This window comes from Acinetobacter sp. NIPH 298 (assembly GCF_000369505.1).
GTDB lineage: Bacteria > Pseudomonadota > Gammaproteobacteria > Pseudomonadales > Moraxellaceae > Acinetobacter.
The window spans coordinates 1,852,078-1,909,748 of the sequence record NZ_KB850055.1 but is presented as its reverse complement, the minus strand read 5'-3'; the positions used below and the strand labels follow the sequence as shown (position 1 = coordinate 1,909,748).

Genomic DNA, 57,671 nt, shown 5'->3' with positions numbered 1-57,671 from the left:
TTTAGTAAATAACTCAGTGTGGCTTTCAAGCTCTTTGATCCATTGATCTTTATCTTGAGCAGTAACGGTATTGAATTGTTCTTTAGAGAAATCAATACCTTCCCAGTTCAATTGCTCATAAGTTGGAACTAGACCGATTGGTGTTTGAGTCGCTTCAGCACGACCTTCACAACGATCAATGATCCACTCAAGAACACGCATGTTTTGACCAAAACCAGGCCAAACGAAGTTGCCTTCAGCATCACGACGGAACCAGTTTACATTGAAGATTTTTGGTAATTTGTTACCAGCAGCTTCTGCTTTAGCACCAACTTCTTGACCAAGTTGTAACCAGTGACCGAAGTAATCAGCCATGTTATAACCAGCAAAAGGAAGCATCGCAAATGGATCACGACGAACGATACCTTGTTGACCAACAGCCGCAGCAGTCGTTTCAGAACCCATCGTTGCAGCTTTATACACGCCATCAACCCAGTCAAAAGCTTCAGAAACTAAAGGTACTGTGTCCGCACGGCGACCACCGAAGATGAATGCTGAGATTGGAACACCTGCTGGATTTTCCCAGTCAGCGTCAATAGAAGGGCATTGACCAGCAGAAACAGTGAAGCGTGCATTTGGATGAGCAGCTTTTTCACCTTCAGTATGCGGTTGACCTTTCCAGTTGGTCAGGTTCGCTGGAACTTCTTTAGAAAGACCTTCCCACCATACTTCACCATTATCTGTAACAGCAACGTTGGTGTAGATGACATCTTTGTGCATAGTTGCCATGCAGTTCGGGTTGGTTTTGGTATTTGTACCCGGTGCAACACCGAAGAAACCAGCTTCTGGGTTGATTGCATATAAGCGACCATCTTCACCTGGTTTGATCCAAGCAATATCATCACCTACAGTTTCAATCTTCCAACCTTCATAGCCTGCTGGTGGAATCAACATTGCAAAGTTGGTTTTACCACATGCAGAAGGGAATGCCGCTGCGATGTAATGTTTTTCACCTTGTGGATTGGTCACACCTAAAATCAGCATGTGTTCGGCTAACCAACCTTGTTCACGACCCATTGCAGAAGCAATACGTAATGCTAAGCATTTTTTACCCAGTAACGCGTTACCACCGTAACCAGAACCGTAAGACCAGATTTCACGAGTTTCTGGATAATGCACGATATATTTTTCATTGTTGCATGGCCATGCAACATCTTTTGCACCAGCGGCAAGAGGAGCTGCAACAGTGTGTACGCAAGGTACATATTCACCGTCTATACCAAGTACATCATAAACCGCTTTGCCCATACGTGCCATTTTCTTCATCGAAACAGCAACGTAAGGTGAATCTGTAAGTTCGATACCAATGTGTGCAATGTGGCTACCTAACGGACCCATTGAGAAAGGAACCACATACATGGTACGGCCTTCCATTGCACCATCAAACAATCCATTTAATTTTGTGCGCATTTCCGCAGGTGCAACCCAGTTATTCGTCGCGCCAGCATCTTCTTGGTTTGCAGAGCAAATATAAGTGCGGTCTTCAACACGAGCAACATCAGAAGGATCAGAATTTGCAAGATATGAACCAGGATGTTTTTCTTGGTTAAGTTTTTGCATGGTGCCGTTAGCGATCATCAAGTCGATCAGACGTTGATATTCTTCTTCGCTTCCGTCACACCATTCAATTTTTGCTGGTTTGGTTAATTTTGCAATCTCTTCCACCCATGCAATAAGCTTAGGGTGACGAACGAATTCTGGTGCGTTCACTTGGGTCATGGTGATGCCTTTTTAAAGTGTGTACGACGTACAGTTCTATTCATTGGGATACAATGAAAATAGATGAAGTAAAAAAAGTGGCTGTATTAAAGCATAAAATCGAAAAAAAAATAAGAGCCAAGAATGTTATCTACTGTTAATGAAATGCTGTTTATATCTACCTAAGTGGTTGTTTTTGATCGTTTGAATGTTTTTTTAACACAGTATACGATATATTTATAGGTGTTATTTTTATTAAAAATATCAATAAATAACAGTATTTTACTGTTTATGCATTTTTTGAGAATTATTATTGATAAAATGAATTATGCTCATTCAAAATTTACATAAACAAGCTTTCATTTGTTGCTTTTGTACACAAAAATACAGCTATTAACAGCCTTAAGTTTGATCTTTATGCATCCAAATTTACGTCCACTCTCTATTATATATAATCAAAAATCTGGATTTCATGCCGCACAACAAGATGAGGAATATGAGCGGCTCATGACATTTTGGACTCAATATGGTTTTGAAATTCAGGTCTTTGAGTTAAATCAAACAGTTGATTTTGATGAAATGATGTCAGCTATTTTAGTGAGACATCAACAGGCTGATGATTGCGGAGTGGTGATTGCCGCAGGCGGAGACGGGACTTTAAACGCGGTTGCAAAGCGATTGATGCATACCGATATCCCAATGGGAATCATACCGCTAGGTACGTTTAACTACGTTGCTCGAGCGTTAAATATTCCGATTGATGTTCAACAAGCAGCGGAAGTGATTGCGACAGGAAAGGTACATGATGTGCATGTTGCGACTATAAATGATCAGATTTACTTGAATAATGCCAGTCTAGGTTTATATCCGTTATTTATTAAGAAACGTGAGTTGTACAACAAACGATTTGGGCGATTTCCTTTGCATGCCTATACATCGGGGTTGGATGTGCTGCTCAGAGAGCATAAATCTTTAAAATTGGCTGTGACCGTCGATGGACAAAAACATCCAGTGAGTACGCCGCTAATTTTCTTTGGAAATAATCAGCTACAACTCAGTGATTTGAAACTTAGAATTGCGGAATGTGCAGCCAATGGCAAACTTGCTGGGGTCGTGGTGGCGAAAAGTGATCGATTTAGTTTGTTAAAAATGTTGTTGAAGTTAATTCAAGGAAAAATTGATCAAGCCTCTGATGTATATACCTTTTGCGCTGAGCAGATACAGGTGGGTTGTAAAAAGACCACAATAACGGTAGCAATAGATGGAGAGTTAATGGAAATGCAAACACCATTAAACTTCGCTGTTAAAAAATCGGCTTTAAAAGTGATGGTTCCAAATGTTGTTACATCTGTCTGATCTGCATTTTGGTACTGAGCGCGAAGCGTGTATGAGCGCGATTAAACTGTTTTGTCAGCAACATCACCCTGAAGCAATTGTGGTGAGTGGTGATTTGACTCAACGTGCTCGCCTTAAACAGTTTTATGCGTGTCGTCAGTTTCTAGACGGTCTATCGATTCCTTATTTGGTGGTGCCGGGCAATCATGATATTCCGCTGTATCATGTTTGGAATCGCTTCTTTTCGCCTTTTCTACGCTATCAAATGTTTTTTGGTGATCTGGAAACGACATTAGAAACGGAGCATTTCTATATTGTTGGAATAAATAGCATTCGCAGGCGCTATCATACGCGCGGTCATATTTCATTTGATCAGATCAATGAGACCTATGAAAAATTAAAAAATGCTGCATCAAATAAAATCAAGCTAGGTGTTTTTCATCAACCTTTTTATACATTTCCAGATGATCATGGTGGCAAAGATTGTCCTGTGCTTGGAAAAGTAGCACTACAAAAGTGGGGCGAAACGGGATTGTTTGGTTTATTGCATGGACATTTACATAAGGTCGCAGTGCATGATTTAAATCAAATCTTCCATTTGGGGTTTGATCATCCTATTTTGGATATTCATGCAGGAACAGCGATATCGAATCGGGTACGTTTTGGTTTGCCGAATAGTTTTAATGTGATTTTAGCGGATGGTGTGATTGAACATTATTGGTTTGATGAACAAAAAAAGCAGTTCGAAAAGCATGAAAAAGCGACGATTTTAAACAGCAATGATGATGATGTCTGAAAAAGCATCAAAAAGTAGAATATTTTTTGTTTTTCCCCTTGAAGCCTTTTTTTTTAACCCCACAAAAGTGGCATATCAAAATTTTGTTTATTGCTACTGGAGTAGCAGTACAAATTAATCAAAAAGACTAAGTCTGATGGAGTTAATTATGAGCAACATTCGTCCATTACATGATCGCGTTGTGATTCGTCGCGTAGAAGAAGAAACCAAAACTGCTGGTGGTATTTTACTGCCAGGTTCTGCTGCTGAAAAACCATTACAAGGTGAAGTAATTGCAGTTGGTAACGGTCAAATCACAGATAGCGGTGTACGTGCTTTGGATGTCAAAGTTGGTGACAAAGTATTGTTTGGTGCATATGCAGGTACAACCGTTAAAGTGAGTGGTGAAGAACTCTTGATTATGAAAGAGTCAGATATCTTAGCTGTGCTAGAAGGCTAATCGACACATAACTCATTTTATTATCAGATTAAGTATTTAAAAAGATTCGGAGTTTAATATGTCAGCTAAAGACGTAAAATTTGGTGATTCAGCTCGCTCAAAAATGATCGCAGGCGTAAATATCCTTGCAGATGCAGTAAAAGTAACTTTAGGTCCTAAAGGCCGTAACGTTGTGATTGACCGTTCTTTCGGTGCGCCACACATCACTAAAGATGGTGTGACTGTTGCGAAAGAAATCTCACTTAAAGACAAGTTTGAAAACATGGGTGCTCAACTTGTTCGTGAAGTTTCAAGCAAAACAAACGACATCGCTGGTGACGGTACAACAACTGCAACTGTACTTGCTCAAGCAATCTTAAATGAAGGGATCAAATCTGTAACTGCAGGTATGAACCCAATGGATTTGAAACGTGGTATCGACATCGCAGTGAAAACTGTAGTTGAAAATATCCGTGCCAATGCAAAACCTGCTGATGATTTTAAAGCGATTGAACAAGTGGGTTCAATCTCTGCAAACTCTGACACAACTGTTGGTAAGTTGATTGCGCAAGCAATGGAAAAAGTAGGTAAAGAAGGTGTTATCACTGTAGAAGAAGGTTCTGGCTTCGAAGACTCTTTAGACGTTGTAGAGGGTATGCAGTTTGATCGCGGTTATATCTCTCCATATTTCGCGAACAAACAAGAAACGTTAACGGCTGAACTTGAAAATCCGTTCATTCTTCTAGTTGATAAAAAAATCAGCAATATCCGTGAATTGATCACTGTATTAGAAGCGGTTGCTAAAACAGGTAAGCCACTTTTAATTATCGCTGAAGATGTTGAAGGCGAAGCGCTTGCTACACTTGTTGTAAACAACATGCGCGGTATCATTAAAGTATGTGCGGTTAAAGCACCTGGTTTTGGTGATCGTCGTAAAGCAATGCTTCAAGACATCGCGATCTTAACAGGCGCGACAGTGATTTCTGAAGAAGTGGGTATGTCTTTAGAACAAGCTTCTCTTCAAGACTTAGGTACTGCGCATAAAATCACTGTATCTAAAGAAAACACTGTGATCGTTGATGGTGCTGGTAATGCAGCTCAAATCTCTGAACGTGTGCAACAAATCCGTGGTCAAATCGAAGAATCTAGTTCTGAATATGACAAAGAAAAACTTCAAGAACGCGTTGCTAAATTAGCAGGCGGTGTTGCCGTAATTAAAATCGGTGCTGCGACTGAAGTTGCAATGAAAGAGAAAAAAGACCGCGTAGATGACGCACTTCATGCAACACGTGCTGCTGTTGAAGAGGGTGTTGTTGCGGGTGGTGGTGTTGCGCTAGTACGTGCTGTCAATGCGCTTGAAAATCTGAAAGGTGCAAATGACGATCAAACAGCGGGGATCAATATCTTACGTCGTGCGATTGAAGCGCCACTTCGTCAAATCGTTGCCAACTCAGGTGATGAGCCATCGGTTGTCATCAATGCAGTAAAAGCAGGTGAAGGTAACTTTGGTTATAATGCTGCAACTGGCGAATATGGCGACATGTTAGAAATGGGTATTCTTGACCCTGCTAAAGTAACGCGTTCTGCTCTTGAGCACGCAGCTTCTGTTGCTGGTTTGATGTTAACAACAGAATGTATGATTACTGATCTTCCTGAAGATAAACAAGCTGCTCCAGATATGGGCGGTATGGGTGGTATGGGCGGCATGATGTAATTACATCTTCGTCTAGATCCAAAAATCCCTGCATATGCAGGGATTTTTTATGCCTGAAATTTATGATTTTGTATTTCAATCAAATCAATATCCGCATCTTCAAAACTGTAATCATGGTCAGCATTGTCATTAGAAAATCGAGATTTGATTTGTCAATTTCCTCGATGCTAAGGATAATAAGCGCAGACTCATTGATGGAAAGCGCTGCATGAAAATTATCGCAGATGAAAATTTGGCATTTACCGATTATTTCTTTGCGGAATTTGCAGAAATACAGCATAGAGCAGGGCGTACATTGACGCATCAGGATGTACAAGATGCAGATGCACTATTGGTACGCTCAGTGACTAAAGTCGATCAGGCTTTGATCGATCAAACTAAAATTCAATTTGTTGGTAGTGCAACCATTGGAACAGATCATCTCGATATCCACGCTTTAGAACATCACAATATTGCTTGGAGTAATGCCGCAGGCTGTAATGCCCAAGCAGTTGCTGAATATGTGATTACTGCTTTATTACATTTAAACATCGAATTATTAGAAAAAGACCATCAATTTACTTTAGCGATTGTGGGCTTAGGTAATGTTGGGAAACGATTGGCAACAATGGCACAATTATTGGGTTGGCAAGTGATCGGCTATGATCCGTATGTACAACTTGATGGCATTGAAAATGTCTCTTTCAATGAGCTTTTGAAACGTGCAGATGCGATTTCAATTCATGTACCTTTAACGTTGTCAGGCGATTATCCAACACAGCATTTATTTGATGATGCTGCCTTTTCTGCAATGAAAGCTACAGCTATTTTAATTAATAGTGCGCGTGGGGCAGTCGTAAAACAATCGGCATTGATGGCGGATATTAAAAAAACCAAACGCCAAGTGGTACTGGATGTATTTGAGTTTGAACCAGAAATTTCAGAACAATTATTGGATCTGCTGGCATTAGCGACCCCGCATATTGCAGGCTATAGTTTGGAAGGTAAGGCCAGAGGCACGCAGATGATCTATGAGGCTTTTTGCAATCGGTTCGGCTATAACGCATCGAAGCAATTTGAAAGCCAGTTACCGAGCGTTGAACAATACTTTGATCAGCAGGATTTAAAAGCGGTACTCAAACAGCATCTCACACAAATTTATAATATTGCTGAAGATGATCAGCAACTTCGCGCCTGTGTTCAAGATGCAAAGGTACAGCAGTCAGCATTTGATTTACTCCGTAAAAACTATCCATTGCGCCGCGAGTGGGCCGCACACGGAGGTCCAAAAGCATGAGTCAAAATATGAAAACTTATCAACCGACCTGTTCCATTGAAGCACTAAAAGCGCGTGCCGCAATGTATCAGAAGATTCGCCAGTTCTTTGCTGAGCGTGATGTCATGGAAGTAGAAACACCAATTTTATCTCAGGCAGGTGTAACCGATGTACATTTGGCATCGGTTCAGGTGCAGCGTCATATTCATGGAAAATTAAGCACCCAATACTTACAAACTTCTCCTGAATTTCCTATGAAACGTTTGTTGGCGAGTGGTAGTGGTCCGATCTATCAAATCTGTAAAGTTTTCCGTGATGATGAACATGGACGTAAGCACAATAGCGAATTTACCATGTTGGAATGGTATCGTCCTGCATTGGATTTAAAAGGTTTAATGCATGAAACAGCCGACCTATTAGAAAGCTGTTTGGCACATCGTTTTGGGGAAATACGTCCTATTATTCTCAGCTATAAACATGCATTTCAGGATCGTTTAGACATTAATCCATTACAAGCCACGTTAAAGCAGTTGAAAGATACCGCCAACAGAGTCGGACTGAATCTTGATTTGGGCGATGATCGTCTTGGCTACATGGATTTATTATTTTCTCATTTTGTTGAACCAAGTTTGGGCTTCGATGCGCCTGTATTTTTGACTGATTTTCCACCTGAAATGGCATCGTTAGCAAAAGTCAAAACAGATCAAGATGGTGAACTGGTTGCTGCACGCTTTGAGGTTTATATCGAAGGATTAGAATTAGCAAATGCCTATGATGAACTTTTGGATGCAGATATTTTAGCTGCTCGTTTTGAGGCAGATAATATGGAACGTAGCAAGCAAAGTTTGCCTATCATTCCAACCGATCAGTATTTATTGGCAGCACTACCTAATATGCCTGAATGCTCAGGTATTGCGTTGGGAATAGACCGCTTACTGATGGTGGCGATGAATCAGGTTAAAATTGATCAAGTCATCGCCTTTCCAGCACAAATTGCTTGAACTTAAAGGCGTCCAGATGTACATCATTTAGACGCTTTTAAATGATTAGCAACGTCCTTGTTTTGCCAGTCCTGGTGGGCAGAAATCTCCCTTACCGCCTTGACGATGGTATCTGTGGTCATAGCCATCTGGGTCAATCACCACGCTGCCACGTGGGGTATGTACCGCACATGCAGATAGGCTCAGACAGAATAAAATACTTAAGCTCAATAAAATTATTTTCATATTGATACATCCTGTGTATTTGATCTGATTAAATTTTAAGCCTATCTCATCTTTTTTACGAGTTGCTTTTTTATACAGTTCTATGATTTGGTTAAATTTGGCTGATGCTGATACGAGTGAAATCGATCAAAGTAATGATAATAAGAAGGTCAAATCAAATTTGATGTGTATATTTGAAAAACAAGCCTCAGTTGGAGGCTTGTTTTTTTATTATTTAAAATGGCAATTTGGTCAGTTGATTGAGGAAATGCGGAACCACTCTAGGCTCTAAGATGATCGTCACGACAATACCGTAAGCAGCTCCCCATAAGTGGGCGCTATGGTTGATATTACTGTTACCACGTTTGCCTGACCAGACGCTATAAGCCACATATAAAATGGCAAAGATAATGGCTGGAACAGGAATAAAGAACACAAAAATCAGGTTCCACGGCTGGAATAAAATATAGGCAAATAAAACTGCAGAAACAGCGCCAGATGCGCCTAGACTTGCCCAATGCGTATCATTTCGATGCTTTAAGTAGCTCGGTAAAATCGCAAAAATTAATCCACCCAAATAAAACAGTACAAAGCCCATGTCATAGAAAAATTGACGGTAAAAACTTTCAATGATATTGCCGAAGAAAAACAGCGTGATCATATTGAAAAGTAAATGTGTGCCATCTGCATGAATGAAGCCATGGGAGATAAAACGATCATATTGCCCACGCTGCATCGCAGGCGGCCAAAAGATCAGACGGTTCATCACGCGAGAATTAGAGAAGGCCAGTAAAGAAATTGCTACTGTGATAATAATCAGCGTCACAGTATGGTTAAAAGGTAGATGTAACATAAACGTTTCGAATTTGATCAGTGTCTAGGCAATAATGCCATTAAAAAGCGAATTAACAATGATCTTGCATAGAATTCCTACAAAAATGGTTGATTTTTTTTAATTACCCTCCATCTTCGGTTAATATAACGACATCAGCTTGAGGATTAATGTTATGTCGACTGAGAACACCAACACTGCCGCGGCAGAACAAATTCCAAACCTTTTAATTACTCCCTCTGCACAAGAGTATTTGAGCGATTTATTAGAAAAGCAAAATACTCCAGGAATTGGCGTTCGTGTTTTTGTAGAGCATCCGGGTACGCCACGTGCTGAGTGCTGTATGGCTTACAGTGCGCCTGATGAGGTTGCACCAACCGATTACAAACAGGATTATCCAGATTTTCCTGCTTATGTAGATGCGCCATCAATTCCGTATTTAGTCGATGCGGTGATTGATTACAACAAAGATCGTTTTGGTGGTCAATTGACTTTCCGTGCACCGAACTCAAAAGTTCCTCGTGTGGGACCTGATGCATCTATTGAAGAACGTATTACCTATATCTTGCAATCTGAGATTAACCCAGGATTGGAAGGGCATGGCGGTAATTGTAGTTTGGTTGAAGTCAAAGATGACCCAGAATACGGCCTTACTGCGGTATTGAAATTTGGTGGTGGTTGTCAAGGTTGTTCAGCGATTGACGTGACCTTGAAACAGGGCGTTGAAACGACTTTACAACAACATATCCCTGAATTAAAACGTGTGGTTGACCAGACCGATCATACGCAAGCAGAAGGTGCTTATTTTAAGTAATAAAACTGGAAAATTACCGTATTGTTAAAAGCCCTTTAGAGGGCTTTTTTTATTTTTTTGATAAAATAATTGTATTTTCTCTCTTCTACAAACTGTTTTAGTCACTAAATATAGATTTTATAAATAATAATAATTATCATTTGTATTGAATTTTACTGTTTTTTTGTTAGAATTGTCACGAATTTTTGAAATTATTAAGATTTATTAATCTAGGTGCGAATATGTCCAATATAATAGCTCGTCAATCACTACTCGCGATCTCTGTTCTCAGTAGTATGATGGCGTTTGCACATGCTTCAGATATGACAAATAATGATAGTAAATTACTTGATAAATCAGATGATACTGTCAGATTAGAAACAATCGTTGTTACTGCGAGTGGGTCTGGTGTCGATGTTAAAGATGCCCCAGCATCGATTAGTTTAATTACGTCAGAAGAAATTGCGAAGCGACCTGTTTCTAGTATTGCTCAGTTACTTGGTGAATTACCAGGAGCAGTTGGTGGCTATTCTAATGTTGGTCCTGGTTCTAAGATTGCATTTCGTGGCGCACCTGACAAATATACTTTAATTCTAGTAGATGGTAAGCGAGTCGGTAATTCATCACTGTTAGGTCATCGTCCTGATACAATTTCTCAAGATATCGATTGGATTTCTCCAGAAATGATTGAGCGCATAGAGGTTGTACGAGGCTCCATGTCAACACTCTACGGTTCTGAAGCTGCTGGTGGCGTGATTAATATTATTACCAAAAAAATTCCGAATAAGATTACAGGCTCATTAAGAACTGATTACAGCCAACCTGATGGTCGTTCCCGAGGTGATACAGTTAATGTTGCTGCAAACATTGCAGGACCAATTACTGATAATTTAGGTTTTAGACTCGGCGGAAACATCAAGAAAAGAAATGCAGATGAGGGCATTAAGAATGGTACTGGCGAGAATCAAGAGCAAAATATCTCCAGCCGTTTAAACTGGAAAATTTCTGATAACCAAGATTTTAACTTTGATCTAGGTTATGGCATTGAGAAGAATCCACAGTTGAGTGAGGCTGAGCAAGCTGAATTAGGTACAGAACATTTTGGTGCTGACAAAATGGAGCACTACAATGTTGGTATAGGTCATGAAGGGCGTTTTGCTGATGGTTTAGTCACAAATGCAGACCTTTACTATAATCAATATGAAAATAAGACACCTGATTTTGCTGTAGACGGTGGTTCTAAAAGTAGTGAAACAGTTTTGGATCTAAAAGCCAATAAACCTTTAGCGCTTTGGGGGCGTAAACATGATCTGACCCTTGGTGCACAAGGAAAATATGAACAAGTTTCTAATGCTTCAAATATTGGTAATCAATTGGTTCCTGATGCAAATGGTAATATCCAAGCACCTGATAAGAATCCAGATGATTATTCTTGGTCTTTGTTTACCGAAGACCAAATTTATCTACAGGATAATTTTATTTTAACACTTGGTGGCCGTGTTGATGGAAGCAATGATTATGATCCTAACTTTAGTCCACGTATTTATGGGGTATATCATCCGACTGATGCTTGGACCGTTAAAGGTGGAGTTTCACGTAGTTTCAGAGCGCCAAATTTAAAAGAACGCTCAGGTTCATCTGGTACAAGTTCAATGGGAATGGGTTGTACAAGTTTAGCGCCTTATGGTTGGCAATCTGGTGAATCATGCTACATGTTAGGTAATCCAGATCTTGATCCAGAAACCAGTACGAATTATGAAATTGGTTTTGGCTACGAAGAGGATGGTTATGGTGTTGATTTCACCTACTTCCTCAGTGATTACAAAGATATGATTGTAAATAACTACTATGGGCGAATTAACGGTATTTGGTATACCCGTCAATCTAATGTTGAAAAAGCACGCACAAGCGGTTTAGAACTCACTTATAAATTCCCAGTGAATGATTTTCTGCGAGTGACAGGTAATGCCACTTATATGATAGAGTCAGAAAACAAAGCAACAGGTCAATCACTAGCTCAAGTTCCTGAATTTACGACAAACTTAGCAGTTTATTGGGATATTACTGATCGTCTGAATACCTTTGCCCGTGTACAATATCTAGGTAAGCAAGCATTTACAGATGCAGATATTGTTGCAGGGACAGGTCCAGCAGGTAAAGAATTATACTTTTCAAACGCAACTACGACAGGCGCAGTTGGTGTGAATTTTGATTACAATAATTCACTTAGTTTGAGAGCTGGTGTTGAAAATATTGGTGGTGATAAAGTTAATAGAGGTAGTGTTGATTATGGTGATGCGCCGCCAGCTACATATTATGTAGGCTTCACCACTCGATTCTAGATCGATATTTGATTAATGAAACAGATCAGCTTATTTAAGTAATGGGCTGATCTATTATTGGATTATTCTTCTTAGGTAAATTGAATGAGTTCTTCGCAAGACGGTTATATTGTAGATGTACCATATCCAACATTTGTACATAGACAAACGATGCCGCTGTGGCTGAATATGATTGTTCAAACAAAAGGTTTCTGTGCGCCTGAACTTGTAAAACCTTATCGATATTTGGAACTTGGTTGTGCGATGGGAATTCATTTACACCTCACAGCTGCTGCAAATCCTCTGGGTCATTTTGTTGGCGTCGATTTTAATCAACAGCATTTGATAGTTGCACAAGAAGGTCTAGAGACGACTAATATTGATAATATCGAATTTATTCATGCGAATTTTGAAAGCTTTTTAAATTATGACATAGAACCATTTGATTTTATTGTAACGCATGGGGTTTGGTCTTGGATCTCATCTGAAAACCAAAATATTGTTGCGCAAATTGTTGATAAATTTTTAAAAAAAAATGGTGTTTTATACTGTAGTTATATGAGCCATCCTGGCGCCACATCTTTGATATCAGTCCAAAAGTTAATGCTGGAAACGTCTAAGAATTTGCAAGGGGACTCGGGCACGAAAGCTGTACAAAGTTTAAATTTGGTCAGAAAAATTGGTGCGACGAAGAGTGGATTATTTGAAAAAATTCCAAGTCTGAATCAAGAGTTATTTGAGCTTGCCAAAGATAAGCCAAATTACATCGCACATGACTTTTTGTCAGAACATTGGCAGCCTCAGCATTCTGCCGATATGATCCAACGTTTTGGTAAGTTAGGGCTTTCTTATGTCGGTGGGGCTGGTATTATTGAAAACTTAGATAAACTAAGTCTGCCACCAGAAGCCCAGAAGATTATAAAAACTTTACCCTTAATTACTTTGCAAGAAACGGTCAAAGATATTGCCCGCTATACGCTACAGAGACAAGATATATATGTAAAGGGTAGAGTTCAACTCAATAAACAACAGTTTGAAAACTATTATACGACAGTGAAATATGGAATATTACCCGCTGCACCAGTTGGTGAAGATTTAAGCCTTGACCCCAAGGTTGGCAGGATAAAGGATGCGATAAATTTGTTTGAGCAGATACTTGTGCTCTTAGATAAGCAAATGCTTTCAACGCTCGAATTATCGAATATACTTAAACATAATTTATCCTTAAAACAACTCACTGAAATTTTGTTAGTATTGGTTTGGGCTGGTTATATTCATCCTTGTCAACATAGCCCAACAAAGCTCAAGTTCGAGAAAGCGATGAATCAATGGATGTTAGATCAACAGCTGGGTTGGTCATGCCTAACGAAATATGGTACAGCGATTCAAATATAAAATAAAACTGATAGAGAATTATTATTGAATCACTCAAGAGCCAAAATCTGTTGAATTTTATCTGAATAATAAAATTTTTCTAAATAAGCACGAGCACGTTGTCTTAGATAACCCGTTTGAATAACTTGTCCTAAGATAGGCACTAATAAGTTGCTTAATTCATTTTCAATTAAATTTTCGTCAATATTTAGATCACGTAATAATAGATCAAAAGTCCGTTCTTGGTTTCGGGCATACCATGCATAAACACCATCATGGACTTGTTGTTTTAAATAATCTGTTTGACGAATATGCTCCCAAATATCATGTCCCATGCCGACCGTTTTAGGTAAATCCTGTACTTCGACATAGTTCCGCAATACCGATAAAGGCATGACTTTAATTTTATGCCAAAGATTGGCTTGGAAGTGATAGAGCTTGTCATCATTAAAATGTTGATTTAAAACCTTCTCACTCATTTGGCTAATTTTTAAAATATTCTTCTGCAAATAGTGGCCAATGGTTTCATTGAGATTAGAGTCAGTCACCGTTTCCAAAACCGACTTGCCCATTTTCATAAAATGTCCAACACCAGGAACACGTTTAGACATCACTGAATTATCTAAATAGTCTTGAATCGAATGTTGGATCAGTTGCGTAATCAGCGCAGAAAAAGCAGGGTTGTTGACTATGGTTCTAATCAGACGTTGGCGATGACCACTTTTACTGGCAACGTATTGTGCAATCGAATCGATGGTTAAAACGGGGATGACATCTTCAATTGTGGTTTGCTCATTCAGCGGATGAATCAAAGCGAAACGGATGTGCTCAGCAATTTGCTCAACTAAAAATGAACTTGCGGGTGTTGCTAAAATTTGTTTTTCAAGCAGTTCAAAAATCTGCGGAAAGGACCAAATATGCTGGAGTTGTTGTAAACGTAACCAATGATAGAACTGTTTAAACTCATGTTGAATGGTTTCTGTTTGTGCAAATTCCTGATCGATGAAATCAAGTTGTGCATCGATGAGTTGTTCTATCATTGGATGTTTAGACATAAAATTTCAAATCACTTGTTTAAACTTATGGCGACGGGGCAGTTGCAGGTTTTGCTGCCTGAATCTTGCTCAAGAATGGCAAATATTGTTGAACCACCAATTGATCTGCTTCTAAGATTGGCATGTGACCAACTTTATCCAGAATCACAGGTGTTTGAGCATTTTTCAACAGGGATTTGAGTTCAGAAGCAACCTCTACATTGATGATTTTATCCTGTTTTCCCCACAAAATTAGGGTAGGTGCGTCAATCGCTCTAGTTAACAAAGCAAATGAATCAGGCGTGTACAATTTATTTAGGGCGATTACCTGTTCCATCATTTTCTTGGTTTGCTCGACTTGTCCAATCATCATCCGCTCTTGGGCTTGTGCAATTTCTTTTGGAATAAAAGGCGGAGCATACATGGCTTGTTGCATGAGGAAGTTAAAATCACCTTTTTTGCTCACCACCATATTTCTAATTTGATTTGGATCTTTTAAATATGGTGTTGTTGCCGTGCGATACACACCCGCGGCATTGATTAAGAACAGGCTCTTGGTCTCAAACGAATATTGACCTGCATAGAGCATGGCAACGGAGCCGCCGAGTGAGTGACCTGCGATATGTGCTGGACCTGTGAGGTTCGCTGCTTCGATAAAGCGGCGTAATTTTTCGGTGACATTCGGAACTGAATAATCAAATTCTTTTGGAACTTGGGTTTCCCCACTGGCAGGTAGATCTGGAATAATGACGTGATAATTTGCGGTTAACGCTTGTGCGACTCGATTCCAATTGTCTCGACTGCCGGCTAAACCATGAATTAAAACGATGATTGGTTTCCCTGCTTGACCGCCTTCGCTATAAGACCATGTGATATCGCCTACTTTTAATGTTTTGCTTTGTAGGCCAGCCCATGCTCGTTCTTGTTGTAATAAATTTTGAAAACTCATCTCAATTTCAGCAGCTTGTGTTGTGCTTATTGCAACTGCTGATAGGCTGCAAGCCAGTAATGCGGCAGTGAATGTCTTACGCAATGGCACCGAAAATAGGGTATTCATCTTTACTCAGTCCTTGATCTATTCTTAAATCAATTGATTATTGAGGATGTTACTCGGGGAGTCATTTGCATAATCTACAGATGTATGGAAATTCTTGCCAATGAAATCATCATTTATGCGTCATTTTTATGATCAAAGGCGTGTCCTTTGTTCGATGAGTTTCTATTTTGGTCAGTGACTTTCAAACTTGAGCAGATTAAACTAAGGGGCTGTTGATATTTCAGCCATGCATTGCGTTACTGGCTAAAACCATACAAACGAGGCATGAGGCGTAGGCAATGGCGATTCCCTTGTCAAGTTTCATAACGAAGTTTGGAGCAGTTTTAGCCGTAACCCTGTGGGACAGGTACATTTTGTGCCGCAACTGCGTTATGCCTTACTTATTTAGAAGAACTAAATTGCGTAAGTCATGCCTTGTATCGTCAAAAAATGTCCACTGTCGCAAGCATCTGTGAAATGTCATCAGCCCCTATTTCTCATGTTAATCATAGATGGATTGTACACATGCTCACTGCCAAAGAAACTCTAGAACGTTTAAAAGCTGGTAATGCTCGTTTTGTGAAAGGGGAAGCAACCCAACAGAAATTTCTCACTCACCAAGAGCGCGCCGAAATGGCAAGTGAACAAAATCCCTTTGCAATCATTCTAGGTTGTTCAGATTCGCGTGTGCCTGCTGAAATGGTGTTTGACCAGGGCTTAGGTGATTTATTCGTGATACGTGTAGCAGGCAATATCGTTGCACCGTCACAAGTCGGCAGTGTTGAGTTTGCTGCTGAACGATATGATTGTGCAGTGGTTGTTGTTTTAGGGCATAGTCATTGTGGTGCGATCCAAGCAACAATTGATACTTTAAAAAATCCAGATCAACCTCCATCATCAAATTTGATGTCAATCGTCAATCGAGTGCGTCCTTCGGTAGAAATTTTGATGCAAACTGAATTAAAAGATGATTTGAAAAAATTATCTGCTCATGCTGTTCGTTCAAATGTTTTCGCATCAGTGAATCAGTTACGTCATGGTTCAAGTGTGTTGGAAAGCTTAATTGAGAAAGGCAAGATGATCGTTGTTGGCGCTGAGTATTCGCTTGAAACGGGTGAAGTGACGTTCTTTGATTTTTAGAATAATATAAATGGCTAACTTTCAAGTTAGCCATTTTTCTATTTAGGTTATTTTTTCACGCTGTTCATCAAAGCAGTGGTGGTTATGTTATGAATATTAAACCAGCATCAGAAGCTTCATTTAAAGATTGGTTAAAACTAAGAATAAAGCTTTGGAATGATCTTGAAGAATCACATTTGCAAGAGATGCATCAGTTATTGGCTGAAAAGCATGCATTACAATTATTAGCCTATTCGGATGATCACGCGGTTGCGATGCTAGAAGCATCTATTCGCTATGAATATGTAAACGGGACAGAGACTTCTCCCGTGGCATTTCTAGAAGGCATTTATGTACTTCCAGAATATCGTCGCTTAGGTGTAGCAACTTTACTTGTTCGTCAGGTTGAGGCGTGGGCAAAACAATTTTCTTGTACTGAGTTTGCATCTGATGCGGCATTGGACAATGTCATTAGTCATGCAATGCATCGTGCATTGGGTTTTCAAGAAACGGAAAGCGTTGTTTATTTTAGTAAAAAAATAGATTAATCAAACTTAGCACAACGCTTTATAGCGCCCCTCGAATATACGGATAAGCCAAGTTAAGCATAATCGATTGTGCTTTGGCGTTTGGGTGAACCTGATCATTTTGCATTAAACTTTTATTACCTGCGACACCTTCCAAAAAGAAAGGCAGTAACTTAATGCGATATTGCTGGCTTACAACTTTATAATTATTTTCAAAAGCGGTGCTATATGCCGTTCCATAATTTGGTGGTATTTTCATACCAAACAGTAAAACAGTGGCTTTTTGTTTCTGACTGAGTTGTACCAATTGAGCTAAATTCTTTTGAATCATTTGTGGTGGTTGCCCACGTAATCCATCATTTCCACCTAGCTCAATGACTACAACTTCAGGTTTATAGGTCTGTAGTAGTTTCGGTAATCTTGCGAGCGCACCACTGGTGGTTTCTCCACTGACACTTGCATTGACCACCTTGTGCTGTTTCGGATACTGTTGGTCTAAACGTTGTTGTAATAAGTGAACCCAACCTTGTTTGGCATCAATACCATAACCTGCACTCAGGCTATCACCCAATATCAAAATCGTCTTTGCCGAAACCAGTGTTGGTACTAAACATATCAGTAGTGTGGCAAGCAGTTTAGACATAGATAAGATCACTTTAGGTGTTTGCATAACCGTTAAAAATTTGTTCTACAGGATACCTAACATCATGCCACAACCGATTATTTCTGCCCGAAAAGTTACACAAAATATTCAAATTAATCAGCAAACTCTAACCATTTTAAAAGAGATTGATTTAGATATTTATCAGGGAGAGCAAATTGCGATTACAGGTCGGTCAGGTTCAGGAAAATCAACGCTTTTGGGGATTTTAGCCACTTTGGATCGACCAAGTTTGGGAGAGTTGTGGGTCTGTGAACAAGCGGTACATGCTTTAACTGAAGAGCAACGTGCGCAGGTTCGATTAGAAAATATTGGTTTTGTTTTTCAGTCTTTTCAACTTCTGCCTCAGCTCAGTGCTTTAGAAAATGTCATGCTGCCATTGCGTTTACAACCTGATTTTAATTTTAAACAAGCAGAACAAAAAGCATTGGCTTGGTTAGAGCGCGTGGGACTGATTCGTCAAGCACAACAAACGCCTAAAGTCTTGTCGGGTGGTGAACAACAACGCGTGGCGATTGCCCGTGCATTGATTGCCGAACCTAAAATTATTTTCGCAGATGAACCGACAGGAAATTTGGATGGACAAACGGCAGAAGAGATTGAGCAACTTTTATTTGATTTAAATAAAGAGCTAGGCACGACTTTAGTGCTGGTGACGCATGACCAAAATTTAGCTGCATTATGTCAACGTCATGTCAGGCTTGTGGATGGGCAAATTCAAGAAATCATCAAAGCTGAAGACGAGAACGCTGAGGAAAGGGTATGAATTCGATTCTAAAACCCTTACTGCTACAAAGTTTTCGTACAGGTGGATTGTATCTATTAATTATTGCGCTCTCTCTCGCGATTAGCGCAACCACTGCTTTAAAATTTAGCAATACTCAAGTCCAAAATGCCGTGACCTTGCAAGCAGCGGAAATGCTCGGTGCAGATCTAGTTCTATCAGATCAAGAACCGATTCAGTCTAACTGGCTGCAACACGCCGAAAAACTGAACTTGCAACAAGCCTTTGTGACCATATTTGGATCAATGGCACATACCCAAGATCAGTTTGTGATGGTCAATGTCAAAGCCGTAGATGACAGCTTTCCCTTGCGTGGGAAACTAGAGATTTCACCTCAAGCTAAATCCATTCAACCTGGGCAAGTCTGGTTAAGTCCAAGAGCAATGGATTTATTGCATGCCAAGCTAGGTGATCAGGTTGCCATTGCGGATGGTGAATTTACGGTGACTGGCGTGATTGAGCATGATTCAAATCAAGAACTCGGTTTTTCAGGTTTTTCACCCACGGTGATTATTCATCGTGCAGATATTGCAAAAACCAATGCCGTTCAAATCGGCAGTCGTATTGAATATCGGTTGTTAATGGCAGGTTTGCCAGAACAAGTGAATGCCTTTCAACAGATATTTAAACAGGACACTGGTCATGAGCAGTCTTTAGATCAGGCCGTTGATCAGCAGATTGAAAATACTGAACAAACAACCTTAAAACTACGCGATGCCAGTCAATCCAATACTCGGTTAATGAAACCAATTGAAAATCTAGATACTTTCCTACAGCTCGCCAATTTATTGACGATTCTACTTTGTGGTATTGCGATTGCTTTGACCAGTCAACGTTATGTACAACAAAACCAAGATCATATCGCCTTGATGCGTTGTTTGGGCGCAAGCAAATGGCAAATCTTAGCAGCCTATTTGGTACTGCTTGGTATTGTCAGTCTTTTGTCAATTGTGATTGGAAGCTTGATGGGCATCGCTTTGGGCTATGGGTTATTGCAATTGATGTTGCAGTTGATTCCTCAGCTACAACTGAGCTTTGCAATGAGTGATTTACTCATGGCATTGCCGATTGCGATTTTTACTAGTGTGATGGTTTTGATTGGTTTTATCTTGCCGAGTATTTGGGAGTTACTAAATACACCACCCATTCGAGTCATACGCCAACAAGTGCGCTCGCGAAAATCTCATATTGCGATGTTTGCTGTTGGGGTTGCCAGTCTAGTCGTTTTTAGTTTGGTATTGAGTGACAACATCCAGTTAAGTTTGTTGGTGTTGAGCGCGATTTTAGTACTTTGTGCTGTGCTCTATGCCGTGATTTGGCTGTTACTAAAAGCGATTAAACAACTGAAACACCCATTATCAGCTTATGTCCGCATTCCCCATCAAACGGCATTACAGATTACGGCTTTGGCTTTAGGTTTGAGTTTGATTACGGTACTGAGTGTTTTGCGAACTGATTTACTCGAACGTTGGCAGCAACAGCTACCAGAGGGAACACCTAACCAGTTTGTCTATGGGTTGCCTCCTTTTGATATGCCAGAGCTCAAGCAACAACTGGAACAAAATCAGTGGCAATCAACGCCGCTCTATCCGAATATTCGAGGTCGCTTGATTGCGAAGAATGGTGAAGTATTTGCACCTGAATTGATTCAGCAAAATAACTCGTTACGCCGTGAACTTAATTTGACTCAATCAGTAGATTTTCCGACTGACAATGTCATTACAAAAGGGGCGACAGAATTTAGCCAAGTTGCTCAAGTTTCGGTAGAAGAAAAGTTAGCCAATGAGCTTGGTATTCATATCGGTGATCAACTCAGTTTTAGTCTGCCAGAGGGAACTCTACAAGCGACGGTGATTAACTTGCGCACAGTCGAATGGGAAAGTTTTAGTCCAAATTTCTTCTTTATTTTTTCTCCTGAAACGATGGATGAAAATGCAGGCAGTTACTTGGGAAGCTTTTATGTGCCACCCGCAGATCAGGCAAAAATGGTGCAACTGATTCAACAATTTTCCAATACGGTATTTATTGATGTCGGGCGGATTCTGGATGAAGTGAAGCGTTTAATGAATGTGTTGGTTCAGATCGTAACTGTACTGGCGATGCTGGTTGGGTTATCAGGCATCTTGGTACTGATCGCATGTTTGAATGTGTTGATGGATGAACGCCGTAAAGAAGTGGCTTTATTGCGTTCCTTTGGTATCGCCAAAAATAAATTAAAACGGATGCTGAGTTTGGAAATCGGTTTTATTGGGTTATTGGCAGGGATCGTCGCATGTCTTTTTGCTGAGGTGATTAGTGCGATTGCCAGTCACAAGATGCAAATGGCAGTGCAATGGCATCCTGAAATCTGGTTGATTTTACCTTTAAGTATGATGCTGATTTGTACCTTAATTGGTCGTTATCGCCTCAGCTATTTATGTGATATTCCACCATTACAGAGCTTGAGGGAAATGAATCAGTCGTAGAAAGTGGACTAATTTTGACGCAGGAACTCATGCTATTTCAGAGCTAAATCCTGCGTCAAAAAATGATGAGTAAATGTATAGTCTTTTAGATAGAGTCTGTAATTTTAATCTAATAGAAATTAAAAAAAGAGATTAGGGGGCAGAACTAGTCGGTTGGCGGCATTATATGCGGGTTCCAAACAATTTCCCAAAGATGCCCATTGGGATCGAGAAAGTATCCAGCATACCCCCCATAAAAAGTATGTTGGGCTTCTTTGACGATGGTAGCGCCTGCTTTTTTTGCAGTTTGCATCAGCTCATCCACTTCATTTTTATCAGTGACATTATGTCCAATTGATATGGCAGTTGAACTAATCGGGTGTTTTGTTAACCCAGCATCCATAGCAAGATCATCTTGAGCAAAGATTGCAAGCTTAAGCCCATTTTGAAGATCAAAGAATGCAACAGCACCATGTTCAAACTCTAGGCCAACAATACCTTCAGTCTGAAGTCCAAGCCCATCACGGTAAAAAATAAGAGATTGTTCTAGGTTAGTCACGCCAAGCGTTAAAATGGAAATGTGAGGTCTCATATCTGTCTCCCTTTTGATTTGATAGATGTACTTATCCGATGTAAGTACATTCTTCGTCATGGGCCGTCAGTCAAATGTTGCTGACATATTATAATGTGACAGCTCGATGTGATGAGCGTAGCGCGTTTACAGTTTGTTTTGCATCAAAATCTCATACCACAATGGATGAAGTTCAGTGCTTAATTGAGTACAGTAAAAATAGAATCCCGCGAGTAATAACGTTGCAATGATGATGGCTGCGATTTGGATAAAATTGGTTTTCACCGTTTTTTGGCTAAAATACCAAGCGCCCGCGAGCAATGCACCCATGATCATGCCGCCAATGTGTGCAGCATTATTGATGCCTGAAACAGTAAAACCAAATACAAGGTTGATACCCATAATCAAGAGTAAGGATTTTTTATCTAACAAAAACCGTTGTCGTGGCAAAGTTGGAAATAGCGAGATAACCGTCAGTGCAGCACCTAAGCCCATGACTGCGCCCGAAGCGCCTGCACTGATTTTCGGTAATAGTTTTACATCAAAGTGTTGTAATAATTGGTATGCATCTAAAATACTCAGATAGCTGGAAAGCACACTGCCCATTAACCCTGCTAGAAAATACAGAGCAATATAATAAGTCCGACCAAACAGTTGTTCGGCAATACTACCAAAAATGTATAATGCCCACATATTCAGCATCAAATGGATCATACCAAAATGAAAAAACATGCTGCTGAGTAGTCGTTCGGGCTGACCCAAGAACGTCAGAGGTGTGAAATCTGCACCCCAAGCAATTGCATCAACCGGCGAAGGATCGGTAATATTCACACCAGTGAGAATTTGCCAACTAAATAATCCGACATTGACGGCGATCAATAACGCTGTAAACCACCATGTTTGCATCTGTAATTTTTGATTGATTTGTGGTGGAGTTGTTTCAGTCATATGCTTGGCGAGTCATTGAAATAAAAAATAGCTTAGCATGAATCAAAGTCTGTTGACATTACGCAGACTGATGCAGAAGGAGTAATGCACTTTAATGAAAGCCTTTTTAGCCCGTGTTGTGATGCTGATCGTCGGCGTGATTTTGCTCATTCAGCTTTGGATTTTTAGCAGTTTGGTATGGTGGCGAACCCAACCTGTAAATACAACCATGTTCATGCGGTTAGACTATTGGTCTGATATGAAACCGATTCAGCACGATTGGCGCGATTATGATCAGATAAGCGATAACTTCAAACATGCTGTTTTGGCTGGGGAAGATGCCAAATTTATTCATCATCATGGTTTTGACTGGGCGGGTATTCAACATGCCTTAGAACGAAATAATAAAAAGGGTGAGGTGGTGGCTGGTGGTTCGACCATCTCACAGCAATTGGCCAAAAACTTATTTTTGTATAACCAGCGCTCATTTATTCGTAAGGGACAAGAAGCCGTCGCAACATGGATGATGGAGCGGATGTGGTCCAAACGTCGCATTTTAGAAGTGTATATGAACTCGGTTGAATTCGGGCAGAACATTTATGGCGTAGAAGCCGCAGCTCAATATTATTATGGTAAAAGTTCAAAAAACTTAACGCGTGAACAAGCGGCTTTTCTTGCTGCGTTATTACCCAATCCCAAGTATTACCAAGACAATCGCAATGATCGAAAGCTGCAATATCGTAAACGTGTGATTTTGAAATATATGAACGGCACACAAAAGCCGCAGTAAATTTATCTAAATGCGAAAAAGCTCAATATTTTTGGGCTTTTTTACCAAATTGACATATTTTTGCAGCATACTTAAATTATCACTTGATGAATGATAATGCACAAGGTTCGGTATGAATACTGCAGTGACGACAACAGCGCCAATAGAATATAGTTACAACGATCGTTATATTAATCGAGAACTCTCTATTCTTGATTTCCATTTACGTGTGCTTGAACAGGCCGTTGATCCACTTCATCCATTGTTGGAACGGATGAATTTCCTACTCATTTTTTCACGTAATCTGGATGAGTTCTTCGAAATTCGTGTGGCTGGGGTCATGGAACAATTGACCTTGGGCAATGAAAGTCGTACGCCCGATGGTCTAACACCAAAGCAAGTAATGGAGCAAATCTCCATCACGGCACATGCTGCGATTGAACATCAATATCGTATTCTCAATGAAGAAATTTTACCGAAGTTACGTGAAGAAGATATTTGCTTCTTACGTCGTGGGGAATTAACACCTGCACAATCTGCTTGGATTAAAAAATATTTCCAAGAACAAGTTGCACCTGTTTTAACACCGATTAGTCTTGATCCAGCACATCCATTTCCACGGTTGGTGAACAAAAGTCTCAACTTTGTGGTGACATTAGAAGGTAAAGATGCCTTTGGTCGTCAAATTGATTTGGCTGTTGTTCCAGCACCGCGCTCTTTACCGCGTGTCGTGCGTTTACCTGATGAACTCACCGACGGGAAAGAGCATCATGTGATGCTTTCTGCCATTATCCATGAGCATGTATCCGACTTGTTCCCTGGCATGACAGCAACAGGATGTTATCAATTTCGAGTCACGCGTAACGCCGACTTGGCTTTGAATGAAGATGTTGAAGATTTGGCCAAAGCCTTGAAAGGTGAGTTGAGTTCGCGTCGTTTTGGACGTGCAGTACGTTTGGAAGTTACTCAGAATTGTCCAAAGCATATCTATGATTATTTATTGGCTGAGTTTGAGTTGGGAGAAGAGCAACTGTATAAAGTTGATGGCCCTGTCAATTTAGCGCGTCTACTGTCAAACTTTAAACGCCCACATTTGCGCTATGACTCGCATACGCCGATTTTGCCAAGAGTATTTAAGAAGTCAGAAAGCATCTTTGCAGCGATGCAAAAACAAGAGATTTTATTACACCATCCGTTTGAGTCATTTGCGCCTGTGATTCAGTTATTACGTGAAGCGGCTCGTGATCCACAGGTGTTAGCGATTAAGCAAACCTTGTATCGCAGTGGCGCAGACTCGGAAATTGTACAGGTGCTTGCAGAAGCTGCACGTAATGGCAAAGAAGTGACTGCGGTTATTGAATTACGTGCGCGCTTTGATGAAGAATCCAATATCGAAGTTGCCAATGTGTTGCAAGAAGCGGGCGCAGTGGTGGTCTATGGTATCGTGGGTTATAAAACCCATGCCAAGATGATCTTGGTGGTACGCCGAGAAAATAACAAATTGGTTCGTTATGTGCATTTGGGCACAGGTAACTACCATGCAGGTAATGCTCGAATTTATACCGATTATGGGCTCATGACCACCGATAAAGAACTCTGTGAAGATGTACATCGCGTGTTCCAAGAGTTGACCGGTATGGGCAAGATGGCAAAACTGAAAAAGTTATTGCACGCGCCATTTACCTTACATGCACATTTGATTAATTTTATCGATGATGAAATTGCCAATGTGAAAGCGGGTAAACCTGCACAAATTATTATTAAAGTGAATGCCTTAACTGAAGTTCATCTCATTAATAAATTGTATGAAGCCTCGCAGGCTGGCGTACAAATTGATTTACTTATCCGTTCGATTTGCTGTTTGCGTCCAGGTTTGCCAAATTTATCTGAAAATATTCGTGTGCGCTCGATCGTAGGACGCTTTTTGGAACATACCCGTGTCTATTATTTTAGCAATAATGGTAATCCACGTATTTATTGTTCGAGTGCCGACTGGATGGATCGTAACTTATTTAATCGTGTAGAAGCTTGTTTCCCAATAGAGGAACCTGCTTTGAAAAAGCGGATTTATCAGCAAGGCTTATTGAACTATCTCAAAGACAATCAACAAGCGTGGTTATTGCAAGCGGATGGGACGTGGCAACGTGCCGCACCAGCAGAGGGTGAAGCACCTTATAACGCGCAAAGAACGTTATTAGAACTGTTTAAGTAGACAGCAATAAAAAAATCGACCTGTATAGGTCGATTTTGTTTTTTATGACTTTTAACGTGTTGTGATTTCTACGATCAGTTGATTGACTAAATCGGCGGCTTCTAACTCCCGAATTTGAGCCACATTACTTCCTGCCCAAAATGCACCATAGCTAAAATCATCGTGTTGACTCGCGATCCCCATCAGTTGTTTGGCTAAATCATAGCTATATGGATATGCAGGTACAGTGGGACGATGCGGGCTATCAATTTGGGTATGCCATGTTCCGAGTAAACCACGCGCAGGACGTCCCGATAAACTGGCACTGATTTGGGTAATTTTTTGACTAAATAATGCTTTGCGATAAGCGGCGTTGGCACTGGAACTTTTACATTGCACAAAGGCTGTTCCCAATTGGACTGCCGCCGCACCCAGTTTAAACATGGTTTTTGCGTGATCACCATTCATGATGCCACCTGCTGCGATCACAGGGCAGGTACAATGTTGGGTGAGTAGTTGAACAAGATCACTAGTTTTGATTGCAGCATCAACATCTTGATTGAAAATACCGCGATGCCCACCTGCTTCGATGCCTTGTGCAATAATGATATCAATGCCAGCGGCTTCGATTTCCTGTGCTTCAATCAAGTTAGTGGCTGAAACCATCGTGACAATCCCAGCTTTTTTGAGTGCTTGGATTTGATGCAGATGTGGAATTCCGAAATGAAAACTGACGGCTTTGGGCCTGGTTTCTAAAACGACATTGAGGAAATCATCATTTTCTAAAAAACTTGGATAGATGCAATTCAATTGGGTGGGAGGCGTTGCATCAAATTTAGCAAATTCAGGCTGTAAATATTCAATCCATTGCTCCGCAATTTCAGCATCGAGTGGCTCTGGCTGATGGCAAAAAAAGTTGACTTGAAATGGGCGATCCGTCAGTTCTTGCGTTTTTAAAATTTGCGCTTTGGCTGATTCAGGTGTATTCGCGCCAAGACCTAGAGCGCCGAAAGCGCCTTGATTTGAAACTTCTGCCGCGAGTGTTGGTGTAGAAACACCCGCCATAGGTGCAAGAAAAATGGGATGTTTTATATCTAATAATTCTAAAACTGACATGTCATTTACCTCATTTCTTTGTACTCAACATAGCTTAGAATTTAAAAAAATAGCAAATAATAATGGTTATTTAGTTAAAGAATAGAAAGCTTATTGGAGAAGTACGCAGGTGTTTGACCAATGATCGGTCAAACACCCAGAAAAGAGATTATTGGTAAGCAAGCATCAATAAGCCTTTAAAGAGTCCAGCGATGATCGCTAAGCCTAAAAAGCCAACCAGCCACAAGCCAATGAACCATTTGATTTGTGATTTTTTCATTTGACTTCACCTCAATGATAGCCGTCGTCACCAATACGAACTTTGTCTCTAAAAATCCAGTAACCCCAAAAGGTGTAGACCAAGATAATTGGAATCATAATAGCCGCACCGACCAAGGAAAATAGCTGACTATTTCTTGGCGCAGCCGCTTCCCATATCGTGACTGACGGCGGGATGATGTAAGGCCAAAGACTGATGACAAAGCCTGAATACGCAAGAAACATCAGCATGAGGGTATAAACAAAAGGTTTGTATTCACTTCGTTTTACACAGGCACGCCATGTTAAAAATGTAAATGCGATCACTAAAATTGGCACAGGGCTAAAATATAGTAGTTGCGGTAAAGCAAACCATTTTTCAGCGATTGCTGGCTGACTATAAGGCGTGTACAAGCTGACGGCAACGAAAATAGCCAATAGGGTGAAGATCAGTTTTGGCATCAGGTTGTACATTTTGTTTTGCAACTCCTGATCTGTTTTCAGGATGAGCCAGCCACAACCTAAAGCCGCATACATCACGACCACACCGAAACCAGTAAATAGTGCAAAAGGAGTCAGCCAATCCAAACCACCACCGACATAAATGCCATTTTCAGTTTTTAAGCCCTGAATGTAAGCACCTAAAATGACACCTTGGAAGAAGCTTGCCAATGTTGAACCCCAGATAAAGGCCATATCCCAAAGTGCTTTGGAACGATTGGCTTTAAAACGGAATTCAAATGCAACGCCGCGAAAGATCAAGGCAATCACCATTAAGGTAATAGGCATATACAGTGCGGATAAAACTGTGGCGTACACGATTGGAAACGCTGCGAACAATCCAGCACCACCTAATACCATCCATGTTTCGTTGCCATCCCAAACAGGTGCAACGGTATTCATCATTACATCTCGTTCTTGTTTTCCTTTTATAAAAGGGAACAAAATGCCGATACCGAGGTCAAAACCATCGAGCACCACATAGATCAATACACCAAAGGCAATGATCATTGCCCAAATGAGAGAAATATCCAACATGTTATTCTCCTTTGCCTTGATCTTTGTTTTCAAGACTGTCATCAACAGCGCTTAAAGGGCGCATTGGAGTTTTAAAATGTCCAACGCCTCCAGTCTCTGGTATTGGTGTATCGATAAACTGAGGACCTTTGTGCATCAGCTTGAGGATGTAGTAAATACCTGTACCAAAGACGATGGTATAGACCACTACAAAGATAATCAGTGTGAGTCCAACTTGTTCAGCAGAAACACTGGATAAGGCATCTTTAGTCCGTAAAACACCATAAACCACCCATGGTTGACGACCTAATTCAGTGGTAAACCAGCCTGCTAATAAAGCAATATAACCCGTTGGTCCCATGATCAGAGCAAATTTATGAAACCATTTTTTCTCATAAATTTGATCTTTTCTACGTAGGATTAACCCGACAAGCGCCAATAAAACCATCAGTGTGCCGAGACCCACCATGATACGGAAACTCCAAAACACCAAGGTTGAGTTTGGTCGATCTTCAGGTGCAAACTCTTTTAAACCTTTGACTTCGCCATCGAGACTATGTGTAAGAATCAAGCTGCCCAAATAGGGGATACCCACTGCATATTTGGTGGTCTCTGCTTGCATATCAGGGATACCAAAAAGGTAAAGCGGCATAGGTTCATTGACATTGGTTTCCCAGTGTCCTTCCATCGCAGCGAGTTTTGCAGGTTGATATTTCAAAGTATTTAAACCGTGATGGTCACCAATCACCACTTGTGCTGGTGCAGCAAATAAAATCATCCACATCGCCATTGAAAACGATTTTTTGACCAATGCATCACGGCGACCACGAAGTAAGTGCCAAGCAGCCGTAGCAGCCACAACCAATGCAGAAACAAGAAATGCAGCCACTGCCATGTGTGCAAAACGGTATGGGAATGATGGATTAAAGACAATCGCAAACCAATCTGTAGGAACGATGATGCCATTTTCAATCGCGAAACCTTGCGGTGTCTGCATCCAGCTATTAGAGGATAATATCCAGAACATTGAGATACATGTACCGATAGCTACCATTAGCGTTGCAAAGAAATGCGCTTTTTCACTGACTCGTCCCCAGCCAAATAACATGATGCCGAGGAATCCAGCTTCGAGGAAAAAAGCCGAAAGCACTTCATAGGTCAGTAATGGCCCTGTGATACTTCCTGAAATACGGGAGAACTCACTCCAGTTGGTGCCGAACTGATAGCTCATCACCACACCTGAAACTACGCCCATACCAAAAGTGACGGCGAAGATTTTAAGCCAGTACTTATATAAATCTTTGTAAATTGGATCGTGGCTTTTTAGCCATTTCCATTCTAAAACCGCCAGGAAACAAGCCAGTCCAATAGAGGTAGCAGGAAAAATAATATGAAATGAAACAGTAAAAGCGAACTGGATACGTGCCAGTTCTAATGCAGTTAAACCTAAGTCCATAGCGAATTCTCCAGTACAGAGGGAGTCTGTTGAATATCATCTAAACACTGTATTTTTTTAGCGATGTATATCGCTGGCTCTTGCTGATCGATAGCAAAAGAAACTCGATAAAGCATATATAACTCACTTTCTCAATAAATAATTTTAGACAAACTAAATCACTGAAAAAGCAAGTGGTGGAGCACGACCTTGGGGCGTAAGAAATAGTCGTTGTAAAGAAAAGAAGAAGCTGATGAACACTTGTTGTAGATGCAAATAACGCACCTGTAAGCGAACCAAAACTTCTTTAACACCTAATGTTGGAGGAACAACCAATTGTCCGTAGAAAAAACAGAATGGACATTGATGGTTAAAATCATGTTGATGTCCATGATTGGTTGAATTTGAAACGACCTGATCTGAGGCAATACTATGATGATGTTCAGCATGTGAGTGATGTGCATGCAGATCTTGCTGAGGTCTAAATTGGGATGACAAATGCAACACAGTCTCACATGCAGGAGAAATTTGATATTTCTCTGGCAATAGTGGCTGTAGAAAAACAGCAATCTGTAATGCAATTGTTGCAAATGCAAACAATATCCCAAGTCGATGTATCAAAACACTTCTCTACATTGGTCAGTTCAGAACTGCAAGGATCGAATTTAGTGGGATTTTCACACTAATTGTGGATCATTCAGTTATCTCTGATCATACAACCAAACGATAAAAAAAGCTTTATTCCGCCGTAAATTAATTCTTATACATCCACTCGGATTTCAAAAAGCAAGCATCTCTAAAGTGCTTGAACATTGAATAGTGAACCGACGCAGCTAGAGAATAGCATGGCGAGAATGCCCCACAGCGTAATACGTAAGCTGCTTTTTAGCATAGAGGTGTTGGCTATATATCCCGACATTGCACCCAGTAATGCGAGAGATAAAATCCCCGTGAGCATCACCGTCTGCGAAATATAAGCTTCGGCACTGAGTAAAATGGCGAACATTGGAAGGGCGGCACCGCAAGAAAAAGCCACAGCAGATGAGAGTGCGGCTTGAATCGGATTGGCTGCGGTATTTTCATGGATGCCGATTTCATCTCTGGCATGTGCACCTAAGGCATCATGTGCAGTCAGTTGTGTTGCGACTTGGTGCGCCAGTTCAGGTGCTAATCCTCGCGATATATATATTTGTGTTAACTCATTCAATTCGGCTTGAGGATTCTTTTTTAATTCCTTTGCTTCAAATTTTAAATCCGCTTTTTCAATGTCTTCTTGAGATTTTACTGACACATATTCGCCAGCCGCCATTGAGGTTGCGCCCGCAATCAGTCCAGCGATACATGTAACTAAGAGCGTCTGAGAATGCGCGCCACTGGCTGCCATGCCCATGACCAAACTGGTAACAGATATAATCCCATCATTTGCGCCAAGCACTGCCGCACGAAGCCAGCCAGAACGTTGTATCACATGAGGTTCAGCATGGTGTGAAAAAGTCATAATGTTCTCTATTTACATTTCATTTAATTTTGAATACAAAAAAACAGAGCATCGGCTCATTTTTGAGTTATAGATATTGATTTTTATCAATGATTCATCAACTTAACTTGCTTATAAAATAACTTATTTTAACCATTCGATAACGATGATTTAGTTATAATATGTGAATAACATAACATTATAAATTGAGTTGAATTGACCTTTCCTAACATTTTATATCGGTATTCTGAGTTGAGATCTGCAATGAAAAAATCAAAAAATAAGCTGCTGAGTCATACCTTGTTTATGTTGGGTCTTTTATTCCCGATACAGCAGGTGATGAGTGCCGAGTCTGATTTTGTCAAAGAGGGCGATGCTGCTTATAAGCCGGGCAATCCAATCTATGACCGTTGGGACAGTTTTTATAAAATTGAACAAAGCCAGCCCGAACAGGCGGAAAAAATCTTATTGGAGCTTGCACAACTGACGCCACAGGATATCAAAGTGTGGAAAAGTCTGACCTATTTACAAATTCGTTTGAATAAGCCACATGAAGCTTTGCAAAGTGTACGTCAAGCATCACAGCTTGCACCGCAAGATGACCAACTCAAATTACAACAGGCTTATTTACTCAATCAACAAAAAAATAATAAAGAAGCGTTGTCGATGTTCAAAAGTTTAACCACATCCAGTGATGCCGATATCGCGGCTAAAGCACAGCAAGCAGTACAAAATTTAAGTGGTGGGGCAGTCAAACCCGTATTCAAAGATATTTATTTTGCACCATCATATGAGTCGCGCTATGACGACTTCATTTTTCCTCTAAAAATGCGCTATGGGCGCAACTTGGATAATGGTCGTGCACAAGTCTATGGTTTTGTGAATCTTAACCGTGATACAAAATCTAAAGGTGGTGTCCGTCCAGAAATCATTGATGAAAATGCAGCGACTGTCGGTGTGGGGGCGAATTACCAGCCGTGGTTATCTTTACCGATTCGAGCTTATTTAGAGGTTGGCGGTAGTTATGATTTGATTGACCGCAATCGGGATAGGTTTCGCGAAAGTGTGGTTGGTGGTGTAACGGGTTATCAAGAATGGTACGCAAATCCAAGTGCGGAAAATCGCACGATTTGGAATGATTATTTTACCGATCTGTATGGCAATGTGGCAAGTTACTCGCGTGAGGACTATAACGTGATCGCAGATTTAAGATTACGCTCAGGCTTTAATGTCTACCGAGGTGACACAGGTACAGTACAAGCTTATGCCAAACTACATGCATTAGCTGACTCCAAGGGTGAAAATTATAATAATTTATTTGAGTATGGTGCAGGAGTGGCTTGGCAACCCTTTAATTATGTACCAGTAAAATTACGAGTAGAACGGCTGTATGGGCATTATCTCAAAGATGCCTTAGCCAATGGTCAAGATCGCTATAACAACACACGTACCGAACTTGTATTTTATAAGGATTTCTAATCATGAAAAAACTGATTTCGATTGTATTTGGTACTCGTCCTGAACTGATCAAACTTGCACCCGTCATTTTGCTGGCTCAACAAGATGAGCGTTTTCAAGTCGAAGTGATTTTTACGGGGCAGCATGATGAATTGGTACGTGATGCGATTGAGTTCTTTCAAATTAAAATAGATCACCGTCTAAAAATGATGAATGCGGGACAAAGTTTAAACCAATTGTTGATTCAAGGTTTGAGTCAATTAGAAGGGATTTTTAATGACGGGCAACATCGTGATGCAATTGTGATTCAAGGCGATACCACTACAGTTTTATCGGCTGGAATGGTCGCATTTTCTATGAAAATACCTGTGGCTCATGTGGAAGCCGGTTTGCGTTCTTATGATTTAGATCATCCATTTCCTGAGGAAGGAAATCGCCAATTGGTCTCAAGAATCACCAAATGGCATTTCGCGCCAACGGAACAGTCCAAACAAAACCTGTTACAGGAACATATTTCAGCAGAGAGCATTACCGTAACAGGCAATACCGTTGTTGATGCAGTTTATCTGGGGCGTGCGTTGATTCATCAACAAGTCACGCAACAAGATCATTTACAGCAGCACGGTTTGGTCTTTCCAGAAAATGCGCGGATTGTATTGATCACAGCGCATCGTCGTGAAAATTTTGGCGAAGGCATTGAAAATATTTGTCATGCGGTTGAATATTTAGCACAACACTATCCTGATGTTCATTTTGTTTGGCCAGTGCATTTAAACCCAGCAGTACATGATGTAGTCCATGGTAAATTTTCTCACCATGCACAGGTTCATCTCGTCAAACCATTAGACTATCCAAGTCTACTTGCGGTGATTGATCGTGCCGTGTTTATTTTGACAGATTCGGGTGGCTTACAAGAAGAAAGCCCTTCGTTTAACAAGCCAGTGCTTATTTTGCGAGAAACCACAGAGCGGCCTGAGGTGGTTCAAGTGGGTGCGGGTATTTTGGTTGGCACAGATCAAGCGAAAATCATCGCAGAAGCTGAAAAATTACTTTCAGATCAGGCACATTATGCACGTATGGCAAATGTGCCGAATCCGTTTGGGGATGGTAAAGCATCACAACGAATTTTGGATCAAATTGCTCGGGGTTAATGAGATGTTTTTGCTTTTGCACTTGAACCGTATTTGAGTTTATACCACCATGCCACGACATAGACGGTCATACGGTTCATATAATGTGGACCGTCAAAGATATAAACTTTTTGCCCTTCGTAAGCTTTCAGTTGTTCAATGATTTCCCAAGGATAGGCTGAACGAAACTTTCCGCTTTTGGTGGCGCGAAAGGCTTCTAAAACAATAATTACTTTTTCTTGTCCAAATTCTTGTTGTAAGCCATCTAGGATTATTCTCGCTTGTTGGGGTGAGCGCGTGCCCACACCAACACCGTCTTGAAAGAATACGTGAGTTTGCTCAGGTAACCAACTTTTCAGCCATACATCAAAGTGTGCTGGCATAGCTTCAGCACTATAGATGCTGACCCAAAGTGGTTTGGGGAGGGTGCTCAAAGCTTGTCCTAAAATCCCTACACCGAGCCAAGTTGGATCAGCTTCGACTGGAAAGTAATATCCTTTCAAAGGGATTGTTTGGGTTTTATCAATAATTTGTTGAGAGTTTGCTGCAAGTTGAACCACTTTAGAGCGAGCTAGTTTTTCGTCATATTCACCAGCCAAGCCCAATATAATATTTTCTGCCCATGGATTTTGATTGAGCTGTTTAAGGTTGATGTTTTTTTCCCATTTGGTGAAACCGATATCATGATCGAACCAAGATTTAGTTTGTACAACAGACCATTGGGGAACAAAGGTTGATACACCCAATAGATCCCAATTTCCTGTAGGGGGTGTTGTTTTTAAATCAGGCTGCCAAAACATTCCTTCAATGTGTGGAGGCTGCGTTTCTGATTGAATCAGATGCATGCAACCTCCCAAAAGTATGAGGACTGATATGGTTAAAGCAATGATACGTTTTAAATTATTCACTCTTATTTTTAGCATTTGGTTTTTTTCGCCAGTACCAGAGCAAGATGATGAGAATCATAATAGCAGAGATAATAGAAACCAAAATAAAGAAAGAGGATTGTTGAACCAGAGGTACTTTCTGATTTCCTACAATAATTTTCTGTAAGGTAAACACTTGCCCATTTTCAGTCACCAATATTTTACTGGCATTGTTTGGAATATCTTGTTGAATTTTCTCCCATAGTTGAGTGAAATTCTGAGCACCACTGATTGAGTCAGTGAGAATATCAAAGCGTTGATCATTGACACTGACTAAGAATCCATGCGTTGCGGCAGGAAGATAAACCATATCTTTATGCATTAAGATTTGTTGGCGATAGATATTCGGGTTGACGTGGACATTAATCAGTTCTGGTTTCGCAGGGTCGAATTTAACAAAATTTAATGGAACTGGATCATTGGTCATCAGCATTTTTTTGGCGACTTGGCTCACGATCATTGCGATTTCCAAACTCCCGGACTGACCATCAATCGCAATTGTCGGGTGTGTTGCGAAAGTCATGGGCAGTGATGCAACCCCATTCTTCAATTTATGCGGTAATTTAACCGTCGATTTTTTCGTATCAATCCATAAAGAACCTTTTGCTGTCGGTAAACATTGTGAATTGACGATCACAGAGTTTTCCAACTTCATACTAAAGGTTGTGTCATTCGAAATTGTCTTTGCAAAGTAGTTAAATTGTCGATTGACTGGGTCTGAATCTAAGTCAGCCGTTTTTAGACTTCCAGCCAGTCCGCCATCGATCCACGTGGTAATATTTGAACCTTCTAATAAACCACTTTGAACCCGAAGTGCAATCTGACCTTGTAAAATATCAGTGGGTTGCCAAACAGCAGGGAAAGTAAGGAAAAGATTTTTTTCAGCTTGATTTAAACGAAAATCACTAATACCAAGATCAGCCAGCGTTTTAATTTGTTTAATTTTGGCCCAAGTTGGAGCTGCAAGTTTATCAGTTAGAAAGGTGGATGAAGTATTCAGTTGTTGCAAATAGTGAGGATTTAATAATCCATTAATTGCGGACTCTAACTTTTTAGCTTGATCATATTGGATACTTAAAATAGGAACGTCATTTTGAGCACTGAGTTGTACTAAGGTGCCATTTGGCAATGGTGTTGCTGATTTAGAAATCTCAATCAAAAAATCTGCATTTTTACCCTCGGGTGGGTTTTGCTCATACCATTTAACTGGTGTAACAGAACCCCATGCGCTCATTAAACGCCCGAGCATTGAAGCTTCGTTTAGGTTGGCTGGATTGTATTTGAGCACACCGATAAACGGCGTTGGACGCACCACTTGTGGATTAAATAGTGCATCAGGTAATTCTTTCAAATGATAAAGTGGGCGATGTCGAGTGTAATCAATTTTTGAGTTGCTTAAATAGGTGACTTGATCTACATCCTCACTACAAAAGGTGGTTCGATCTGCTGCTGGGGATGTTCGGGGAGAATACTGTTGTATAATAAAATCTAAACGATGAAAGCCACTTGGGGCTGCGGGGATATCAAAGCTGATTTCGCCTGATCCGTTGAGCTGAGTGTTATATATGAGCTTATCATCATATTTCACCAATAAAGTGGTGTAGTGTTCTGTTGAATAGTCACTGCTAAAACGAATACTTTGCCATTCAGAACCCTTACCGACATAAAAGAAATGTGGCTCAATGGTGTATTTGTTGGACGTGTTAATATTGTCAAATGTCCACGTATTCAATGTATCTGCAAAAGTAAATACAGGCAAAGAGAGGGCTGCACTTGCTAATAATGTTTTGAAAATGGAATGATTTAATCGGTTTTTTTTCATTTTATTTTCTCTCCTTGCTACGTTCAGTTTTATACCACTGTAGTGAATTTCCTTGTATCTTATTTTTCAGCATGTCATAAGCCGCTTTAAATACGATAAATAAGAATATTTGTGAATAGGTCACGTAAGATAAAACTGCGAAGAAATATAGTTGAGGTTTTGCTCGTTCTAAAGATAAGGTGAACCACATCTGTGCCACATACAAGCAAAACGATAACGCCCATAACAAGGTAAAGGGTCCAGGTAAAGTAATACCTGCGATACCGAGTAAGCCTAAGGTCAAGGTGATGTGACTCCAAATCAGTGCGGGAACGAATAACACATAGCACATGATGTTGTTAAAAATTTCGATGCCAATCGGAAAAGGCTTTCTTAACGCGATCGGTAAATATTTACTGGTGACATAGAAGTTGCCTTGAGTCCAGCGTGATCGTTGTTTGATGAAAACACTCAAAGAAGGCGGATCTTGTTGCCAACCTACAGCATAGGGTACCCATTTAATTCGTCTTTGACCGAGAAAGATTCGGAAACTCATCTCCGTATCATCAACCAATGATTTTTCATCAAAACCACCAAGGGTTTCTAAGGCATCACGCCAAATTACATAGTTGGTTCCCATGAGGGTTGAAAGTTCAAAGCGTTGCCAACGACCTCCTTGGAAGATCCATTGAAAGAAAATAAATTCAATCGCAATAAAGCGAGTCAAAATACTATCGCGCCAATTACGGGTACGTACTTTGCCATTTACCGCAACCAGTTTTTTATCAGCAAGTAAAGTTTGGGCGAGTAGGCGTACACAGTCTGGTTCAGGCGTACTGTCCGCATCATAAACAATGATCAGTTCACCTTTGGCATGTGGTAAACCGTTGTTCAGTGTTCGAGATTTACCTTTACCGCCCATACCTTTTGGTACATTGACAATCTTAATACACGGATAAATGGCTGCCATGCGTTCAGCAATTTCAAGCGTATCGTCTTTAGAGCCATCATTGATCAATAAAACTTCATAAGCATGTGCGGGATAGTCTTGCTGCGCAATGGCATATAAGGTGTCTTCAATCACCACACCTTCGTTATAAGCTGGAATAAGCACACTCAACATCGGCCATTCGGCTGGAATGGGTAAATTTTCTAGCTCTTTGGCTGCATTTTTTGAGTATTTCCACGCTTGGTAACTCAACCATGCCCAAAACGCCTGTGGAATCCAGATCCCAAGAAAGCCGAATAAGAACAGAATATCAATTGCGGGCATGTATTCTCCTCCTTCGAATCATGGCAATGCTCAAAATGAGCAGTAGTGTGCCACCTAGCAACACCGAAGCCCATGAGATCGAACTTCCAAAGCTACTGAGTAGGCTAGGAAAGTGGAGTGACAATAAATAGTCCAGTGGAATTACGACGGTACTTACCGCAATCATGAAATAGCCGAAGATGTTAGTTTCGACACCTGTGGGTGTACTGGTATATTTAATCTTATTAAAGTTCCATGATATGCCTAGCTGAGGATATTCGATATTGGTTATAGGTATGTCTGCCGGCGGGTTAATAAGAATTTGATAGCCAGTGGTTTGTGATGTGTTGGTCGTGGCTTGATAAAAAAAATGTTGATGGTGCCGAACTTTACGTGCAGGAATAGACAATTTATTCGGATCGTCTGATTGAATAATATAATTACCTGCAGGTTGAGCAATCAGGTTTTCATCCCAACCTGTTTCGATCAGTGCTGCTAAAGGTCTGAGTCCGAGTGCAGTTGAAAATGTTGCTTTTGATGCAAAATATTTTGGATGCCGCATTTGAACGAGTGCAATCGGAATAGCACCTTCATTGACTGCTTTTTTAATTTTATAATATTCAATGATACTAAAATAATCATCTGGCAAAATGACGCCGGGTTTGACACCTTTATCAATTAATCGTTTGAAACTTTCAGACTGTAATTGATCAGCGGTAAAGACTGGCCACCACGTTTCTGGGTGAGCAAATAGTTGTCTAACCGCTTCAGGAGCTTCAACTTGAGAATTTAATTCAGTTTTTGCAGGTTGGATAGCGCAGTGGTAATACTGCTGATAAAACTGTTGTAAGGTTGTGTCTGGAACATGTTCGGTTGCAATCAGCAAGCCACAAATATTAAGAAGTACGGACATCAGGGCACCTCTTTGATTTGTTGAGATTGGGAGAGATACTCAGTGTGCTGTTCAATTTTAAGTTTTAAGACGGTGAGTTCTTGTAATTGTTGAATAAAAAGTGGATGGGGATGATGTTCATCTATGCTATTTTCATCATGGATAACAATACTTTTGATTTCGCTGAGTTCTTCATTAATAAAATGATAAATCACACTGTCTCGTTCGGTCGATAATATCGCCATGATCTTATTTTGAGTTTCTTTCCAGATGTCTTCACCCAACATTTCTCGAATCAGTATGGTATTGCTAATCTTGATACTGATCACTTCATAGTGGTCTTTATGGGTGAGTTGCAATAACTTTTTAAGCTGATCTTGAAAGTGCTTCAGTGCAGTGAGTGGTAAAATATCATGTTGATAATTTCGGTCATAACTTTGGATCGCACGATAGCTTGCCAATGCATTTTTAATATTATGACGGATGGCACTTAAAAAAATGGGGGCGATCGGTGCTACAAATAAGAGTAAAAGTTGACGTTCAATATAGGTTTGATTAGCCAGATCTAAAAAGAAATAGACCGCAATCGAAACAAACATGACCAAGCCTAATATTAGCGCTTTTCCAACAGTTAAGTATGCGCCCGCGATAACAAGGATCAACAGGAAGATCCAACTGCCACGATAACTTGCTGGCAACCACTCGTAAGCGACTATACCCATAAAAACTTGAGCGGAGATAATCCATAAGAGCAGTGCTGGGGCGGGATTCTTCTGCATAGTAATTTTAGTTTTATTCAGCATGTTTTGTGATCAAATTATCATTAATTTTTGGTGATTACGATAGTTTTTCTGTTATTAGGGTTTGTTGACATTTCCTTCTCCTCATGCAGATATGCTTTGAATGTTTCGATTGCACGAACACGACTGGTTTTTAGATCCACGATCGGTGCTGGATAGTTTAAGCTTTTGACTGCATTTTTAGCATAAGGTTCATGGATTGATTTGTCATCTAAATCAGCAAGTTCAGGCAGCCACGTGCGAATATAATCTCCTTGTGGATCAAATTTTTGCGATTGGCTGACTGGATTGAAGATACGGAAATAGGGCACCGCATCGGTACCTGTGGATGCACACCATTGCCATCCACCATTATTGGCAGCCAAATCACCATCAATCAGATGTTGCATAAACCATTGTTCGCCCTTACGCCAATCAATCAGTAAATTCTTGCTTAAGAACATGGCACAAATCATGCGGACGCGATTGTGCATCCAACCTGTGGCGAGTAATTGACGCATACCCGCATCAACAATTGGAATGCCTGTTTGTCCTTGTTGCCATTTTTCAAGTCCAATTGGATCATCACGCCAGCCAATATTTTGGGTGGAGGATTTAAACGGCAAATGTTTCGAAACTTTGGGGAAATCAAACAGAATATGTTGATAAAACTCGCGCCATAACAACTCATCTAGCCATGTTTGTTGACCTTCTGATTGGATAATAAAATCACCTTGTTGTTGGCGAAATAAGGCCTGAATACATTGGCGGATTGAGATGATGCCGATATTCATATATGCCGAGAGTTGACTGGTTCCTGCTTGGGCAGGAAAATCGCGTTCATTTTTATAGTTGATTACTTTCTCATCCATAAATTGGTCGAGTAAATGCAGTGCGTATGCTTCACCGATTTTCCAAGTCGCTATGCATGACTGAGGAAGTTTTGTCGCGTAGTGTTGCTGTAAGGCATCAATATCGGTTTGTATGCTTGATGAAAAATCACAGCTAATTGGGGGTTGAGTCTCAGGCAACGGATAACACTGAGGTAAAGCATGTTGTAAACGCTGATAGCAGGTTTTTTTGAATGCACCAAAGACTTGATAAGGTAAATTGGATTGATTGCGAATCGAGGCAACAGGGAAAAGCGTACGATCATTGAGTAGAATAAGGTCTTTTTTATACTGATTTAATAAAGTTTGAGTATCATGATCACGTTTTAACTCATTTACACCGAGCTCAATATTGGCATATACATGTTGAATTGGAACAAGTTCAATTAAATCCGAAAAGAACTGTACTATATCTTTCCAAAGCGGCACTGTCACAGTGATGAGTGGAATATTTAACGCAGTAAGTTCTTGTTTAAGGTGCTGTAATTGGCGTAAGTAAAACTCAATTTTAATCGGGGCATCATCATGCAGTTGCCATTGTTCAGGTGACAAGATCACCAGAGCAATCGTAGGTCCTGTTTGTGTAGCATGCCAAAGGGCAGCATGATCATGAATTCTGAGATCTTGGCGAAACCAAATCAGTTGATAATCGCTTTGCATAAAGTAAGAACCACTCAATTTATTAGAAGAGGTAAGGTATTTTTCTTATTTTATAAAAGTGAATGTGAAAAAAAAGCAAAGCCGAGGCTTTGCTTTTTGTAGTGCTAATTCATAAATGAATTAGTGGTGGTGACCACCTGCACCGTGTACGTGACCGTGATCTAACTCTTCTTGAGAAGCATCACGAATTTCTACGATTTCAACTTCAAAAGTAAGGTCTTGACCTGCAAGCGGGAAGTTTGCATCAACAAGAATGTTGTCACCTTCAATCGCTTTAACTGTTACGATCTGTACGCCGTCATCAGTTTGAGCTTGGAATTGCATACCCGGTTGGATGTTGTCTACACCTTGGAACATTTGAGCTGGAACTTCTTGCACGAGGTCAGGGTTGTATTCACCGTAACCTTCCGCAGCTGGAACGTTTACTGTGAATTTCTCGCCAACAGTTTTACCTGTAAGTGCATTTTCTAAACCAGGAATGATGTTGCCTGCGCCGTGCAAATATGCAAGTGGTTCACCTTGAGATTTGTCAAGTGTTTCACCCTCAGCGTTTGTTAAAGTGTAGTGGAATGAAACCACGTGATTATTTGCAATAGCAGTCATGTTTTAAATCCATGTCATTAATTTAGGTGTATATCATAAAGTGAAAAATGGTTTTTGTAGACCATTTTCCACTTTTTGAAACGATTTCATTATAAATAGGCACGAAATTAAAAATTTCAACTCAATATAGTTTAATTTTTGGACGGACACGTCTTGTGAGTAAATCTTTCATGGTCAGCATCCCCGCTTGGGTATAACCATGAATATTGGCTTGGTGTAGTCGATACAAAGAAACATACATGGTTTTGGCAATAAAACCTTGCACACTGACATCACCCAACAATTCTCCAACAGCTTGATTACGGCTTAAAGAAACCAGCGATCCTTTGTCGTTAAAGACAAACATTGGTTGAGGCGAACCTGATAACCGTGCTGCTAATGCATCGACTAAGAATGATGCTTGTTGGCTTGCCACTTGTGCACGTGGTCCCAAAGGTGGTTGGCGCGCATTTAACTGACAATGTGCACAATCACCAAAAGCGAATACATTTGGATCCGAATAGGTTTGTAGCGTTGCATAGACCATTAAACGGTTAATTTTGTCACGTTTAAAATCAGTAAAAGACTCTAGAACTTTAGGTGCTTTGACGCCGGCAGCCCATACCGTAATATCAGAATGCAAAACATGCCCATTACTAAAGTAGACATTAGACTGATCTACTTTTTGTACTTTGTGCTCCGTCAGAACCTCGATGCCCATTTTCTTGAGTTGCTTGGCGCTATGCGCTGCTGTTTTCTCATTCAGTGCAGGTAAGATACGATCAGATGCTTCGATTAAGGTGATTTTGACTTGCTTCGGATTAATTTTCTTTAATCCATAACGATAAAAGTTCTTGGTGGTTTCAATCAGTTCTGCCGCCAACTCAACTCCAGTCGCGCCTGCACCAACGATTCCAATATTCAAAGCGCGGTCATTGGGTTGATTTTGCGCTTCGATATAAAGGTGGAATAAATCTTGTTGGAAAATGTCTGCTTGTTGACGACTGTCTAGGAAATGACAATATTCACGAACACCTTCAGTACCAAAATCATTTGAGACTGAACCAACAGCCAGCACCAAAGTGTCATAGCTTAAGCTTTGAATTTGTGGGGTGTGTTCTTTGGAGAGCTGAGGTGGAGCGAGGGTAATTTGTTTTTGGTCTTTATTAATCTCAATTAAAGTACCAAGCACAAATTCAAAGTGATGCTTTTCTGCGTGAGCAAAATAATTGGTTTGTTCTTCGTGAGGGTTGATTGAGCCTGCGGCGATTTCGTGGAGGAGCGGTTTCCAGATATGGGTAAGATTCTGATCGACTAAAGTGATTTTAGCTTTGTTACGTCGACCAAAACGTTCACCGAGTTGTGTTGCAAGCTCTAAACCACCTGCGCCACCGCCCACAATCACGATATGATGTAAGGTTTTGCTCATGATTAACCTGATTATTTTTGTGAAAGGATGGGGGGATTATGCCATCCTTATCTTGATAAAAATAGTCAGGTTTTAGCCTTGATTTAACGGATAGAGTTTTGCCGCCTTGGTATCATTGCTTGCAAAGAACGAGAACAAGTTGGAAAACCAAGTCATGATTCTTTGAAAAATATTGGCTTCTTCAATCTGCACATCATTTTCAATTTGTAAGCTACGAAGTAACTGATTATTTTGATAAATTGAAACCGTGGCGAGGTTCATCGCTTGGGTCAATGGTGCAGTTAAATGTTGTTGATTGAGTTCAATATTGATATGCGTATTGGTCGTTTGTAATGGCTCAATTACAGTGATTTGTTGATTTGTATCAAGCACCTGAATACGTTGCGTGACTAAATCAAAGGTATTTAAATCAATCGGTGCAGGTTGAGCATATAAAGACGTAGTCACAATGGTTGGCTGTTGTGTTTCAACTTTAAACATTTTCAAAGTTGATTTAATCACTGGAAGTTCAGCAATCAGTCTATGCTTTGGAATGACTTCTTCATCACGTGTATAGGTATAAGCCAAGTTCATTAACTTGTGTGCTACTTCAGCACGTTTGATGGCGTTTGGCGTGCCCAAAACAACCACAATCAAACGTCGGTTATCTACATGTGAATTAAACGTAGGACGCTCTGCGGTTAAAGCTAAATTGTAGCCTGCTGCTTTGGTATAACCCGTTTTTAAGCCGTCCGAGGTCGGATCCATTTTGAGCGCAAGGTTAGTTGCACGATGGAAACGTTGATTGTAGCTAAAACTTGGCATTTTTGAGTAAATCAAATAGTCTGGTGTTTTGGTGACAATGGCTTGCGCGAGTAAACTGAGATCGGCAGCAGTCGAATAATGATCGGTCATGGTAATGCCTGACGGATTACTAAAATGCGTATCTTTCATGCCTAAAGCTTGGGCTTCTTGATTCATTCGAGCCAAAAATTGCGGCACGCTCCCTGAGATTTTTTCAGCTAATGTTAATGCAGCATCATTGGCAGACATGATGATTAGGCCTGCTAATAGTTGATCTACAGAAATTTGTTCGCCAGCTTTCAAATACATTTGCGACTCATCCCACATCACTGAATTGACAACAGGTGTGGCGGTAAGCACATCTTCTTTACGTAATTTGCCTGCTTCGATTTCTTTTAAAGCAATATAAGCCACCATCATTTTGGTCAACGATGCTGGCGCACGCTGCACATGACTATTGTGTTCAGCAATAATTTGTCCTGATTGTACATCGATGATCGACCACGCCTGAGCTTCGACTGTTTCGGGCATAATATTGAGTAAATTTGCATGTGTTAGCTGAGCAAAAAGCATGCTAAGAAATAAACAGAGGGAGAGATAAAATTTCACTTAAATACCTTTTACAGCCGATCCAGTGGCATGAACGCAAGAAAAGCATGCTATGACTTTTCTGCCATAGAATCCAGCAACTTTTGCAGACAATTTCGACAACTGCGCAAGACTTTGTAAAAAAATGATAAGCTGTGAGAAATCTTTCTATTTGCTATTTTGAACTATGCTGCACTATCAAATTGAGTTCGATGATTATCGCCAACACCTCATTCATGTCACGCTTCGTTTTCTTGCCAACCCAAATCAAGAACTTTGGTTGCCAACTTGGATTCCAGGGAGTTATCTGATTCGTGAATTTTCAAAACATATCGAGTCGGTTAAAGCATCGGATGAAGCAGGACGTTTACTCAGTATTAAGAAAACCGAGAAAAATCGCTGGCGTTTATTCAATACCGACCATGAACTGATTACGGTTGAATATGATGTCTATGCATACGATTTATCGGTGCGTGGTGCTTATGTGGATCAAACGCGTGTGTATGTCAATCCAGCTTGTGTTTGTTTGGGACTTCAGGATCAAGAACAATCACCATGTGAAGTGGAACTGTTCCTACCAAATGAATTGAAGCATTTTCAGATTGCTACAGGTTTGCCTGCGAAAAGTTTAGTCAAAGGACGTTTTACTTTAAAAGCTGAAAATTATGATCAGCTGATTGATAGCCCATTTGAACTCGCTGATCAAAGTCGTTTTAGTTTTGAAGCAAATGGTATTCCACACGAGTTTGTGATTTCAGGTAAACACAGTACCAATCTGCAACGTTTACAAGCTGATATCGAAAAAATATGTCGTACTGAAATTGAGATGTTTGGCTCAGCACCCTTTCAAAACTATAGCTTTATGACCATGGCGACAGGCAATAGTTATGGTGGTTTGGAACATTGCAATAGTACAAGTTTGATTATACCTCGGGATGACCTACCAAAAGAAAATGAGGCGGAAGAACCATCTAAGGATTATCAACGTTTCTTAGGCTTATGTAGTCATGAATATTTCCATTCATGGTTAGTGAAATTTATTCGCCCAGAAAACTTTGCCAATTATGATTTGCACAAAGAGGGCTATACCAGCTTACTTTGGATATTTGAAGGCTTTACCTCTTATTATGACGATCTGATTTTGTTACGTAGTGGTGTCATTTCACAAGCATCGTATTTAGATTTATTAAAAGCGCAAATTGATCGTTATTTACAAAACCCTGGACGTTTTATTCAGTCTGTTTCTGAGTCGAGTTTTGATGCTTGGATTAAGTTCTATCGTCAGGATGAGAACTCTATTAACGCAGGCACAAGTTACTATAATAAAGGCAGCTTAGTGGCGCTTTGCCTAGATATGGGTTTGCGTTTAAGAGGTTCAAGTCTCGATGCTTTGATGCGTCGTTTATATGAAAATACGCAACAGGGAATTCAGGTCAATGATCGAACGATTTTTGAGTTATGTCATGAACTGACGGGTGATGATTGGGTTGAGCAAATCAATCATTTGATCAATACCACTGAAGAATTGCCGCTTGATCAATTATTACCTGAGTTTGGTTTAAGTTATACGATCAAAAATGAAAAAGCACTTCCATTTGGTCTGAAAACTGTCGATAAAGCAGAGGGTATATTGGTACAGCAAGTTCGCCGTGACAGTGCAGCAGCTCAGGCGGGATTATCTGCCAATGATGTGATTATTGCGATTGATGGTTTAAAAGCATCAGAGAAATTGCTTGCTCAATATGCCAAGCAGCAAGCTTCATTTACCGTGTTTGCTTTCCGTCGAGATGAGTTCTTACAATTTGAGCTTCAGGGCGGAGAAAACCCACTCACCACGGTTGAATTGAAAGTTGAAGATCAAAGCAAAGTAGATGCTTGGTTGAAGGTCTAAGATATAAAGAGAGAGGAGACGCCCTCTCTTTTATTCAAATGCGAAGATTGATGATCGAATAAGATGATCAATCTAGTTTTATTGGTTGTAAACGATTAGTTTCCTCGATAGGTCGAATAACCATAAGGACTGATTAAAAGGGGAATATGATAGTGTTCAAGTTTTCCATCGATCATAAAAATGACGGGTACTTCTGGAAAAAATGAATTCTGATTATTGTCTTTAAACCATTTGCCTGTCTTGAAAGTTACTTTATAAACTCCTTTTTTTAATGCTGTATTTTTGGGATAAAGTTCACTAATCTGACCTTGTTGATTGGTTACGCCAGAACTTATTTCCTTCCATTTGTTATTTTCTTGAGTTTCCAGAGTGACTTTTACGTTGGCAGAGGGAAGACCGTTTTCTAAATTGAGTACATGTACACTTAAAGGATTTTGTGCATAACACAAAGAAGAAAAACAATACCGACGAGTACGATAAAAGTTTTCATCATTTGTTAAAAAAATGAGTTTAAAAAGTGTAACTACAATCTCATAAAAGGGCTGTATAACACTGACCAAAGTTTAGTAAATAACCAATTTAGAGGGTTTCAATCATAGACCTTAGTAGGTATTTCGTAGCGAAATGTCGTTATCACTAGATATTGCGTTGACTAGGATGCCCAGAGGACTGATACTCTCATGTTTTAATTAAGCTAACCGGTTCGCATGGGGCGAGTCTTAAACTTGCGCCTGTTATTTCTCAGCGAAATGTCGCTATCACAAGATATTGCGTTGACTGAGATATGAGCAGAACAGATATTCTCTAGTTTACTTAAGTAAACCGGTTCGCAGGGGCTAGGCCAAAAGCTCGGCTCTAAAAAACTCAATCCAACACAAGGGGCTATATATGGCTAGTGGAAAGTCAACAATCATTTACACACTGACTGACGAGGCGCCGCTATTGGCGACCTACTCGCTGCTGCCGATCATTGAGACCTTTACTAAGCCAGCGGGCATCGAGATTGTCAAAAGTGATATTTCAGTAGCCTCACGCGTGCTCTCAGAATTCTCAGACTATTTAAGCGACGAGCAAAAGGTGACGAACAACCTTGCTGAGCTTGGTCGTCTCACGCAGAATCCAGATACGAATATTATCAAACTTCCGAATATCAGTGCTTCAGTTTCTCAGTTGGTGTCATGCATTAAAGAGCTACAATCGAAGGGCTATGCAATTCCTGACTATCCAGGAAATCCAACGACTGAGGAAGAAAATGCGATCAAGGCGCGTTATGGTAAGTGTCTCGGCTCAGCTGTGAACCCAGTATTGCGTGAAGGTAACTCTGACCGTCGTGCGCCTACTGCAGTGAAGAATTATGCTAAGAAGCATCCGCATTCAATGAGCGAGTGGAAACAGTGGTCGCAAACCCACGTTTCACATATGGAACATGGTGATTTCTATCACGGCGAAAAATCGATGACACTTGATCGTGCTCGTAACGTGAAAATGGAACTGATCACCAACAGTGGTAAGAGTATTGTCCTCAAGCCAAAAGTGGCATTGCAGGATGGTGAGATTATTGATTCGATGTTCATGAGCAAGAAAGCACTATGTGACTTCTATGAGCAAGAACTCGAAGATTGTCGTGAAGCAGGGATCTTATTCTCATTGCACGTCAAAGCGACCATGATGAAAGTTTCTCACCCAATCGTATTCGGTCACTGCGTCAAAATTTACTATAAAGATGCCTTTGAGAAACATGGCAAATTATTCGACGAGTTAGGTATCAACGTCAATAATGGTATGGCTGGACTTTACGAGAAGATCGAGACACTACCAACATCACTACGTGAAGAAATCATTGAAGATTTACATGCTTGTCAGGAACATCGTCCTGCGCTGGCAATGGTTGATTCAGCAAAAGGGATCACCAACTTCCATTCGCCAAACGACATCATTGTCGATGCGTCTATGCCTGCGATGATTCGTGGTGGCGGTAAAATGTGGGGTGCAGATGGCAAGCAGTATGACTGTAAAGCAGTTATGCCAGAATCAACCTTTGCTCGTATCTATCAGGAAATGATCAATTTCTGTAAGTGGAACGGCAACTTCGACCCGAGAACAATGGGGACTGTGCCAAACGTTGGTTTAATGGCGCAAAAAGCTGAAGAATACGGCTCGCACGACAAAACTTTCGAGATCACTGAAGCAGGCGTTGCCAACATCACTGATCTTGAAACTGGCGAAGTGTTAATGTCGCAAAACGTTGAGGAAGGCGATATCTGGCGTATGTGTCAGGTGAAAGATGCACCGATTCGTGATTGGGTAAAACTTGCGGTTACGCGCGCGCGCAACTCAGGTATGCCAGCAATCTTCTGGCTTGACCCGTACCGTCCACATGAAAATGAATTGATCAAGAAAGTCGAAGAGTATCTAAAAGAGCACGATACAGAAGGACTTGATATTCAAATCATGTCTCAAGTCCGTGCGATGCGTTATACACTTGAGCGTGTAGCTCGTGGTTTAGATACCATTTCAGTGACAGGTAACATCTTACGTGATTACCTCACTGACTTGTTCCCGATCATGGAATTGGGTACTTCTGCGAAAATGCTATCGATCGTTCCATTAATGGCTGGTGGCGGTATGTACGAAACTGGTGCAGGCGGTTCGGCACCAAAACACGTACAGCAATTGGTCGAAGAGAACCACTTACGTTGGGACTCACTCGGTGAATTCCTTGCTTTGGCAGCATCGTTGGAAGAGATGGGAATTAAAGAAGACAATTCCCGTGCCAAGTTATTAGCTAAAACACTTGATCAAGCAACCGATAGATTACTGGATAGTGGTAAGTCTCCGTCGCGTCGTACTGGTGAGCTTGACAACCGTGGCAGTCATTTCTATCTATCGTTATATTGGGCAGAAGCGCTTGCTGCACAGGACGAAGATGCTGACTTAAAAGCCAAATTCGCTCCACTTGCGAAGACGTTGGCTGAAAATGAGCAAAAGATCGGTGCGGAACTTGCTGAAGTTCAAGGTAAGCCTGCTGATATTGGCGGTTACTACTTGGTTGATTTGGATAAAATCAGTGCGGTAATGCGTCCAAGTGCGACTTTCAATGCAGTTCTTGCAGCCGTTTAATGTTATTGATGTGAGCTAAGATGAGATCGCTCATCTTACTCTCAAACAAAAAAACCAGCGCGTATGCGCTGGTTTTTTTTGTGGCAACATTAACGTGGTCGACGACCACGTGGCGCTTTGGTATTTGGACGTGTCGTACCATTGGTCTTACGACGTGGTTTTTCACTTTCATCCATTTGCCAAATGCGTGTTGTACCGCCACTGGCTTTTTTCTTACCTTTAAATGGTGCTTCGCCTTTTTCTTCACGCGCTTTATCTTTTGAGCGAGAAAAATGTGGTTTATTGGTCGACTTTTTCGCAAAAGAACGGCCTTCATACGGTTTATCCGCTGGCACATCCTTAAAATCAGAATAAAGCAACGGTTCGATTTCGACTTTTTCACCCGGTTTTAAACCAAGCTTCACCAAGTTGATTGAACCAATTTGAGTACGAATCAAACGTAAAGTTGGAAAGCCAACCGCAGCCGTCATGCGGCGTACTTGGCGGTTACGTCCTTCACAGATTTGTAGTTCAATCCAAGTCGTTGGAATGTTGGCACGAAAGCGTACAGGTGGAGTACGTTCCCATAACCAATCTGGCTCGTCTACTTTACTTGCTTTTGCAGGTAAGGTTAGACCATCCGCAAGTTCGATGCCTTGACGTAGTTGCTCTAATGCTTCTTCGGTGACATCACCATCGACTTGAGCAAGGTAGGTTTTATACTTCTTATTGCTTGGGTGGGTAATGAACTGATTTAAACCCCCATGATCGGTCAGAAACATCAGACCTTCAGAGTCTAAATCTAAACGACCTGCAATACGAAGCTCAGGATCGCTGATAAAATTTGAAACCGTTAAGTGTGCCGTATCTTCTCGGAACTGTGAAAGCACATCATAGGGTTTATTGAAGACCACTATTCTCATAAATAAATACTACTTCTAGATTATGGGGGTTGGTAAACTTATGCTTTTATTTATATGAGAAATGTTGTTATTTCTCATATAAATCTCAAAACAAACTAGATTGGATTAGACTATTTTACGCAAATAAAAAATTAAAGTATGCCAAAGAAGGCATATATTTACTCGCCAGCAACATGAGGGAGAGCCTATACAATGGGTTATCAGAAGATCGTGGTTCCTGCAGATGGTGACAAAATCACAGTGAATGCAGACCTGTCACTGAATGTTCCAAATCATCCAATCATTCCTTTTATTGAAGGCGATGGTATTGGTGTGGATATTACACCAGCAATGCAAGCAGTAGTAGATGCTGCGATTCAAAAAGCTTATTGCGGTAAGCGTTCGATTGAATGGATGGAAGTCTACTGCGGTGAAAAAGCAGACAAAATTTACGGCACATATATGCCAGAAGAAACTTTTGACGCTTTACGTGAATTCATTATATCAATTAAAGGGCCTTTAACCACCCCTGTAGGTGGTGGTATTCGTTCATTGAACGTTGCTTTACGTCAAGAATTAGATTTATACGTGTGCGTACGACCAGTACGCTGGTTCGAAGGCGTACCATCGCCAGTGCAACATCCTGAATTAACTGACATGGTGATTTTTCGTGAAAACTCGGAAGATATCTATGCAGGGATTGAATGGAAAGCTGATTCTGAAGAAGCCAAGAAAGTCATTAAATTCTTAAAAGAAGAAATGGGTGTGACCAAAATCCGTTTCTCAGAAGGCTGTGGTATCGGGATTAAACCAGTATCAAAAGAAGGCACGCAGCGTTTAGTACGTAAAGCTATTCAATTTGCCATTGATAATGATAAACCTTCGGTGACATTGGTTCACAAAGGTAACATTATGAAGTACACCGAAGGCGCGTTCAAAGAGTGGGGCTATGAGCTTGCGATGGAACGCTTTGGTGGCGAACTGCTTGATGGTGGTCCTTGGGTCAAGATCAAAAATCCTAAAACAGGCAAAGACATCATCATTAAAGATGTGATAGCAGATGCATTCTTGCAACAAATCTTAATGCGCCCAGCAGATTATTCAGTGATTGCAACCCTGAACTTAAATGGTGACTATATCTCAGATGCACTTGCTGCCGAAGTCGGTGGTATTGGGATCGCACCGGGTGCCAATATTGGTGGTGCGATTGCAGTTTATGAAGCGACCCATGGAACAGCACCAAAGTACGCAGGTCAGGATAAAGTCAATCCGGGTTCGATCATTCTTTCTGCGGAAATGATGCTACGTGATATGGGATGGACGGAAGCTGCGGATCTGATTATCAAAGGGGTTTCAGGTGCGATTGAAGCAAAAACTGTCACCTATGACTTTGAGCGTTTAATGCCAAATGCAACCTTGTTGCGTTGTTCGGAATTTGGTCAAGCAATAATTTCGCATATGGGCGATTAAAGTTATTTAATGATCTTAAAAGAGCGGCGATGACCGCTCTTTTTTATTATTTGCATGAAAAATTCGTGACCTAGAGGTTCAGACAAACGCTATGGGAAGGTTCGTGATATAGATTTCATTATGTTAACTTATTTGAAATTCATTTAAATCAATTTCAAAATGGCTAATCTATTTAATACCGCAATTCAAAAACTCAGAAAAAATATACGTCCTCAAGGCAATTATGTACTCAATGCTTACAACGGCTTGAAGAATATCCCTGGTGGATTAACGTTACTTTCAAAAATTGTAAGTCGTAAAGCACCATATTTTCAAACGGTTGACCCAATCATTCGCAAGCTTGAACGCAATTATTGTGAAGCAAGCATGTCAAAAAACAAAACTGTAGAAAATCATATTGGTACAGTTCACGTGATCGCGATTTGCAACGGATTGGAATATGTCATGGGTGTTTTGGCGGAAGCTTCTGTGCCCGCTCATCTAAGATGGTTGCCAAAAGGGATGCAGGTTGATTATTTGGCGAAAGCTGATTCTGATATTCGACTTACAGCCATCGTTGAACAAGATTGGAAAACGGGAGATTTGCAAGTCAAAGTGCAGGCTTTAAGGGAAGACGGCGTCGCCGTTGTTCAAGGAATCATTACGCTTTGGGTGACGGAAAAGAAATAGGTCTGCTTTCATCTATTTGGTATAACTTTCACGTAAAATTCTTAGATATGGTTTGTATCGCAAATTTAGAAAAAACTGTATCTATGATTTACAGATGATCGGTTCAAAATAACTGAAAAATATTGAGAGTTTCCAACGATGAAAATGTATCAAGTAGATGCTTTTACCCAAGCATTATTTAAGGGTAATCCTGCGGCAGTCATTGTTTTAGATGCATGGTTAGATGATGATTTAATGCAGAATATCGCCATGGAAAATAACTTGTCTGAAACGGCTTTTGTGAAAAAGTTGGATGATAGCAACTATGAAATACGTTGGTTTGCACCTATAGACGAAGTAGATTTCTGTGGTCATGCCACTTTAGCCAGTGCTTTTGTTTTATTTAAAGATTACACGGCTGCAAAAACGATCCAATTCCATGTGCGTAACTTAGGTGTTTTTGTGGTTAGCCAAGATGATGATGGCAAAATTAAAATGAATTTTCCGATTCGCAGAGCTGAATTAGTGACTGAATACCCTCCTGAACTTCGAGCAGGATTAAGCAAACCATTTAAAGCGGTTTATCGCAACACTCAAGCGTTTATTGTGGAATACGAAAACGTGCAAGATGTGTTGGATGAACAGCCTGATCTGGAAAAACTAAAGCAATTGGGCAAAGTGCGTACTGCGATTACTGCGTCGCAACCTGATGTGGCAATTACGGCGAGAGGTGAGGGGCAGTTTGATTGCGTATCACGTTATTTTGCCCCAGCCGTTGGCATAGGTGAAGACCCTGTTACTGGCTCAATTCATACTGGAATCGTGCCACTTTGGGCAGAAAAGTTGAATCAAAAACAGCTTATTGCTTTTCAAGCATCTAAACGTGGTGGCGTTTTAGACTGTGTGGTTGAATCTGAAGATCGGATTGAAATTTCTGGTTATGCAAAACTGTATATGCAAGCGGAACTTATGATTAACTGAGACATAGAGTCTGCTGACATTATAAACGCAAAGAAAAAGCTGTTTAAGTAAACAGCTTTTTGCAAAACATCACTATTAAAAACACCGCTCGTTCTCTACTATAGTTTGTCATTTTTATTTAAATCACCATAAATACTTGGATAATCTATGTTAATGCGGTTTAAGCAGCTTACTCTCTCGCTTTGTTTAATTGGATTGAGTGCGACGTCTTGGTCTCAGACAGTACTGGTAAAAACTGAAAAAAATATTGAAGAATATAAATTAGATAATGGCTTTAGAGTGATTCTTGCGCCGAACGATAAAGAAAATAAAGTTTATGTAAATACGGTTTATTTAACTGGGTCACTGAACGATCCGAAAGGCAAAGGCGGGCTTGCACATTTACTTGAGCATCTGGCATTTAAAGGCACACAAAATGTAAAAGGCGATGAGTTCCAACGCCGTTTAGATCAATTTACTTTGATGACCAATGCCAGTACCGATTATTACGCCACGAAGTACATTAACATTGTCCGTCCAGAAAAAAATGCCCTAAATGAAATTCTATACCTCGAATCTGAGCGTATGGATAAATTGGTACTCCAAGAAAAATTTGTCCCATCAGAAATCGAGATTGTAAAACGTGAACGTGAGATCCGTATGGATCAACCTTTTGCTGTTTTAATGGATCAGATGCTAAAAGCAGCCTATGGAAATCAATATTTAGGTCGTTTGCCGATTGGTGATTTACCTGAATTAAAATCTATTACCATGAATGAGTTAAATCAATTTTATCGAACATGGTATGCACCGAATAATGCGGTGATGGTGATTTCAGGTAAATTCGATAAAACTGAAGTTTTAAATAAAGTTGACCAATATTTTAGCCCAATTCCAGCTCGCACTGTGCCAGCCCCTGTAAAAGTACCGGTGTTAGATGCAAGCAAAATTGCCCAACGTCAGTTCACCGTACAAAAGGGCAGTGATCTTGCGAAGTTTCATATTTATATGAATGGTAAAAATACTCAGTTGCAACCGACTTTAGCACTTGCACCCGCCTTATATACCATGCAGCCAAGTGGTAGTTTATATAAAAATATGGTTGAAACTGGGATCAGTACCGCAGTGCAAGCCACCACATGGTTAGATCAAGACTTTAATGTGGTATTCATGGGCGCAATTTATGCGCCGAATCATGATGCAAAAAAAGTGGGTGAAGCATTAAAAGTTGGCGTTGAAAATAGTCAGCCATTCACTGAGGCTGAATTACAGCGGATCAAAAATATTTCTCAAAATACAGCGGAAAGCATTGCCAATGATGCAGTGGCTTTAGGTTCACGCTTAAGTGATTATGCAGTTTCTTCACATGGTCAGTGGGATCAATATTTTAAGGACTTACAAGCGGTTCAAGACTTAAAATTGAAAGATATGAATCAAACCTTGAAAGACTTTTTGGTTCCATCGCATCGTATTTTAGGTGATATCTTACCGACGCCTGAAGATCAGAAAAAAGCGATGACGCTTAAAGCTGAAGAGAAACCAAAGACTCTAGACCAAATTGCTGAAAAGGCTGAGCCATTAAAAGATGCCAAAGTCTATCAACAAGAAGTGGCACAATTTGTCACGCAGTCTGCTCAGCAATTACAGAAAAATGAGCAAAAGATCCAACGTGGTCAGTTAAAAAATGGGATTCGCTATGCCTTGTTCCCAACCGCAACCCGTGATGATAAAACCTATGCCACGATCAGTTTAGATTTTGGTGATGAAAAATCTCTATTTGGTAAAGCAACCACATTGGATTTAACCAGTTATTTGATGTTGCGTGGTTCGGAGAAACATACCTTACAAGAAATCACGGATAAAGCCATTGCAGCCAGTGGTGGTGCATCGGTTAGTTCAAATGGCAATGGTTTAACGCTGGTTGTTCAGGCGAAAAAAGATAAGTTTGAAGACTTTTTAGGCTTTATTCTGGATGTTGTAAAGCAGCCTAAGTTTGCCCAATCTGAATTTGATTTAGCAAAAAATCAAAGTTTGTCGGTGTTGGATCGCCCATATACTGAGCCTGCTGTGGTGGCGTCCATGACTTTATCTAAAGTTTTGGAAATCTATCAACCGGGTGATTTGCGTTACCACTTTGAACCTGAGTTAGCCAAAAAGCAATTAAACGAAGCGACACAAGCACAGGTGAAGCAGTTTTATGATCAGTTCTTTGTGACCAATTACGCTCAGATCGCGGTAACAGGTGATTTTGATCCGAAGCAGATGCAGAAGACTTTAAAGAAAACTTTTGCTTCTTGGAAGGCAAAGCAACCGTTTAAGAAAGTCACAGGGCGATACACGGAATATAAAGCGCAAAAAATTCATGCCTTATCTGAACAGCGTGAGTTTGGTAGCTATCAAAGTGTTTTAGCGCTGCCAGTCGGTTCATACCACAAAGATGCGCCAGCCTTAATCGTACTCAGCCATATTTTAGGAAACTCGCAACTTTCATCGCGTTTAGCGCAAGAGTTACGTGAGAAGAATGCCTTAGTATATGGTTTTGGTAGTGGTTTGAGTTTAGATCCTGATGTCGATGATGGTACTTTGAGTATTACAGCAAATTATACGGCTGGGCGTTCTAACCAAGTGTCACAGTCGGTACATAAAGTGCTGACTGATCTGTTAAATAAAGGTGTGACTGCGCAGGAAGTTGAAGCAGCCAAAGCCGATATTATGAAAAAGCGTGTGACAGCGTTGGAAGATGAACGTAATATCCACGGTATGTTGACGGGACAATTGGAACGCAACAAAACTTTATTAGATCGAGCTGTTCGAGATCAAGAGTTTGCCCAACTCAGTAAAGCCGATGTAGATGCCGTGATTAAAAAATACATTAAACTTGAACATTTTGTTGAAGTCATGGCGGACCAATATGGCAAAGCGCAGGACAATCGTTAATTTGGAACCTTCACATTTTAAAGTGATTTAAAAAAAGTTTGTGCTGCTACTATTCTGCATGTTTCTTCTGTTTTTAAATCACATCATAAAATGGATTGAATCAGTATTTATGATGAATTTTAAGCAAGAAAACGAAAGGGGATTAACATGATTTTGGCAGCACTTGCTGTGCTTCTCGGCCTAATTTTATTGGTGTTAAGTGCTGATAAATTTGTGGATGGCGCATCTGCTACCGCACGCTACTTAGGTATGCCACCTTTATTGGTAGGTATGGTTATCGTTGGTTTTGGTACATCCGCGCCTGAGATTGTCGTCTCTATCATGGCGGCTATTGATGGAAATCCGGGTATTGCATTAGGAAATGCCTACGGATCGAATATTGCCAATATTGCGCTTATTCTCGGTATTACTGCTCTAATTCATCCGATCATGGTGCATTCAGCAGTTGTTCGTAAAGAGCTGCCGATATTACTTTTGGTGACGGCGATTTGTATCCTACAAATTTTTGATGGTGTGTTGAGCCGTATCGATGGCATTTTGATGCTGTTTATGCTGCTTCTCTATATGGGATGGACGATCTGGTATGGGATGCGCAATCAAAGCGACATATTGAGTCATGAGTTTGATCTAGAGCTAAAGAAGCACGAAACGCCATTAAAAACATCAGTTCTTCAGCTCATCTTCGGTTTGATTGTTTTAGTCATAAGCTCTCGCTTACTGGTCTGGGGAGCTGTTGAAATCGCCCAAGCCTTTGGTGTGAGTGAGTTGGTAATTGGATTAACAGTTGTCGCGATCGGTACATCATTGCCTGAGTTGGCGTCTTCCATTGCGGCAGCTCGAAAAGGTGAGCTTGATATTGCAATCGGCAATATCATTGGTTCGAATATGTTTAACACCTTGGCCGTAGTCGGACTTGCGGGTGTCATTCATCCGACTATCGTACCGCAAGAAGTGCTCCATCGAGATATGGTGGTTATGGGCGCGCTTACGCTGAGCCTATTGCTGTTTACGTTGAGTCTGAAAGGTCAAGGACGAATTGGGCGTGTCAAAGGGGGCGTGTGGGTATTTAGCTTTATTGCCTACACCAGTTATTTGGTTCACACCGCATTTTAGTACATTAAAAAAGGCATTGAATGATTCAATGCCTTTTTTATATAAAACGGATTCTAGGTTTACTTAATTACTTATCATCATGCTTATGCGTATGAAAATCTTCGTTTTTACGGAAACGGAGATAGTTTTCAAACTGCTCGCAATATTCATCAAAGTTATCTTCTAACATCATTTGAAACTGTTGCAACAAGTAAGACATCACTTGTTCTTTAGCTTCACGCATTTCATTGCCATCTTTAAAGTTGTTGGCAGCGACCCACGTATTAAAACGAGCTGTTCCGAACAGCATGGCAGCACTGACTTGGGCACGTAATTCTTCAGGTTTTGCTTGCTGACCTTTTTGTGGACGGCAAAAA

The 57,671-nt window shown here is 40.5% G+C and carries 49 protein-coding genes (2 of these 49 only partly in view); 24 read left to right on the top strand and 25 right to left on the bottom strand.

Annotation, left to right across the window (positions count from 1 at the left end; translation table 11 throughout):
- A protein-coding gene (locus tag F903_RS13815; RefSeq protein WP_005197904.1) for a phosphoenolpyruvate carboxykinase (GTP) crosses the window boundary here: on the bottom strand, positions 1-1,758 show its 5' portion. The gene continues 72 nt to the left of window position 1, outside the view; the window shows 1,758 of its 1,830 coding nt (coding positions 1-1,758); it begins with the start codon at positions 1,756-1,758; its stop codon lies beyond the left edge, outside the window.
- A 396-nt stretch (positions 1,759-2,154) separates the two neighbouring features.
- Between F903_RS13815 and F903_RS13810 the strand changes: the two genes are divergently transcribed.
- From F903_RS13810 to epmA, 6 genes are all read left to right on the top strand, one after another.
- A complete protein-coding gene (locus tag F903_RS13810; RefSeq protein ID WP_005197902.1) occupies positions 2,155-3,093 on the top strand; it encodes a diacylglycerol/lipid kinase family protein in 939 nt (312 codons plus the stop codon).
- The gene (locus tag F903_RS13805; protein ID WP_005197900.1) at positions 3,074-3,868 is read left to right on the top strand and encodes a metallophosphoesterase family protein; all 795 of its coding nucleotides are present in this window, start codon (positions 3,074-3,076) and stop codon (positions 3,866-3,868) included. Before F903_RS13810 ends, F903_RS13805 begins: the two co-directional genes overlap by 20 nt.
- 148 nt (positions 3,869-4,016) lie before the next feature.
- Positions 4,017-4,307: a co-chaperone GroES gene (locus F903_RS13800; protein ID WP_004670340.1), complete on the top strand. Its 291-nt coding sequence runs from the start codon at positions 4,017-4,019 to the stop codon at positions 4,305-4,307.
- A gap of 58 nt (positions 4,308-4,365) precedes the next feature.
- Positions 4,366-6,000: a chaperonin GroEL gene (groL, locus tag F903_RS13795; RefSeq protein ID WP_005197898.1), complete on the top strand. Its 1,635-nt coding sequence runs from the start codon at positions 4,366-4,368 to the stop codon at positions 5,998-6,000.
- 208 nt (positions 6,001-6,208) lie between these two features.
- On the top strand, positions 6,209-7,276 hold the full coding sequence (locus F903_RS13790; RefSeq protein ID WP_005197896.1) for a 4-phosphoerythronate dehydrogenase: 1,068 nt from the start codon (positions 6,209-6,211) through the stop codon (positions 7,274-7,276).
- Entirely contained in the window at positions 7,273-8,256 is a 984-nt protein-coding gene (epmA, locus tag F903_RS13785; protein ID WP_005197894.1) for an EF-P lysine aminoacylase EpmA, read from the top strand. Before F903_RS13790 ends, epmA begins: the two co-directional genes overlap by 4 nt.
- Positions 8,257-8,301: 45 nt before the next feature.
- Here the strand turns inward: epmA and F903_RS13780 are convergent, their stop codons facing one another.
- Positions 8,302-8,481, bottom strand: coding sequence for a hypothetical protein (locus F903_RS13780; protein WP_005081751.1), 180 nt, complete (start codon positions 8,479-8,481; stop codon positions 8,302-8,304).
- A gap of 214 nt (positions 8,482-8,695) precedes the next feature.
- Positions 8,696-9,313: a rhomboid family intramembrane serine protease gene (locus F903_RS13775; RefSeq protein WP_004670349.1), complete on the bottom strand. Its 618-nt coding sequence runs from the start codon at positions 9,311-9,313 to the stop codon at positions 8,696-8,698.
- Between the two features lie 154 nt (positions 9,314-9,467).
- Here F903_RS13775 and nfuA point away from each other — a divergent pair, with 154 nt between their 5' ends.
- The 3 genes from nfuA to F903_RS13760 all read left to right on the top strand — a co-directional run bounded on the left by nfuA (position 9,468) and on the right by F903_RS13760 (position 13,801).
- The gene (nfuA, locus tag F903_RS13770; protein WP_005197892.1) at positions 9,468-10,106 is read left to right on the top strand and encodes a Fe-S biogenesis protein NfuA; all 639 of its coding nucleotides are present in this window, start codon (positions 9,468-9,470) and stop codon (positions 10,104-10,106) included.
- A 221-nt stretch (positions 10,107-10,327) separates the two neighbouring features.
- Positions 10,328-12,427, top strand: a complete 2,100-nt coding sequence (locus tag F903_RS13765; protein WP_005197885.1) for a TonB-dependent receptor domain-containing protein — start codon at positions 10,328-10,330, stop codon at positions 12,425-12,427.
- Between the two features lie 84 nt (positions 12,428-12,511).
- Entirely contained in the window at positions 12,512-13,801 is a 1,290-nt protein-coding gene (locus tag F903_RS13760) for a class I SAM-dependent methyltransferase (protein ID WP_005197883.1), read from the top strand.
- Positions 13,802-13,830: 29 nt separating this feature from the next.
- On the opposite strand, the gene F903_RS13755 is transcribed toward F903_RS13760, so the two are convergent.
- Together F903_RS13755 and F903_RS13750 are read right to left on the bottom strand one after the other, a co-directional pair.
- Positions 13,831-14,835 (bottom strand): hypothetical protein, encoded by a 1,005-nt coding sequence (locus tag F903_RS13755; protein WP_034595081.1) that lies wholly within the window; start codon positions 14,833-14,835, stop codon positions 13,831-13,833.
- 25 nt (positions 14,836-14,860) lie between these two features.
- Positions 14,861-15,871: an alpha/beta fold hydrolase gene (locus F903_RS13750; protein WP_005197880.1), complete on the bottom strand. Its 1,011-nt coding sequence runs from the start codon at positions 15,869-15,871 to the stop codon at positions 14,861-14,863.
- A 504-nt stretch (positions 15,872-16,375) separates the two neighbouring features.
- Here F903_RS13750 and F903_RS13745 point away from each other — a divergent pair.
- Together F903_RS13745 and aac(6')-I are read left to right on the top strand one after the other, a co-directional pair.
- Positions 16,376-16,990: a carbonic anhydrase gene (locus F903_RS13745; RefSeq protein WP_005197878.1), complete on the top strand. Its 615-nt coding sequence runs from the start codon at positions 16,376-16,378 to the stop codon at positions 16,988-16,990.
- Between the two features lie 89 nt (positions 16,991-17,079).
- A complete protein-coding gene (gene aac(6')-I / locus F903_RS13740) occupies positions 17,080-17,517 on the top strand; it encodes an AAC(6')-Ighjkrstuvwx family aminoglycoside N-acetyltransferase (RefSeq protein WP_005197871.1) in 438 nt (145 codons plus the stop codon).
- A gap of 19 nt (positions 17,518-17,536) precedes the next feature.
- Here aac(6')-I and F903_RS13735 read toward each other — a convergent pair whose 3' ends face one another.
- Positions 17,537-18,166 (bottom strand): arylesterase, encoded by a 630-nt coding sequence (locus F903_RS13735; protein ID WP_005197869.1) that lies wholly within the window; start codon positions 18,164-18,166, stop codon positions 17,537-17,539.
- Positions 18,167-18,203: 37 nt separating this feature from the next.
- Here F903_RS13735 and F903_RS13730 point away from each other — a divergent pair, with 37 nt between their 5' ends.
- Together F903_RS13730 and F903_RS13725 are read left to right on the top strand one after the other, a co-directional pair.
- Complete coding sequence (locus F903_RS13730; RefSeq protein ID WP_005197867.1) at positions 18,204-18,923, top strand: ABC transporter ATP-binding protein; 720 nt, start codon at positions 18,204-18,206, stop codon at positions 18,921-18,923.
- A complete protein-coding gene (locus F903_RS13725) occupies positions 18,920-21,406 on the top strand; it encodes an ABC transporter permease (protein ID WP_005197864.1) in 2,487 nt (828 codons plus the stop codon). Before F903_RS13730 ends, F903_RS13725 begins: the two co-directional genes overlap by 4 nt.
- Before the next feature lie 145 nt (positions 21,407-21,551).
- Here the strand turns inward: F903_RS13725 and F903_RS13720 are convergent, their stop codons facing one another.
- Both F903_RS13720 and F903_RS13715 read right to left on the bottom strand, forming a co-directional pair.
- Positions 21,552-21,977 carry a VOC family protein gene (locus F903_RS13720; protein ID WP_005197862.1) on the bottom strand — a complete coding sequence of 142 codons (426 nt, stop codon included), beginning with the start codon at positions 21,975-21,977 and terminating at the stop codon, positions 21,552-21,554.
- 126 nt (positions 21,978-22,103) lie between these two features.
- A complete protein-coding gene (locus F903_RS13715; protein ID WP_005197861.1) occupies positions 22,104-22,904 on the bottom strand; it encodes a rhomboid family intramembrane serine protease in 801 nt (266 codons plus the stop codon).
- Between the two features lie 94 nt (positions 22,905-22,998).
- Between F903_RS13715 and mtgA the strand changes: the two genes are divergently transcribed.
- Positions 22,999-23,673 (top strand): monofunctional biosynthetic peptidoglycan transglycosylase, encoded by a 675-nt coding sequence (mtgA, locus tag F903_RS13710; protein WP_005197859.1) that lies wholly within the window; start codon positions 22,999-23,001, stop codon positions 23,671-23,673.
- A gap of 112 nt (positions 23,674-23,785) precedes the next feature.
- Positions 23,786-25,864, top strand: a complete 2,079-nt coding sequence (gene ppk1 / locus F903_RS13705) for a polyphosphate kinase 1 (RefSeq protein WP_005197858.1) — start codon at positions 23,786-23,788, stop codon at positions 25,862-25,864.
- Between the two features lie 51 nt (positions 25,865-25,915).
- Here the strand turns inward: ppk1 and F903_RS13700 are convergent, their stop codons facing one another.
- The 5 genes from F903_RS13700 to F903_RS13680 form a co-directional block, all read right to left on the bottom strand.
- Positions 25,916-26,959: an NAD(P)H-dependent flavin oxidoreductase gene (locus F903_RS13700; protein ID WP_005197857.1), complete on the bottom strand. Its 1,044-nt coding sequence runs from the start codon at positions 26,957-26,959 to the stop codon at positions 25,916-25,918.
- 270 nt (positions 26,960-27,229) lie between these two features.
- Complete coding sequence (cydB, locus tag F903_RS13695; protein WP_005197856.1) at positions 27,230-28,234, bottom strand: cytochrome d ubiquinol oxidase subunit II; 1,005 nt, start codon at positions 28,232-28,234, stop codon at positions 27,230-27,232.
- A 1-nt stretch (position 28,235) separates the two neighbouring features.
- Complete coding sequence (locus F903_RS13690) at positions 28,236-29,669, bottom strand: cytochrome ubiquinol oxidase subunit I (RefSeq protein ID WP_005197855.1); 1,434 nt, start codon at positions 29,667-29,669, stop codon at positions 28,236-28,238.
- 153 nt (positions 29,670-29,822) lie between these two features.
- Positions 29,823-30,269, bottom strand: coding sequence for a DUF2946 family protein (locus tag F903_RS13685; protein ID WP_005197853.1), 447 nt, complete (start codon positions 30,267-30,269; stop codon positions 29,823-29,825).
- Between the two features lie 175 nt (positions 30,270-30,444).
- The gene (locus F903_RS13680; protein ID WP_005197851.1) at positions 30,445-31,146 is read right to left on the bottom strand and encodes a VIT1/CCC1 transporter family protein; all 702 of its coding nucleotides are present in this window, start codon (positions 31,144-31,146) and stop codon (positions 30,445-30,447) included.
- A gap of 243 nt (positions 31,147-31,389) precedes the next feature.
- Here F903_RS13680 and F903_RS13675 point away from each other — a divergent pair, with 243 nt between their 5' ends.
- The gene (locus F903_RS13675) at positions 31,390-32,604 is read left to right on the top strand and encodes a tetratricopeptide repeat protein (RefSeq protein WP_005197848.1); all 1,215 of its coding nucleotides are present in this window, start codon (positions 31,390-31,392) and stop codon (positions 32,602-32,604) included.
- A gap of 2 nt (positions 32,605-32,606) precedes the next feature.
- On the top strand, positions 32,607-33,734 hold the full coding sequence (gene wecB / locus F903_RS13670) for a non-hydrolyzing UDP-N-acetylglucosamine 2-epimerase (protein WP_005197846.1): 1,128 nt from the start codon (positions 32,607-32,609) through the stop codon (positions 33,732-33,734).
- Here the strand turns inward: wecB and F903_RS13665 are convergent.
- The 9 genes from F903_RS13665 to F903_RS13625 all read right to left on the bottom strand — a co-directional run bounded on the left by F903_RS13665 (position 33,731) and on the right by F903_RS13625 (position 44,316).
- Positions 33,731-34,636 (bottom strand): alpha-amylase family protein, encoded by a 906-nt coding sequence (locus F903_RS13665; RefSeq protein WP_155757054.1) that lies wholly within the window; start codon positions 34,634-34,636, stop codon positions 33,731-33,733. The genes wecB and F903_RS13665 overlap by 4 nt on opposite strands.
- Complete coding sequence (locus tag F903_RS13660; RefSeq protein WP_005197842.1) at positions 34,614-36,461, bottom strand: hypothetical protein; 1,848 nt, start codon at positions 36,459-36,461, stop codon at positions 34,614-34,616. The genes F903_RS13665 and F903_RS13660 overlap by 23 nt, the downstream gene beginning before the upstream one ends.
- A 1-nt stretch (position 36,462) precedes the next feature.
- Positions 36,463-37,713 carry a glycosyltransferase family 2 protein gene (locus tag F903_RS13655; RefSeq protein WP_005197839.1) on the bottom strand — a complete coding sequence of 417 codons (1,251 nt, stop codon included), beginning with the start codon at positions 37,711-37,713 and terminating at the stop codon, positions 36,463-36,465.
- On the bottom strand, positions 37,700-38,605 hold the full coding sequence (locus F903_RS13650; protein WP_005197837.1) for a hypothetical protein: 906 nt from the start codon (positions 38,603-38,605) through the stop codon (positions 37,700-37,702). The genes F903_RS13655 and F903_RS13650 overlap by 14 nt, the downstream gene beginning before the upstream one ends.
- On the bottom strand, positions 38,605-39,363 hold the full coding sequence (locus tag F903_RS13645) for a hypothetical protein (RefSeq protein WP_034595172.1): 759 nt from the start codon (positions 39,361-39,363) through the stop codon (positions 38,605-38,607). Before F903_RS13645 ends, F903_RS13650 begins: the two co-directional genes overlap by 1 nt.
- A gap of 44 nt (positions 39,364-39,407) precedes the next feature.
- On the bottom strand, positions 39,408-40,913 hold the full coding sequence (locus F903_RS13640) for a cryptochrome/photolyase family protein (RefSeq protein WP_005197830.1): 1,506 nt from the start codon (positions 40,911-40,913) through the stop codon (positions 39,408-39,410).
- 120 nt (positions 40,914-41,033) lie between these two features.
- Entirely contained in the window at positions 41,034-41,516 is a 483-nt protein-coding gene (locus F903_RS13635) for an FKBP-type peptidyl-prolyl cis-trans isomerase (protein ID WP_005197827.1), read from the bottom strand.
- Positions 41,517-41,637: 121 nt separating this feature from the next.
- Positions 41,638-42,924 (bottom strand): NAD(P)/FAD-dependent oxidoreductase, encoded by a 1,287-nt coding sequence (locus F903_RS13630; RefSeq protein WP_005197825.1) that lies wholly within the window; start codon positions 42,922-42,924, stop codon positions 41,638-41,640.
- Between the two features lie 72 nt (positions 42,925-42,996).
- Entirely contained in the window at positions 42,997-44,316 is a 1,320-nt protein-coding gene (locus F903_RS13625) for a D-alanyl-D-alanine carboxypeptidase PBP6B (RefSeq protein WP_034595078.1), read from the bottom strand.
- A gap of 166 nt (positions 44,317-44,482) precedes the next feature.
- Between F903_RS13625 and F903_RS13620 the strand changes: the two genes are divergently transcribed.
- Positions 44,483-46,186, top strand: coding sequence for a M61 family metallopeptidase (locus F903_RS13620; RefSeq protein ID WP_005197820.1), 1,704 nt, complete (start codon positions 44,483-44,485; stop codon positions 46,184-46,186).
- Between the two features lie 95 nt (positions 46,187-46,281).
- Here the strand turns inward: F903_RS13620 and uraH are convergent, their stop codons facing one another.
- Positions 46,282-46,692, bottom strand: coding sequence for a hydroxyisourate hydrolase (gene uraH, locus F903_RS13615; protein ID WP_051065083.1), 411 nt, complete (start codon positions 46,690-46,692; stop codon positions 46,282-46,284).
- 382 nt (positions 46,693-47,074) lie between these two features.
- Here uraH and F903_RS13610 point away from each other — a divergent pair, with 382 nt between their 5' ends.
- Positions 47,075-49,306 (top strand): NADP-dependent isocitrate dehydrogenase, encoded by a 2,232-nt coding sequence (locus F903_RS13610; protein WP_005197816.1) that lies wholly within the window; start codon positions 47,075-47,077, stop codon positions 49,304-49,306.
- An 89-nt stretch (positions 49,307-49,395) separates the two neighbouring features.
- On the opposite strand, the gene F903_RS13605 is transcribed toward F903_RS13610, so the two are convergent.
- Positions 49,396-50,208 carry an rRNA large subunit pseudouridine synthase E gene (locus F903_RS13605; RefSeq protein ID WP_004670416.1) on the bottom strand — a complete coding sequence of 271 codons (813 nt, stop codon included), beginning with the start codon at positions 50,206-50,208 and terminating at the stop codon, positions 49,396-49,398.
- Positions 50,209-50,400: 192 nt separating this feature from the next.
- Here F903_RS13605 and icd point away from each other — a divergent pair, with 192 nt between their 5' ends.
- The 5 genes from icd to F903_RS13580 all read left to right on the top strand — a co-directional run bounded on the left by icd (position 50,401) and on the right by F903_RS13580 (position 57,315).
- Complete coding sequence (icd, locus tag F903_RS13600) at positions 50,401-51,657, top strand: NADP-dependent isocitrate dehydrogenase (protein WP_004670417.1); 1,257 nt, start codon at positions 50,401-50,403, stop codon at positions 51,655-51,657.
- A gap of 159 nt (positions 51,658-51,816) precedes the next feature.
- Positions 51,817-52,326, top strand: a complete 510-nt coding sequence (locus tag F903_RS13595; protein ID WP_005197814.1) for a hotdog fold domain-containing protein — start codon at positions 51,817-51,819, stop codon at positions 52,324-52,326.
- 138 nt (positions 52,327-52,464) lie between these two features.
- Entirely contained in the window at positions 52,465-53,286 is an 822-nt protein-coding gene (locus F903_RS13590) for a PhzF family phenazine biosynthesis protein (protein WP_005197812.1), read from the top strand.
- 147 nt (positions 53,287-53,433) lie between these two features.
- Positions 53,434-56,202: a M16 family metallopeptidase gene (locus F903_RS13585; RefSeq protein ID WP_005197811.1), complete on the top strand. Its 2,769-nt coding sequence runs from the start codon at positions 53,434-53,436 to the stop codon at positions 56,200-56,202.
- Positions 56,203-56,349: 147 nt separating this feature from the next.
- A complete protein-coding gene (locus tag F903_RS13580) occupies positions 56,350-57,315 on the top strand; it encodes a calcium/sodium antiporter (RefSeq protein ID WP_005197809.1) in 966 nt (321 codons plus the stop codon).
- A 67-nt stretch (positions 57,316-57,382) separates the two neighbouring features.
- On the opposite strand, the gene F903_RS13575 is transcribed toward F903_RS13580, so the two are convergent.
- Positions 57,383-57,671, bottom strand: partial view of a DUF3144 domain-containing protein gene (locus F903_RS13575; protein WP_004670422.1) — the 3' portion only. It continues 98 nt past the right edge of the window; only the last 289 of its 387 coding nucleotides appear in the window; its start codon lies beyond the right edge, outside the window; its stop codon occupies positions 57,383-57,385.

Bases quoted from the DNA above. Each gene is read 5' to 3' on its own strand.
- F903_RS13810 (WP_005197902.1), top strand. From the start codon at position 2,155: ATGCATCCAAATTTACGTCCACTCTCTATTATATATAATCAAAAATCT.
- F903_RS13805 (WP_005197900.1), top strand. From the start codon at position 3,074: ATGTTGTTACATCTGTCTGATCTGCATTTTGGTACTGAGCGCGAAGCG.
- F903_RS13800 (WP_004670340.1), top strand. From the start codon at position 4,017: ATGAGCAACATTCGTCCATTACATGATCGCGTTGTGATTCGTCGCGTA.
- groL (WP_005197898.1), top strand. From the start codon at position 4,366: ATGTCAGCTAAAGACGTAAAATTTGGTGATTCAGCTCGCTCAAAAATG.
- F903_RS13790 (WP_005197896.1), top strand. From the start codon at position 6,209: ATGAAAATTATCGCAGATGAAAATTTGGCATTTACCGATTATTTCTTT.
- epmA (WP_005197894.1), top strand. From the start codon at position 7,273: ATGAGTCAAAATATGAAAACTTATCAACCGACCTGTTCCATTGAAGCA.
- F903_RS13780 (WP_005081751.1), bottom strand. From the start codon at position 8,481: ATGAAAATAATTTTATTGAGCTTAAGTATTTTATTCTGTCTGAGCCTA.
- F903_RS13775 (WP_004670349.1), bottom strand. From the start codon at position 9,313: ATGTTACATCTACCTTTTAACCATACTGTGACGCTGATTATTATCACA.
- nfuA (WP_005197892.1), top strand. From the start codon at position 9,468: ATGTCGACTGAGAACACCAACACTGCCGCGGCAGAACAAATTCCAAAC.
- F903_RS13765 (WP_005197885.1), top strand. From the start codon at position 10,328: ATGTCCAATATAATAGCTCGTCAATCACTACTCGCGATCTCTGTTCTC.
- F903_RS13760 (WP_005197883.1), top strand. From the start codon at position 12,512: ATGAGTTCTTCGCAAGACGGTTATATTGTAGATGTACCATATCCAACA.
- F903_RS13755 (WP_034595081.1), bottom strand. From the start codon at position 14,835: ATGTCTAAACATCCAATGATAGAACAACTCATCGATGCACAACTTGAT.
- F903_RS13750 (WP_005197880.1), bottom strand. From the start codon at position 15,871: ATGAATACCCTATTTTCGGTGCCATTGCGTAAGACATTCACTGCCGCA.
- F903_RS13745 (WP_005197878.1), top strand. From the start codon at position 16,376: ATGCTCACTGCCAAAGAAACTCTAGAACGTTTAAAAGCTGGTAATGCT.
- F903_RS13735 (WP_005197869.1), bottom strand. From the start codon at position 18,166: ATGCAAACACCTAAAGTGATCTTATCTATGTCTAAACTGCTTGCCACA.
- F903_RS13730 (WP_005197867.1), top strand. From the start codon at position 18,204: ATGCCACAACCGATTATTTCTGCCCGAAAAGTTACACAAAATATTCAA.
- F903_RS13725 (WP_005197864.1), top strand. From the start codon at position 18,920: ATGAATTCGATTCTAAAACCCTTACTGCTACAAAGTTTTCGTACAGGT.
- F903_RS13720 (WP_005197862.1), bottom strand. From the start codon at position 21,977: ATGAGACCTCACATTTCCATTTTAACGCTTGGCGTGACTAACCTAGAA.
- F903_RS13715 (WP_005197861.1), bottom strand. From the start codon at position 22,904: ATGACTGAAACAACTCCACCACAAATCAATCAAAAATTACAGATGCAA.
- mtgA (WP_005197859.1), top strand. From the start codon at position 22,999: ATGAAAGCCTTTTTAGCCCGTGTTGTGATGCTGATCGTCGGCGTGATT.
- ppk1 (WP_005197858.1), top strand. From the start codon at position 23,786: ATGAATACTGCAGTGACGACAACAGCGCCAATAGAATATAGTTACAAC.
- F903_RS13700 (WP_005197857.1), bottom strand. From the start codon at position 26,959: ATGTCAGTTTTAGAATTATTAGATATAAAACATCCCATTTTTCTTGCA.
- cydB (WP_005197856.1), bottom strand. From the start codon at position 28,234: ATGTTGGATATTTCTCTCATTTGGGCAATGATCATTGCCTTTGGTGTA.
- F903_RS13690 (WP_005197855.1), bottom strand. From the start codon at position 29,669: ATGGACTTAGGTTTAACTGCATTAGAACTGGCACGTATCCAGTTCGCT.
- F903_RS13680 (WP_005197851.1), bottom strand. From the start codon at position 31,146: ATGACTTTTTCACACCATGCTGAACCTCATGTGATACAACGTTCTGGC.
- F903_RS13675 (WP_005197848.1), top strand. From the start codon at position 31,390: ATGAAAAAATCAAAAAATAAGCTGCTGAGTCATACCTTGTTTATGTTG.
- wecB (WP_005197846.1), top strand. From the start codon at position 32,607: ATGAAAAAACTGATTTCGATTGTATTTGGTACTCGTCCTGAACTGATC.
- F903_RS13665 (WP_155757054.1), bottom strand. From the start codon at position 34,636: ATGCTAAAAATAAGAGTGAATAATTTAAAACGTATCATTGCTTTAACC.
- F903_RS13660 (WP_005197842.1), bottom strand. From the start codon at position 36,461: ATGAAAAAAAACCGATTAAATCATTCCATTTTCAAAACATTATTAGCA.
- F903_RS13655 (WP_005197839.1), bottom strand. From the start codon at position 37,713: ATGCCCGCAATTGATATTCTGTTCTTATTCGGCTTTCTTGGGATCTGG.
- F903_RS13650 (WP_005197837.1), bottom strand. From the start codon at position 38,605: ATGTCCGTACTTCTTAATATTTGTGGCTTGCTGATTGCAACCGAACAT.
- F903_RS13645 (WP_034595172.1), bottom strand. From the start codon at position 39,363: ATGCAGAAGAATCCCGCCCCAGCACTGCTCTTATGGATTATCTCCGCT.
- F903_RS13640 (WP_005197830.1), bottom strand. From the start codon at position 40,913: ATGCAAAGCGATTATCAACTGATTTGGTTTCGCCAAGATCTCAGAATT.
- F903_RS13635 (WP_005197827.1), bottom strand. From the start codon at position 41,516: ATGACTGCTATTGCAAATAATCACGTGGTTTCATTCCACTACACTTTA.
- F903_RS13630 (WP_005197825.1), bottom strand. From the start codon at position 42,924: ATGAGCAAAACCTTACATCATATCGTGATTGTGGGCGGTGGCGCAGGT.
- F903_RS13620 (WP_005197820.1), top strand. From the start codon at position 44,483: ATGCTGCACTATCAAATTGAGTTCGATGATTATCGCCAACACCTCATT.
- F903_RS13610 (WP_005197816.1), top strand. From the start codon at position 47,075: ATGGCTAGTGGAAAGTCAACAATCATTTACACACTGACTGACGAGGCG.
- F903_RS13605 (WP_004670416.1), bottom strand. From the start codon at position 50,208: ATGAGAATAGTGGTCTTCAATAAACCCTATGATGTGCTTTCACAGTTC.
- icd (WP_004670417.1), top strand. From the start codon at position 50,401: ATGGGTTATCAGAAGATCGTGGTTCCTGCAGATGGTGACAAAATCACA.
- F903_RS13595 (WP_005197814.1), top strand. From the start codon at position 51,817: ATGGCTAATCTATTTAATACCGCAATTCAAAAACTCAGAAAAAATATA.
- F903_RS13590 (WP_005197812.1), top strand. From the start codon at position 52,465: ATGAAAATGTATCAAGTAGATGCTTTTACCCAAGCATTATTTAAGGGT.
- F903_RS13585 (WP_005197811.1), top strand. From the start codon at position 53,434: ATGTTAATGCGGTTTAAGCAGCTTACTCTCTCGCTTTGTTTAATTGGA.
- F903_RS13580 (WP_005197809.1), top strand. From the start codon at position 56,350: ATGATTTTGGCAGCACTTGCTGTGCTTCTCGGCCTAATTTTATTGGTG.